This window comes from Paenarthrobacter sp. NPDC089714 (genome assembly GCF_044748905.1).
Lineage (GTDB): Bacteria > Actinomycetota > Actinomycetes > Actinomycetales > Micrococcaceae > Arthrobacter.
This window is the reverse complement of sequence record NZ_JBIVGX010000022.1, coordinates 1-42,866: the sequence shown is the minus strand read 5'-3', so window position 1 is coordinate 42,866 and position 42,866 is coordinate 1. Positions and strand designations below refer to the sequence as shown.

Below are 42,866 nucleotides of genomic sequence, written 5' to 3'. Positions count from 1 at the left end.
ACCCACCCTCAACCTCGAAACCCCAGCCAACCGGCTTAACCAGCTGCTACAAGCGGCCTAACCCCCCAGCGTTGCTCCCACCCCTTGACTCCGCCGGGCTCAAAACGCGCACAAATGCGACCCAGTTGGGTACCGGGGTGGGTGCTTACGAGAGGACGCGCTGCTTTGTTTCCGGGGCAAAGAACGCCATCCACAGCACGGAGAGCAGCACCAGCCCACCCGCCAGGGCGAAGGACGTAGCCAACCCGAATTCCGGCCAGAAGAACGAGGCAAACACCAGCGGCCCGAAGCCAGCGCCGATGCGGGAGAACGTTGACGCCCAGCCAAATCCGGACCCGCGGAGCTCGGTGGGGTAGAGCTCGGACACGTAGGCGTAGAGGACCGGGATGGCCACCTGGACCACAAAGCCGAACACGAGCAGCCAGATCACTGCGGCCGAGGGAATGTCCACCACGAACGCCACGATCACGAGCGTCACCGCAGACAACGGACCAGTGATGGCCAGGATCCATTTGCGGCCCACGCGCTCCACCAACAGGGCGGCGACAATAACCCCCAAAAGCCCGACGGCGGCCATGCCGGCTGTGGTGACAAAGGCCTTGTACTCCTCGAACCCGGCACCGATGAGAATGCGTGGCATCCACGTGAGGGACAGGTAGTAGACCAAGAGAACGGAGAAGAACAAGGCCCACGCTGCCGTGGTGATCTTCCAGTTGAACGTCCAGATCCGGCGGAGCTGACCCCACGCGCTGCCAGCCGAGAGCCGCGGAGCGTCCTGCGGTTCGGGCAGGCTGTAAGCGCGGGCAGGAGCTCCGGTTGCTTCAACCAATCCGTCAATGACAGCGGCCGCCTCCACGCGCCGGCCCTTGCGAATCAGGAACAACGGCGACTCCGGGACCGAACGGCGGACCCAGAACACCAGGAACGCGGGAATCACCATGACAAGCATCGTCAGGCGCCAATCCCCGTACAAAGCAACCAGCCCGGCCGAGACAAAGCCGCACAGGGCCGCGCCCACGGGCCACCAACCGTCCATGGCTGTGAGCACCTTGCCGCGTTGCTTGCGGGGCGTAAATTCACCCACCAAGGCGTAGTCCACGGGGATGCAGCCGCCCAGGCCGAACCCCGCCATGAACCGGAAGATGCAGAACCACACGATGTCCGGAGCCAGCGCACCCAGCACAGTGAAGATGCTGAAGATCAGGAGTGTCGCGGTGAAGGCCTTCTTGCGGCCGATCGTGTCCGCGATGGTGCCCCACGCGAAGGCACCCACGGCCATGCCGATCAGGTTGGCGGTGCCGATCCAGGCTGCGTCGGCTGGCTGCAGCGACCAATGCTTGGAGAGCAGCGGAATGAGGATGCCGTTGAGCGTCACATCCCACGCGTCGAACATGAAGCCGAGGCCACCGATCAGGAAGATCTTGCCTTGGACCTTCCACCGCCACGGCAGTTCCTGCACCACTTGTTCGCCGCTGGGCACGGTTGTGTATGTATTCATCAAGGCCTCCTACCTGCAACTCTAGGCGCTCGGCCAGACACTATTACTGCTGGCTTTCGATGGCCCTCCGCAGGAAGCCACCAGCCTTGTCCAGCGCACCCTTCGCTGCCGCCGGATCGAGCCCGGTCAGCACCACCAGGATGGCCGCTTTCACCGAACCACCAACCGAGTCCAGCGCCGCGGCCGCCTCGTGAGCCGAAACACCCGTTGCGTGTTGCACCGTTCGCTGCGACCGCGCCTGAAGCTTCTCGTTCGTGGCGCGCAGGTCCACCATCAGGTTCCCGTAGGTCTTGCCGAGCTTCACCATCACCAGCGTGCTGATCATGTTGAGGACAAGTTTCTGCGCGGTGCCCGAATTGAGCCGCGTGGAACCGGCGATGAACTCCGGACCAACCACCACCTCGATCGCCACGTTCGCCAGATGACTCACGGCCGAGCCCTTGTTGCACGCCAGCGACGCCGTGAACGCACCCTTCTTCCGGGCCTCCTCCAGCGCGCCGATCACGTACGGCGTCCTCCCGGACGCGGTGATACCCACGACGGCGTCCGCTTCGGTCACGTTGATATCGTGCAGGTCCCGCGCGCCCGCGGTCGCGTTGTCCTCGGCATACTCCACCGGTTTCTGGATGGCTTGGGTGCCGCCCGCGATCAGCCCGACGACGAGTCCCGGCGGAGTGCCGAACGTCGGCGGGCACTCGCTCGCGTCAAGCACACCCAGCCGCCCGGCCGTCCCGGCTCCCACATACAAAAGCCGACCGCCGCGCTGCAGTCGCTCCGCAACGGCGTCGACCGTTTGGACAATCGCCGCACTGGCCTTCGCGACGGCGGCATGCACGCCTGCGCTGTGGGAGAGCATGGCTTCCACGAGTTCGTCGGTACCCAGGATGTCCAGGTCCTTGAGGTTCTCGGCGGCGGCTTCGGTCTGCAGGCCGGCGAGTTCCGTGCGGAGATCGGCGAGTTTGTCAGCGTCAGTCGGGCCAGTTTGTTCCGTCACGGTGGATGTACCTTTCCTGGAGGAGCCCGCGGCGCGTCGCAGCGAGGGCGGCGCCGTCCAGGCCGTCGCCGAGCGGGGCCGCCATCTCAATCCCAGCCGAAGCGAGGGACTTCTGCAAGAGTCCCGAGAAGAACCCAGAAGCGGCCACTCCGCCCAGGACGGCCACCCGCGGTTTGCCGCTTGCGTCGCCGGACGCGGCCAGTTTGACGGTGCTGGTCAGGATCGCGCAGGCGTCGTCAACGATGTGACGTGCGACGGCGTCACCCGCCTCCGCGGCGTGCAGAACCAGCGGCGCGAACCGGGCCATCGCCCGGTAGGGGTTCTCTTGTTCGGCGAGCCAACCCGGGAGGTGCTCAGGCGACTCGACCAGAGCGCCCGCTGCAGCGGAGAGCGACGTGGCGGTGCCGCCGTCGTGCGCTTGCAGAACTGCTTGAAGACCCTGCTGGCCGATCCAGCGGCCGCTGCCGTGATCGCCAAGATAGGGACCCCAGCCGTCGGCACGGTGCAGGACGCCGGTTTCGTCGAAACGGAAGGCGACCGCACCCGTCCCCACAATCAGGCTGATGCCTGGTGCTCCCTGGAGTGCGCCGAGATGGGCGGCGGTCGCGTCGGATAGGACCGCCGCGGGGACGCTGAAGTGCTGGGCCAACATGGTCGCGAGCTCCCGCGACTTCTCCGCCGATGCCTCGACTCCGGCAACTGCTGCCCCGACGCCCGTCAACGTGCTCACAGGCAGGCCGGGCGGGAGCATCGCGATGGTCTCGACCAGAAGGTCGAAAGCCAAGGTGGGCCCGTTGTCGATGTGGACGCCCGGGAAGCCGTGCTGGTCCGCAGCGCCGAGCAACTCATCGCCGGCCCGCAATTCCACCCGGCAACGGCTCTTCCCAACATCGGCAACGAGAACGACGTCTGTGGCATCCATGGCTCAACCCTATGTTGGAGGACGCAAAACCAGCCATGCAGCGAAACACGATAAACTGCCCATATCCCCACCGACCCGCGATATCTACGCGAACTAAGACGGAGACTTTTGTGAGCTTGACGCAGCTTGACCGTGTTCCCATCCGCCGTGCACTGATCTCGGTTTACGACAAGACGGGACTGGAGGAGCTCGCGAAGGGCCTGCACGCAGCCGGCGTCGCCATTGTTTCCACCGGCTCCACCGCCAAGAAGATCGCCGCCGCAGGCATCCCGGTCAAGGAAGTCGAGGAAGTCACCGGCTCCCCGGAAATGCTCGACGGCCGCGTCAAGACCCTGCACCCGCGAGTGCACGGCGGCATCCTCGCCGACCGCCGCGTGGAAGCACACATGGAAACCCTGGCCGGCATGGAGATCGAAACGTTCGACCTCGTGGTGGTGAACCTGTACCCCTTCGTCGAGACCGTGAAGTCCGGCGCCGCGCAGGACGACGTTGTTGAGCAGATCGACATCGGAGGCCCCGCCATGGTGCGTTCGGCCGCGAAGAACCACGCCGCCGTCGCCATCGTTACGGACCCCAACTTCTACGGCGCCGTTGTGGACGCCGCAGCTCACGGCGGTTTCGACCTGAACACCCGCCGCCGCCTGGCCGCCAAGGCCTTCGCGCACACGGCCAGCTATGACAACGCTGTTGCCTCCTGGACTGCCAGCCAGTTCCTGGACGAAGACGGCGACGGCGTCATCGACTGGCCTGCCTACGCCGGCCTGGCCCTGGAGCGTTCCGAGGTTCTCCGCTACGGCGAAAACCCGCACCAGCAGGCTGCCCTCTACGTGGATAAGGCTGCTCCGGCAGGCATCGCCCAGGCTGACCAGCTGCACGGCAAGGCCATGAGCTACAACAACTTCGTCGACGCCGACGCTGCCCTCCGCGCCGCGTTCGACTTCGCCGAGCCCGCTGTCGCGATCATCAAGCACGCCAACCCGTGCGGCGTTGCCGTTGGTTCCGCTGATGCCGCCGACCCGATCGCCGACGCCCACGCCAAGGCCCACGCCTGCGATCCCGTCTCCGCGTTCGGTGGCGTCATCGCTGCCAACCGCACCGTCACCGCCGGCATGGCCCGCACGGTTGCCGACATCTTCACCGAGGTTGTCATCGCTCCGGACTTCGAGCCGGAAGCTGTGGAGATCCTCTCCAAGAAGAAGAACATCCGCCTGCTCGCCCTGCCGGAGGGTTACGGCCGCTACGCATCCGAGATGCGCCAGGTGTCCGGTGGCGTCCTGGTCCAGATGAGCGACAAGGTGGACGCCGACGGCGACAACCCCTCCAACTGGACCCTCGCAGCCGGCGAAGCCGCCGACGAGAAGACGCTGGCGGACCTCGCCTTCGCCTGGACCGCCTGCCGCGCAGCCAAGTCCAACGCCATCCTCCTCGCCGACAACGGTGCCGCAGTCGGCATCGGCATGGGCCAGGTCAACCGCCTCGACTCCTGCAAGCTGGCCGTCGAGCGCGCCAACACGCTGGGCGTCCAGGTGGAGTCCGACGTCGATGGCGCCGGCGGTGCCTCCAACGCCAGCGGTGCCAACGCGCCTGAGCGCGCACGCGGTGCCGTGGCAGCATCGGACGCGTTCTTCCCGTTCGCCGACGGCCTGCAGATCCTGATCGACGCCGGTGTCCGCGCCGTGGTCCAGCCCGGTGGCTCGGTCCGCGATGAGGAAGTCATTGCCGCTGCCAACGCCGCAGGCATCACGATGTACTTCACGGGCGCACGCCACTTCTTCCACTAAGAACGCCGCGCCCAGGCGCGTAGCACCCCAACGCAACGGCGGCCGTCCCTCGAAGGGGACGGCCGCCGTCGTATTTAACAGGGACTTGCTACAAAGAAGCCGTTACGAAGCCGCAGCGGTGGTGTAGGTGGACTGGATCACGGAACCCCAGTACGGGCCGTACATGGTGGTGGAGTTGCTGCCGTAACCGTAGGAGTTCACCGAGTTCTGGTAACCGCTGGAGCTGTTGCCGATGAACCACGGACCACCCGAGGAACCGCCGGTCATGTTGCAGGGGATGCCCTGGGTGTTGAACTGCGGGTTGTAGGGATCGTTGGTGGCCGTGCCGGAGCAGCTCTTGAGCGATTCGCCGTTGAACGGAGGAGCGGCCGGGTAGCCGAAGGACTTGTAGCTCAGGCCGCGGGCAGCGTTGAACTGGACGCCTGAGGAGCCAACAACATCAGCGAGCTTCTGGCCGTTGAGGGTGTTGACCACGGCGAATGCGGTGTCGTACTGCATGTTGCCGCTCGAGGCCCACTGGGTGGGGGAGTACAGCGCCTTTGCCGTCCACTTCCCGTAAGGTGCGGAGCCGTTGAGGTAGGCCGGAACGAACACGAAGTTGGTGGCGTACGCGCCCGGGCCTTCGTTGACGCAGTGCCCTGCGGTGGACACCGTGCTCTTGTTGGCTGCGGTGACGGAGTTACCGGAGCAGACGTAGTTGGAGCCGCCGAGCGTGAAGAAGATCTTGCCGATGTGCTTGACCGGCGATTCGCTCTGGTTGACCTTCAGGTTGATGGCCTTGGAGTCGGTGGAGGCCTGCTGGCCTTCGATGCTGGTGACGGCGCCCGGGGCTTCGGTGACCGGGGCTTTGCCGAGGTTGAGCAAACCGGTGCGCTGCAGTGCCTTGGCGGCGAGGACGTCGCCGTTCTTGGCGCTCTTCATGCGTTCCGGGGTCCAGTAGTCTGCGGCGCCGGCGTCCTGCGTCACATGGCTGCTGACCGCAGCACCGCTTGAGTCGATGTCCTTGACGGGGGCCGCGTTTGCACTGGTGGTGCCAACCAGCGCAAGGATCGCGGCAGCGGACAGACTCAACAGGCTTGTGGCCAGGGTCTTGGTTTTTGTCACGTTGTTCCTACCTAATCGAGGGAGTGAGGCGGCCAGTGATGGCGACCGCCGACTGACGGAATCGAAGCTACCTGCCGTATGACAAGTTTGTAAAGAGATGTTTCAGACTTTGTGATATTTTGCTGTCAGTTTCTTGATGGGCCCCGGGAGAGGAGTACGACGGCGGTGCGTCACCCCCGGCGGCCAGGCCGCCGTCGGGCTTTTGGGCGCCCGGGAAGCGTGTGCGAAGCGGCTGTGAAAGCGGTAACGCAAGGCGTGATCCCGGACACGAAGAGCCCTCAAATCGGCGTGCTCGGGTAAGTTAGAGATGTTGAAATCTGCAGACTTTCAGGGAGAACCCCGCCAATGGCCAAGATTATCTATACCCACACAGACGAAGCGCCCATGCTGGCAACCTACTCGTTCCTGCCGGTTGTGGAAGCGTACGCCTCGACCGCAGGTGTGGAGGTCGAAACCCGCGACATTTCGCTGGCCGGCCGCATCATCGCCGTGTTCGGCGATTTCCTGACTGAAGACCAGCGCACGGGCAACGCCCTGGCTGAACTCGGCGAACTGGCAAAGCAGCCGGAAGCCAACATCATCAAGCTGCCCAACATCAGCGCCTCCGTTCCGCAGCTCAAGGCCGCCATCGCCGAGCTCCAGGCCCAGGGCTACGCCCTCCCGGACTACCCGGACAACCCCTCCTCGGACACTGAGACGGACATCCGCTCGCGCTACGACAAGATCAAGGGCTCCGCTGTGAACCCGGTGCTGCGTGAAGGCAACTCGGACCGCCGCGCACCCCTGTCGGTGAAGAACTACGCCCGCCAGAACCCGCACTCCATGGGAGCCTGGTCCGCTGACTCCAAGACCAACGTTGCCACCATGGGCCAGAACGACTTCCGCTCCAACGAGAAGTCCGTGGTCATCGACGCCGATGACGCCCTGACCATCCAGCTGGTCCGCGAAGACGGCACGGTCAAGGTCCTCAAGAAGGACTTCCCCGTCCTGGCCGGCGAAGTGGTGGACGGCACCGTCCTGCGCGCCGCTGCCCTGGACGAGTTCCTCGCAGCACAGGTTGCCCGCGCCAAGGAAGAGGGCATCCTCTTCTCCGCACACCTGAAGGCCACCATGATGAAGGTCTCCGACCCCATCATCTTCGGCCACGTGGTCAAGGCATACTTCTCCGAACTGTTCGACACCTACGGCAAGCAGCTCGCCGCAGCCGGCATCAGCCCGAACAACGGCCTCGCCGCCATCCTCAACGGCCTGGAAGACCTGCCGGAAGACGTCCGCGAAGGCGTCAAGGCAGCCATCACCAAGGGCCTCGAAGACGGTCCCGCGCTGGCCATGGTTGACTCGGACAAGGGCATCACCAGCCTGCACGTTCCCTCGGACATCATCGTGGACGCCTCCATGCCCGCCATGATCCGTACCTCCGGCCACATGTGGGGCCCGGACGGCAAGGAAGCCGACACCCTGGCAGTCCTCCCGGACAGCTCCTACGCCGGTGTGTACCAGGTTGTCATCGATGATTGCCGTGCCAACGGTGCGTTCGATCCCACCACCATGGGCACCGTCCCGAACGTTGGCCTCATGGCACAGGCAGCTGAAGAATACGGCAGCCACGACAAGACGTTCGAGATCGAAGCTGCCGGTACGGTCCAGCTCGTGAACCGCGCAGGCACCGTCCTGATCGAACACCAGGTTTCCCCCGGTGACATCTGGCGCGCATGCCAGACCAAGGATGTTCCCATCCGCGACTGGGTCAAGCTGGCCGTCACCCGTGCCCGTGCTTCCCAGACGCCGGCTGTGTTCTGGCTGGACAAGGGCCGCGCCCACGACGCCAACCTGATCGCCAAGGTCAACGAATACCTGAAGGACCACGACACCGAGGGCCTGCAGATCGAGATCCTCTCCCCGGTTGAGGCCACGGCCTTCACCCTGGAGCGCATCCGCAAGGGCCAGGACACCATCTCCGTTACCGGCAACGTGCTCCGCGACTACCTGACGGACCTGTTCCCGATCCTCGAGCTCGGCACCAGCGCCAAGATGCTCTCGATCGTTCCGCTCATCAACGGTGGCGGCCTGTTCGAGACCGGCGCCGGTGGATCTGCCCCGAAGCACGTCCAGCAGTTGGTCAAGGAAAACCACCTGCGTTGGGACAGCCTGGGTGAGTTCCTCGCCCTGGCCGTCAGCTTCGAGCACCTTGCCACCACCACCGGCAACGCCCGCGCCCAGGTCCTCGCCGACACGCTGGACCGCGCCACGGGTACGTTCCTCCTGGAGAACAAGTCCCCGCGCCGCAGCGTTGGCGAGCTGGACAACCGCGGAAGCCACTTCTACCTGGCCATGTACTGGGCCCAGGAATTGGCCAAGCAGACGTCCGACGCTGAGCTGGCTTCCGCCTTTGCTTCGATTGCCGACGCGCTGACCTCCAACGAAGAGGCAATCGTTGGTGAGCTTGCCGCAGTGCAGGGTCCCGCCGTCGAGCTGGGCGGTTACTACCGTCCGGACGCCGCCAAGGCCGCTGAGATCATGCGCCCGTCGGCCACGTTCAACAAGGTCCTCGCGACGCTGAAGTAAAGTCCCAACTGACTCGCAGTTGTTGTTTTGAGTGCTCAGAACAACAACAACTGCGAGTCAGTTGCGTTTAACGGTCCGCCGCGAACCGCGCAGGTGCCGTGCCGCCGTCGACGATGTCTTTCAGCACCCGGCCAATAGCCGGAGTGAACTTGAAACCGTGCCCCGAGAAACCGGCACCCACCACCAGCGGCCCGAAGCTGTCCAGGACGAAGTCCTCATTGGGCGTGGTGGTGTAGGTGCAGCTGATGGGAACCGCGGTGGAAGGGTCGACGCCGGGAAGCCACTCCTCGGCGTACCGCACCAGGGCGTCGAGCTGCTGGGGGATGGGCTGGAAGGTGCGCTCGTCCGGGTCCATGACGGGTCCGACGCCGTGCCAGCCCGCCTTAACGCCTTCGCCCGGGGTGAGCATGCCGTAGACGGGGCTGAACCAGTACTCGTAGAGCTCGTTGTTGGGGTCGGGGTCCGGGTTGTGGTTGAAGCTGGGCCACACCAGCGTGTTGTCTGTCGGGGTGAAGTGGGCCGGTTGCTCCTGCGTGACCACCAATGCCGGGAGCTTGGCGAGCCCGTCCAGGACCTTCGTGGTCCAGGCACCTGCAGTGACCACCACGCGCTTGGCCGTGTATTCAGTCTCTTCGGTCACCACCACCACCGACTCGGCACCGTCGACGCGGATGTCCCGGACCGGCGTCGAGTATTTGAAGATAGCGCCGCGGGACTCCGCGGAGGTCCGGAGCGCAACCAGCGCATCTGCGGCCCGGATCCGACCGGATCCCGGGACGAAGAGAACGTCGGTGGCGAAATTCATGCCCTGCCAGCGGTCGGCGGCCTCGGAAGCTGAGATGAAGTAACTCTCCACACCGCGTTCCTCATGGGCGGCGCGGATCCCCTCCAACTTGGGGGTGTTGCCGTGGTTGGCCAGGCCCACGAGGTCCAGCAGGGGAGCGCCGTGTTCCGCGGCGAGCTCGTCCCACAGGATTTTGGATTCATCCAGCAGGTCCAGGTAGTCGGCCTCGGCGTAGGCGGTGTTGAAGTTGCGGGTCGCACCGTGGGAAGCGCCGATGTGGTGTCCGGCCTCGAACCGTTCCAGGAGCACCACGGATTTTCCGCTGCGGGACAACTGCCACGCGGCCGCCGATCCCATCGCTCCGCCGCCAACAACCACCACGTCAACCTGCATACCCGCTCCATCCACAAAGTCCGCGGCTCCAACCAGAGCCACCTCCCATTCTGCCCCCTCCCACCCAACTGGGTCGCAGTTGTGCGCGTTTTGAGCCGTCAAAACGCGCACTAATGCGACCCAGTTGGGCGGGCAGGTGGGTGGGGCGGGCGGGCAGGCAGGTGGGGTCAGGCAGCGAGGCGGCGGCGGACCCACGCGGAGAACTGGTCCACCACGATGATCAGCACCAGCACGATCAGGATGTGCGTGAGCATCGAATCGAACTGGAAGGACTTGATGGACTGGTTGATCAGCAGCCCGATGCCACCCGCACCCACCAGGCCAAGGACCAGCGAAGACCGCACGTTCACGTCGAAGCGGTAGAGCAGCAGGCCAATGAACTGCGGGACCACCATGGGCAGCGTCGCATTGGCCACCTGCTGGACGCGGTTAGCTCCGGCCGTGCGCAGGGCTTCCTGCGGCCCGGCGTCGATCTCCTCCATCGACTCCGCCCACAGCTTGCCCATGACGCCCGTGTTGTGGCAGATCAACGCGAGCACGCCGGCGAATGGCCCAAGTCCAACGGCCGTCACGAAGATCAGCGCGAACACAATGTCCGGCACGGCGCGGAAGAACGAAAGGATGGAGCGCGCGGCCTGGTACACCAGCCGGTGCGGACTCGTGTTCTCCGCGGCCAGGGCAGCGAGCATCAGGGCGAACGGCACAGACAGGGTGGTTCCCAGCAAACCGATCCACAGGGTCACGAGCGTGGCTTCCAGACCCGGCCGAATCGTGCGATCCCAGCTGAGGTCCGGCGGGAACGCGTCGGCAACGAACGCGGCCATTCCCTTCCAGCCGTCCACCAGGAGTTGGGGTTTGAAGTCCGTCCCTTCAAGGGCCACGGCGTGAAGTCCGACGACGGCGACAGCCACTGCCGCCGTCGTGATCCACCGCAGCGGCTTCTTCGGGCGGACCAGAGCCACGCGGCTTTTGCTCGAAGCGGCCCGCCGCTTGACGGCGGGGTTCAGTGTCTGCGGAGTCATGCGGCGACAGTCCTGTCTGCGGTGTTCCGGTCCGGGGCGTAGAGCGTATCGAGGTGTTGGGCCGTCACCTCGGAAGAGGGAAGATTGAACGTCATGGAACCTTGCAGCAGCCCAATGGAGCGGTCCGCGTAGCGCAGTGCCAGGTCTGGCTGGTGGAGGACCGCCGCTACAGCGAGGCCCTCCGAGTGCGCGAGTTCGCGAAGCAACGCCATGACCTGCTCGGCGGCATGCGGATCCAGTGCGGAGACGGGCTCGTCAGCAAGCACGACGTCGGCACGCTGGCACAGTGCCCGGGCTACGGCCACGCGCTGCTGCTGTCCGCCGGAAAGACGGCCGACGCGATCGAACGCGCGGTCAGCGAGTCCTACGCGGTCCAGGCAGTCGAGGGCTTCCTGCTGGACCTCGGCCGGGAACAGCGCGGGGGTCAGCGAGCGGATGGTCGGGATACGGGAGAGCGCTCCCGCGCAGACGTTATCCAGCGCCGTGCGGCGGGGGACCAAGTGGATCTTCTGGAAGATCATGGCCATCCGCTGGCGAGCCTGCTGGAGCTCGCGTCCTTGCAAGCCATTCACCGCCGAACCGGCAATGCTGATGGTTCCTGAGTCCGGCTCGGTGATACCCATGACGCAGCGCAGCGTGGTGGACTTGCCGGAACCGTTGGCGCCCAGGAAAGCGACGAGTTCTCCAGGAGAGACAAAGAAGTCCACTCCGTCCAGCACCGTGCGGCCGTTGAAGGACTTGCGCAAGCCTTGAACGGATAGGAGCGGTGCCACTAGAGATCCTTTTCGGTGAGGTTCATGGTCTTGGCGAGGTCGAACAGCGGGGTGTAGTTGTCCTTGGTGACCTCAAGCAGCGGGCCCGGAGGGGTGACGTCCAGGAACTCGCCCACCTTGGCAACATCCTCCGGCGAGAGTGAAAGGAAGGCTTCCTTGACGGCCTTCTTGAACGCCGGATCTGCGTCTCCGCGGACGGTGATGGGATCGTTCGGGATTGGCTCAGAGGTCCACACCTGGCGGAAGTCGTCCTTTTTGAACGTTCCCGCTGCGATGGCGGTGGCCAGGGTCTGGGAGTTGATCTCGGCCGCGTCCACCTTGCCGTTGGTCAGGGCCAGGAGTGCCTCCGGATGTCCTCCCGTGTAGTCCATTTTCAGGTCCGCGTCCGCGATGCCTGCTTCGCGCAGACCATAGCGGGGGAGTACGTCACCTGACGTGGAACCCACGCTGCCCAGTGCCAGGGACTTGCCCTTGAGATCACCGATTGCCTGGATGGGGCTGTCCTTCGGAACCCAGATTCCCGCGGTGTACGTGCTGAGTTCCTTCTCCGCGGTGCCGAAGGATGCAACGGGCTCGGCGCCCGCCTTGGAATCGGCGAAGACGTAGCCGAGCGGTCCGAACTGGCCGAGGTCCAGCTTGCCGTTGCGCATGGCCAAGACCTCGGCGGCGTAGTCCTCAACCACCTGCACGGAGACATGACACTCGAGCTTCTTGGACAAGGCGTTGGCCAGGACGTCGTAGGCGGGCTTGAGCTTGGCAGGGTCCTCATAGGGCTCGATGCCGAACTTGATCTCGCCGTTGGGACACGTGGCGGACGTTGACTGGGATGAAGCTGACTGGGCCGATCCGCCGCACGCGGTCAGTGCGAGGGCGGCGGCAAGGGCCAGGGCGGAGCCGGTGAAGAGCGTGGTTTTCATGGGAATCCTTGGATGCGAAGGGAAGGGATTTAGGTCAAGCGGGAAACGTTGCGGTGGGCGAGCCCGAAGGACAGGGTCATGCCCACGCCCGAGGTCACCGATACAACCGTGACGCCGGGTTGGATGTCCCTGACCAACAGGGGAGCAACCTCCGAGGAGGCATAGACGCCCTGCCAGCGCTGGATGATCTCCAGCGACTGGCCGATCCTGGCCTCGATGTCGGTGTTGAGCGCATTGGTCACCGATTCGTCCAGGAAAGGATCTGCGGTGAGGTGGTAGTGGTGCGAGTCGCCCAGGATCACGGTGCCGTCCGGGCGTTGGGTGAACATGACGTTGGCCCCGATGTCCAGCAGTTCGGGCTGGGCCGCCTGCACCTCGTCGCGGAGCGCTGCTGCGGCCGGCATGTCCGTGAACGCGGGGTAGCGGAGCATGGAGGTTGCCGTCAGGACGGCCGGGCTGAGTTCGAGCCCGGCCGGCTTGGCGGCCAGGGACATCTGCAGGGCACACCGCTGGATCCGGTGCTCGGCGGCAAGGTCCGGGAACAGATAGTCGACGTCGTGGCCCACACAGACGAACACCTGCTTGGCCCTGAACCCACCGCGTGAGGTGTGAACCGTGGTTACCTCGGCTTCCTGGCTGAAGCCAAGCGCGGAAGCGTTCCAGTGAAGTTCGACGCCGGGTTGCCGGCTCAGCCAGTCGGCCAACCGTGCAACGGTGGTGCGGGGGTCGACGCGAAGGTCGTCCCGAAGGAAGGCGCCACCGACGAGACCCGGCCACCCGCCGTCGTGCGGGCTTGCGGTATCGGTGGTGGGCGCGCCGCCGTCGTGTGCTCCTTCCGCAGACGCATGCCCGGCACCCAAGCGAGCCCGGGTCTCCTCCGGCGAGAGCAGGACCACCTGGCCGGGTTCCCGAACGGAGGAGAGCTCGCGGAGCACCGCCAGTTCGGTCTCGGTCCGGGCCAGCACCACAGCGCCGGACTCGACAGCCCAGTAACCGGCACGCTCAGCGAACTCGAGCCAGTACTTCCGTGAGGTCTGCGCGAGTTCGTACAGTTCGCCGGATTGCGCGGTGATGCAGCAATGCCCAAAGTTCCGGACGGACGCTCCTGCCGCGTGGTGGTCCCGTTCAATGATGGTCACGGTGAGGCCGTTGGCAACGGCGTGTGCCGCGTGGGCCAGCCCGATGATTCCGGCGCCGATAACAAGGACATCTGCGGGCTGGGCGGTGTGTGAGGAAGAGTAGCTTGGGTTGTTCACACCAACGACTCTGGCCGCCCGCCGAAGGGTAAATCAAGCCAGAATGCCACTTGTATATACAAGTTAATCTGAATTTAATATCTGTTCACCCAAGTTCACCCCAAATTCATCCCAAGAACCGCAAAATCGGCGATCCCGCCAGAGTCAACTTGTATGATCAACTCGTGACTGCACAACAGAACGCACCCCTCCACGTCCGCCTCAGCGAAGAATTCATGCGTCGGATCACGGAGGGGGATTGGCCCCCGGGCTTCCAGCTGCCCAGCGAGGCGGAGCTGTGCCGCGAGTTCGGAACATCCCGCGGACCGATCCGCCAAGCGCTCGCCTTCCTGCGTGCCGAAGGTGCTGTGACGGGTGGGCGCGGGCGGCCGCCGATGGTCCGCTCGTTGGTGCCGTCCCAGTCGTTCTCCACGTTCAACTCGTTCACGGAATGGGCGTCCGGTATCGGGAAGACGCCGGGCCAGCGGACACTCGAAGTTGCCCGCCGCGAGGCCAGTCCTGAAGCCGCCGAGGCCCTGAACCTGGTGCCGGGAACCACCGTGGTGGAGGTCCTGCGTGTCCGCTATCTCGATCAGGTACCGGCCATGATTGAACGGACCACGTTCATCCTGGAAGTGGGCAGGAAGCTGTTCGACTTCGACACCGACTCGGGCTCCATTTTCGCGTTCCTCAAGGAACAGGGCGTGGACCTGCACAGTGCGCGGCACACGATCGACGCCGTGGCTGCCAATGACGAGGACGCCGAACTGCTGGAACAGTCCGAAGGCATTCCGTTGTTGCGCGAACGCCGCATCACCCGTTCCGCCGACGGCCAGCCCCTGGAGTACTCCGAGGACCGCTACCTCCCGGCGCTCACCAACTTCACCATCGACAACACCGTGGAACGCAGGGCTGCCTTGGTCCGCATCCACACCGACTCTCAAGCCACCTGAAGGAGCTACCCATGATCGAGCTCGTTGCCTGCGATATGGCCGGCACCACCATCGACGAACACGGCGACGTCTACGTTGCCCTGGCCCGCTGCGTCGAGGAAATCGGCGTCGAAACCACGCCCGAAGCCGTCCAGGAGTGGATGGGTGCAGACAAAGTGGAAGCCATCACCGCGCTGATCCAGGCGGGCGGGGGCGCTGCTTCTCCCGGGATCGTGGCGGCTGCTTTCACGCGCTTCAAGGAACTCCTGGTGGAGTTCTACGCCGCCAACCCGCCGGTCGCCTTGGACGGAGTGGAAGAGGCGTTCCGCACGCTTCGCGGCCAGGGCGTCAAAGTAGCGCTGACCACGGGCTTCTCCCGCGATGTTGCGGAGCACCTGCTGGCCAGCCTCGGCTGGAGCGTTGCTGCTCCAGGCGTCGAGGCGGGCGACCCCGGCAAGGTGCTGGACGCCGTCGTATGTTCAGACGAAGTACCCGCCGGCCGGCCGGCGCCGCACATGATCCACCGCGCCATGGAGCGGACCGGCGTGCAGGACGTCCGGGCCGTGATCGCGGCGGGCGACACCGTGAACGACCTCGCCGCCGCCAACAATGCCGGCGTCGTGGCGGTGGGTGTCCTCACGGGCAAGCTGGATCGCGAAGCCCTCGCCGCGCACCCGCACCACCACATCCTGGACGGCGTGAAGGACATCCCGGCGCTGCTGTCCTTTCCCAACTAGGTCGCAATAGTGCGCGTTTTCAGCGGTCAAAACGCGCACAACTGCGACCTACTTGGGTTGGTCGGGGTTTGGTGAGCGGCCGTGGGCATGGAAGATTGGGATGCGTGAAATTCCTTCACCCGTCTCCCAAGTCCTCCTCCCGCGGCGTCACCATCCTTCGCGTGGTGTTCGGTGTGCTGCTCATGGTGCATGGCTTCCAAAAGTTCATGGCCGGGCATGCAGCTTTTGCTGCTTCTGTCGCAGCCATGGGCGTCCAGAAGCCGGACGTCATCGCCTGGCTGGTCATCGCCGGCGAACTTGGACTGGGGGCCTTGTTGGTCCTTGGCGCCCTCACCCGCGTGGCTGGTTTCCTGGCGGCGATCCTTTTCGCGTCCATCTGGTTCGTGACGGAGGCAGGGAAGCCGTTGCTCACGGATGCATCCGGAGTGACGGCTGAGCTCCTGATCGTGTACTTCGCGATCTCGGTGTCGTTCATCTTCCTGGGACCTGGAGCCTTGTCTCTGGACCGCAAGCTGGCGCGGCAACCGCTCAAGCGTTAGCGCGCCTGGGTTAAATCACGACGTCGGCACTCGCCTTCCGGTGCCAGGGCCCGTCAGCGGGCGTCGTTCGGGTATCGAATACCCAACTGGGAACGCACGCCGTCGAACAGGCGCATCACGTTGATGGAGTCCTCCAGGGGCATGGTGGGGCTCTCGGTCAGTCCTTGCTGGATGCAGCGCGTCACTTCGCGGAGTTCATACGTGTAGCCGATGCCCACGACGTCAAACTGTTCGTGTCTCGGCTCATCCCAGCCCACCCGGATGACGAGCTCGCGGGGGTTGTTCACCGAGCCCACTGTCTGGATGTAGCCCAGGCCTCCGGCGACCGTTGCCGTCCGGGGTCCGTGGGCCAGCAAGGACGACGTGAGCTGGACCTGGGCGCCGGTGTCGTAGCCGAGGGTCAGCGCGTTCTGGGTGTCTACGCCGTCCTCGTTGAGTGAGCCGATGGCTGTCACCGACTGTGGGAAGCCCAGTGTTCCCAGTGCCCAGAGCAGCGGGTACACCGTGATGTCCAGGAGTGCTCCGCCGCCATCGTTCAACGCCCAAATCCGGGCCGAGGGATCGTAGGGTGCCGGGAATCCCAGGTCCGCGCTGACCCATTGGATCTGTCCGATCTCACCGGAAGCCGCGATCTCGAAAGCACTCTGCATGCTGGGCAGGAAACGGCTCCAGACCGCCTCCATGAAGAACACGTTGTTCTCCCGGGCCAAGCGAACCAACTCAGTTGCCTCGCGGGCGTTGATGGTGAGGGCCTTTTCGCACAGGACGTGCTTGCCTGCACGCAGCGCGGCCGAGGCGATCATGAAGTGCTGGGCATGGGGAGTGGCAACGTAGACGACGTCGACGTCGGGATCCTCGACCAAGCGCTGGTAGCCGGGCACGCCGCTGTCGTCCCCGTAACCCTTGGCGAACCCCAGGTTCTGCGCAAAAGCGTCCGCAGCCGCCTGCGTGCGTGAGCTCACCGCGTACAACTCCGCGTCCTCGAGCAAGGACAGGTCCTGCGACACACTGTTGGCGATGTTCCCCGTGGACACCACACCCCACCGCAAACGCCGGCCCGTTGAAGCCCGAGGATCCTGGTTGGTCTGGGAGAAGAGCCACGGCTTCGCGATAGGAAGAGTCATGCCAGCCATCCTCTCAGAAGCTATTGCGCCCGTGCATGATTGCATCTTTCTTACGGTCAAGAACCCTCGCGACCCGACTGCAGCCGCCCATGATCGCTGCGGCGTCGACGTGTATATAGCCAGCGATACGTGAGATATCTCCGCAAATTGTTTCCAGCGGCATTTTGAAGATCGGCTCATGGTGGGCGATGCGATTGCGCATCTCCCGGATTTGGGTGAGGTCGGCAAAAAGCACCTTGCGTTTGAGCGCAACGCCTTCCGGAAACGCGTTCATTAGCCTCGGTTGCCAGAACGCCGTTTCGTAGCTGAGCAACGGATGCCGGGGGATCCCTTTGTCGAGGAAACGGGTCCAGAAGCCGAACGGCAGGGCTGCAACTATTTGGCCTGGACTTGGCGTCACAATCTTGCGCTGGAGTTTCGCGATGGTCTCGTCCAGAATTGCCCGGTGGTTGTCCATGAGATGGGTGCTCGGGAGGTCCCACCACGTGTCCGGGCGACCCTTCGATAACGCGTTGTGCATGGCATTTCTGAGAGCAACTTCCAAGATGCTCAGGGGACCCCAAAAGGCAGACGACACTTCAATGTTCCAGGCGTACAACCGGGCGGCCAGATGGTGGTTGCCGCGATAGTGTCCCAGGTATGTCTGGAACCGTGGGACACTGATCAGCTGTTCAAGCGTTCCAATTGCGCCTACGTCCACGGCCCCTCTTAGTTGCTTAAAAGAAAATTGCCCCAGGAGTCCGGCACTTCTGCCGAATGGTCACTGGGGCGTGTACGTGCTCAGTCTTGCACGGGCCCCGCGACAGATCAAACCAGCGACACGGTAAGCAGCCTGTTCATCCTTTCGAATGACCGGGGTGTCAGTGGCTTCGCCTAGGCTGGAGCAATCATCCCTCGCAGAGGTTCTGTGGGGAGTTACCGAAATGGAGCAGGGATGGGTGTTTTTCGGCGCGTCATTTTGCCGGTTGCCTGGTTGTTGGTTTTCGCGATTATTGCCGTGGCCTTGGTCAAAATCGCCTTCATAGATGGACTCAAGTCCACAACTTCGCAGCCGGCCCCGCTGGCAGAAGTGGATATTCCGATGGTCCCGGCCACGCGGGCCACCGTCACCAACACGGTCCAGATCAAGGGCACAGTCCAGAGTGATGCTGCCGAATCCGTGCGCAGCACAGCCGCCGGCAAGGTCATCAAGGTTTTCGTCGAGCAGGGCGCCACCGTGGCCAAGGGCGACGCGCTCTTCCAGGTCAAGGCGGAGCGAGCAGTGACAAATCCGCAGGTCTCCAAAGACGGAACACCCCCGAAGCCTGTCTATGACTATCTCAACGTCCTGGCCCCGAGCGGCGGAACTCTGCAGCAGCTGACAACCCTGATCGACCAGCAGGTCAGTGTCGGCGAAACCGTCGGCAAGGTCGATCCCGGCACGTACACCGTCGCGGGGCCCGTGAACGCTTCCCAGCAGTACCGTCTCCTGGGCAAGCCCGGCCCTGCGGAGATCGCCCTGGTGGGTGGCCCGGCGCCGTTCCAGTGTGCCGAGGTGACGCTCACGAACAACGCGTCGAACGACGGCGGCACAGGCTCCGGCGGTTTGTCCGGCTCGGGCGGGGGTGCCGGCATGGGCGTCGGTGCAGCCATCGCTGGTCCAGGTGCCAGCGGCCAGTCGCAGGAGGACAGCACGCCCACGGGCACCCTGAGTTGCGCTGTTCCCTCCGATCAGGAAGTCTTCGCCGGCCTCGGTGCCACCATGACCGTCAGTGCAGGCGTGGCGACCGACGTCGTCACCGTGCCCTTGACGTCGGTGAAGGGCAGTGTGAAGGACGGCATCGTCTGGACATCCAGTGCCGCCGGAGGAGCTCCTGAACAGCGGAAGGTAGAGCTCGGCCTGAACGACGGATCCGTGGTTGAGGTTGTGTCCGGGTTGACTGAAGGCGAGCAGGTCCTTGAGTTCGTTCCAGGTGCCCCTGCAGCCGGGGATCCCATGATGATGGGCCCCGGCCAGGTTGCCTACGCACCGGCGGGTTAGTCATGGAGTCCACAACTGAAAAAGAAGTACTGGTCAGGCTTCGCTCCGTCACCCGCTCGGTGACCTTGCCGGATGCGCAGCAGTTGCACATCCTGCGAGGCATCGACCTTGAGGTGCTCAGCGGTGACCATACAGCGATTGTCGGCAGGTCCGGCTGTGGCAAATCAACACTGCTCAACCTCCTTGGCCTCCTGGATGTGCCCACCTCCGGGGAGCTCGAGTTCCTGGGGCAGCCCGCGGAACGCCTGGGCAGCAACGCCCGGGCGAGGCTGCGCGGATCCACTGTGGGATTCGTGTTCCAGCAGTTCAACCTGCTGCCCGGCAGGAGCGCTTTGGATAACGTGATCACGCCGCTGCTGTATGCCAAGGGCAAGGACTTCTGGCGTCGCCGCGAACTCGCCATGGACATGTTGGACCGGGTTGGCCTCGCCGCAAGGGCCAACACCATGCCCAACATGCTTTCCGGAGGTGAGCAACAGCGCGTGGCCATCGCCCGTGCGCTGGTTCGCGGGCCACGCCTGATCCTCGCCGACGAGCCCACCGGAGCGTTGGACGTTGAGACGGGCCAGTCAGTCATGGCCTTGCTGGACACCGTTGCCACGGAATCCGCAGCTGCACTCGTCACCATCACCCACGATGTCAACGTGGCCGCCCTGGCCCGTGCTTGCTACCGCCTGGACACCGGCGTCCTCAGCACCCTGGCTCTGGCAGAAACTGGAGTACCCGCATGACCGGCTTTGTCTCCACGGTGGTGGAAGCGTGGCAGGAACTTCGCATCAACAAAGTGCGCATCCTGTTGGCCCTCCTTGGTGTTGCGCTTTCCGTAGCAGCCCTGACGTCGGTAGTGGGCCTGGGTAACCTCGCCAGGGAGGGTATCAAAGCCCGGTCCGAGCGTGATCAAGGCAGGGTAGCCACCGTCTCGCTGAGTGTGAACGGTCCGTCGACGCCAAGCGCTGAGCAGCTCGACAAAGCCTACGAAGGCATCAAACAACGTTTCGGCATCACCACCTCCACACACGTGGGACGGACCCAGGCCGGCTTCCAATTTCCCCGTGGCGTCACCAGCGTGGAAATGACCATGGTGGATATCGGATACGGCATCATTCACCGCGTACCCCTCCTGCAAGGAAGCTGGTTCTCCGCCGATGACGGACAAAGGCTCGCACCCGCCGTCGTGGTCTCCGAAGCCTTCTATGACCGGGCCGGAAGGCCCAACCTGACAACCCAGCCAACGGTTTCCATCCCGGGCGACCAACCGGCGACTGCGGTGATCATCGGAGTGGTTCCGAACGTCCACGAGATGGCCCCGCCTTCGGCTTTCATCCTCACGGACGGGGCCAAACTGATCGGCATGCGGCCGCAGATGTCCGAGTTCAAGATGTGGGTGGGTGAGGCCCAGGCAGGACCCCTGACGGCTGCCATCAGCGCGGACCTGCAGTCGCAGTTTCCGGGGATGTACGCCCAGGCGCAGCGCGTTGACTACGCTGCCTGGGGCGATCCGCTGGGGCCCACCCAGTGGATCGTCGGTGGTATCGCAGGACTCGTCCTGCTGCTTGGGGCTGTGGGGATGCTGAACATATCCATGGTCACCGTGCGCTACCGCGTCCGGGAGATCGGAATCCGGCGCAGCTTCGGTGCCACCTCGGGACGCATCTTCTTCGGGGTCATGATGGAGTCCGTGGTGGCCACCGCAGTTGCCGGCTTGGCCGGAGTGATGCTGGCAATCGCGGTGGTGAAGAACCCTTGGATCGAATCGAAGGTGGCGCCGGGCCTGTCCGAGCACCCGGCGTTCCCCATCGAGGCGGCCCTTCTCGGTTTCGGGGCGGCCGTCCTTGTCGGCGCACTCGCGGGAGCGATTCCCGCGCTCGTCGCTGTGCGCGTGAAGGTTATTGACGCGATCCGGTTTTGAGCTCCTCCGTCAGGCGCCCCTGCTGAAGCCGGAAGCGCCGGTCCGTCTTCTGGGCCAGCGACCGGTCGTGGGTCACCACCAGGATGGTGGTGTTGTGGTCACGGCTCAATGAGCTCAGCAACTGGATGATGTGCTCACCAGTCTGCTCGTCGAGGTTACCGGTGGGTTCATCGGCCAGGATCAGCTTGGGCTCGTTGGCCAAAGCCCTTGCGATGGCCACACGCTGCTGCTCACCGCCGGAGAGCCGGTTGGTGCGGCGGGAGTGTTTCTCCGGATCCAATTGGACCTGCTCCAGGAGTTCCTTGGCGCGCTGCAACCGGGCCGACTTCCGCACACCCGCGAACTCCATGGGCAGCATCACATTGTCCACCGCGCTGAGGTTGGGAATCAGGTTGAACTGCTGGAATACGAAGCCGATGTCCTGGCGGCGGTACTCGGTGAGCTTGCCGTCCGGGAGTCCGGCGAGGCTCACGCCATCCACCACCACGTCGCCGGACGTGGGCTTGTCCAGCGCGCCCAAGAGGGACAACAGGGTGCTCTTGCCACTGCCGCTCTTGCCCACGATCGAGGCGAGCGAGCCCTTCTCCAGCTCGAAGCTGACGCCGTTGACCGGCTTGATGGTCCGGTCTCCGGACTTGAACTGACGGACCAGGTCCTTGACTACGATCACGGCTATTCTCCTCGGAGTACTTCGATGGGACGGATACGGGCGGTCAGCAGCGCGGGAACCAACGCTCCGATGACGGCGACGGCGAACACTGCGGCGATGCCGGCAGCGAGGACGCCGGGGGAGACGCTCGCCGTGACGGAGGTCAGCAACTGGTTGGCTCCGCCAAACGGACCGCCTTGGCCGCCTCCGCCGAAGCCGCCACCACCGGGAACGCCGCCGTTGGCTGCTGCTCCGGCCAAGCCGCCGCCGCGCTGGTTGGTGGTTGCCGCCGTCGTACCTGAATTGGAACTGATCAGCGCGGAGGCGATGCCGCCGCTCGCGAACGACGCGATCGCCGCACCCACCACGCTGCCCAACGCCACCAGGACCAGGGACTCAAGCACGAACTGGAGGCCGATGGTCCGGTTTCGGGCACCGATGGCCTTGAGGACACCGATTTCGCGGCGGCGCTCGCGGACCAGCATCACCATGATGAGCAGGATGATCAGTCCGGCGGTTGCGAGGGCGGCGATGAACGCGACCAAGGAGATGTTCTTGACGCTGTCCAGTGAGCTGACGGCAGTCTGGAGGTTGCGCTGGCCCTGCGTGACGTCGGCCTTGTCCGCGCCGAGTGCGCTCTGGAGTGCGGTCTTGGTGCTGTCCACGTTCTCCATGCTGTTGACCGTGACGATCATGGTGGAGAGTTCATCGGGCGTTTCGGCCAGCGTCTGGGCCTCCGGGAGCGTCACGTAGACGGCGTTGTTGCCGAACGTGGTTCCGGCGTCGAACAAGCCTGCCACGGTGAAGGTTTTGTCCTGGATGGTGAAGGTGGAGCCAACCGTCAGGTTGTTCTTTTCGGCCAGGGTGGTTCCGACGATTGCCTTGGCTTCGGCCGCGGTGTAGTCGCCCAGGCCGCTGCCGCTGGTAATGTCCAGTGCCTTGCCGGTGCTGTCGACTTCGGCCCCGATGCCGGTGGCTGTGATGGGAAGGGCGCGGGCCGGTTGCGTGGTAGTGCTGCCGGTTGTTCCGCTCGCGTTGTTGCGGTTTCCAAGCGTTCCGGCATCGACGGCGGCGGTCAGGTTGGTGGTGACGGTGGTGCCTTGCTGGCCGCCGGGGCCGCCGAAGCCGCCTTGTTGCGTCGTCGCAGTGGTGCCGGTGGTTGCCGTCTGGAGTCGCAGCGCCTTGGTCCCGACGACGGACGTGACGTTCGCGACGCCCGCTGCGGTTTGCGCCTGGGCTGAGGTGAGCGGTTCGCCGCCGCCCTCGAAGCCCTGCCCGCCGGCCGGGTTCACCGTGAGGGTGGTGCCCACGGAAGCGTTGAGCTCCTGGACCTTGGCGCCCACGGCCTGGTTGGCCACGAGCATGGCCAAGGCCAAACCGATGGCGACGGCCAGGACGGCAACCACGGCCGCCGTTCTGATTTTGTTGCGGAAGGCATTGCCTACGCTTCGGGCAAGGACGCTCACGTTTCTCCTTTGGAGCTGCTCGGGCCGGGGGAGGCCCCGGCCCGCTGGACGCCGGCCGCAGATCCAACCTTCTTCAAGGCGGCTGTGCAGGAAGCCAGCCGAAGCTATGCGTGGGCTGTGAAGAATCCCGGCGCAGCAAAAGCCACCGCGCAGCAAAAAGCCACCGCGCAGCAAAAAGCCACCGCGCAGCAAAAAGCCCCGGCGCAGCAAAAAGCCCCGGCCCGCCTTGTGGGCGGACCGGGGCTCCGGTGATGCGGGGTACTACTTGGTGATCGGGCCGAGTACCGGATCGTCGACGTAAGCGGTCTTGACGTTCGCTGCTGTCACGATCTGCGGGGGCAGGAGGTACGCCGGAACGGTCTTGACGCCGTTCTTGTACGAATCCTTGTCGTTGATCTCCAGTTCCTTGCCTGCCTGCAGGTCCTTCACCATGGTGATGGCGTGCTCAACCAGCTTGCGGGTGTCCTTGTTGATGGTGGAGTACTGCTCGCCGGCCATGATGGACTTGACGGACTCAACCTCGGAGTCCTGGCCTGTCACGACGGGGAGCGGCTTGCCGGCGGCCTTGACGGAGGTCAGGACTGCACGGGCCAGGGTGTCATTCGGGGAAAGGACGCCGTCCAGGGATGCGCTGCCGTAGCTGCCGGTGAGCAGCGTGTCAGCACGGCGCTGGGCGTTTTCAGCCTTCCAGCCCTGGGTAACGGCCTGTTCGAATGCGGTCTGGCCGGACAGGACCTTGAGGGTACCGTCGTCGATCTTCGGCTTCAGGACGCTCATGGCGCCGTCGAAGAAGACCTTGGCGTTGGCATCATCCGGGGAACCAGCAAACAGTTCGATGTTGTACGGGCCGCTCGGCTTCTTGGCCTTCAGTCCGTCCAGCAGGGCCTGGCCCTGCAGTTCACCGACCTTGAAGTTGTCGTAGGCCACGTAGTAATCCACGTTCTCGGTGTTCAGGAGCAGGCGGTCGTACGCGATGACCGTTGCGCCGGAGTCCTTGGCCTGCTTGAGCTGCGTACCCAGCTGCGCGCCGTCGATCGCACCGACGATGATCACCTTGGCACCCTTGGTGACCATGGCGCTGATCTGGTTCTGCTGCTCGGAGACACCGCCGTTGGCGAACTGGACGTCGGCCTTGAAACCGGCGCCGGTGAGGCCGTCGTTGAACAGCTTCTCCGCGAGGACCCAGTTCTCACTGGTCTTCTGCGGAAGTGCGACGCCGATCAGCGAGTCCTTGGGGAACGCTTCCCCGCCAGCTGTGCTGCTGCTTGAGCCGCTGTCAGTGCGGCCGCAGGCCGTCAGCGCCAGTGCCGCGATGGCAGCTACTGCTGCTGCCTTTCCTGCTTTACCAAACATTCGCATATCTTGGTTCACTTTCTGTGTGGGTGGGGTGGAGCGAGTTCTCTGGGTTTGTGACCGGGTAGGGTCAGGCTTCCTTGGAGATGACCTCTTTGGTGGAAGTGGTCTCGTCCGGTTTGATCTCGTTGTTGCGCTGGAAGTTCTTCATCAGCAGGCCCGTGATGGACCGCTTGCCCTGGGTCTTGTTGTAGACATCGAAGGCGACGGCTGCCAGGAGCACCAAGCCCTTGATGATCTGGGTAAGGTCGGCGCCGACACCCAGCAGTTGGAGGCCGTTGTTCAGGACAGCCATGACCAGGCCACCTACGATCGAGCCGATCACGGTACCGACGCCACCGGTGACGGCTGCGCCACCGATGAACACGGCCGCGATGGCGTCCAGTTCCCAACCAACGCCGTCGAACGGACCCGATGCCGTGGAGCGGCCGACGAAGATCATGCCGGCCAGGCCTGCCAGGACGGACATGTTCATCATCACCAGGAAGTTGACCTTCTTGGACTGCACACCGGAGAGTTCGGCTGCATGGCGGTTGCCACCCACGGCGTAGACGTGGCGGCCGATGACGGTCTTGTCAGCGATGAAACCGTAGATCAGCACCAGGACCGCGAGGATCAGGCCGGGGATGGGGAACGAGGTTCCGGGGCGGCCGGTGGCGAACAGGTACGTGGCGTAGAGGATGGCACCGCAGATGAGGACCAGCTTGGTGACTTCAACCCAGAGTTCGGGAACGTCCGCGCCCAAGGCCTTGTTGGCGGCGCGGGCACGCAAGGACATGACCACCACGAAGGCGGCTGCCAGAATGCCGATCAGGAGCGTCAGGTTGTTGAAGCCCGTGTTGGGACCGATTTCCGGGAGGTAACCGGAGCCGAGGTACTGGAAGTCGTTGGGTACCGGGATGGTGTTGGACTTGCCGACGAACTGGTTGAAACCACGGAACAGGAGCATGCCGGCCAGCGTGACAATGAAGGCCGGGATGCCCACATACGCCGTCCAGAAGCCTTGCCAGGCACCGATCACACCGCCGAGCACCAGGCCAAAAAGCACGCCCATGTACCAGGGGATGCCCCAGTCGCGGATGGCCAGGGCCACGGAAACACCGACGAAGGCGGCCACGGAACCCACGGACAGGTCGATGTGTCCGGCGATGATCACCAGGACCATGCCGATGGCCAGGATCAGGATGTAGGAGTTGCCGTTGAACAGGTTGATCACGTTGCCAGGGGTGAGCGTGCGGCCCTGCGTGAAGATCTGGAAGAAGACGATAAGTGCCACCAGGGCGAAAATCATGCCGAACTGGCGGGTATTGCCACCAAAGAGCTTCTTGAGCGCGTTCATTGTTTTGGTCCTTGGGTCAGGAAAGGGCGTTTCTGGGCCACTGGGTCAGGCTGTCTTGCGGTTGGAGGTCATGAGCTTCATCAGGCTTTCCTGGCTGGCTTCGTCCTTGTTCAGCACGCCGGTGATGGAGCCTTCGAAGATGGTGTAGATGCGGTCAGAGAGGCCCAGAAGCTCGGGGAGCTCCGAGGAGATCACAATGACTCCCTTGCCCTGGTTGGCCAGCCGCTGGATGATGCCGTAGATCTCATACTTGGCGCCGACGTCGATCCCTCGGGTCGGTTCGTCCAGGATCAGGAGGTCCGGGTCGGTGAACATCCATTTGGCCAGCACTACTTTTTGCTGGTTGCCGCCTGAAAGCTTGGCAACGCCTTCTTCGACGGACGGGGTCTTGGTCCGCAGCGACTTGCGGTAGTCCTCGGCGACCTGGAATTCCTTCCGGGTATCCACCACCGTGTAGTTGCTGATCTTGTCCAACGCCGCAGCTACGGTGGTGGTCTTGATGTCATCCAGCAGGTTCAGGCCCAGGGACTTGCGGTCCTCCGTGACGTAACCGAGTCCGGCGTCGATCGCCTGGCGGACGGTCTTCAAGTGCACGGGTTTGCCGTCCTTGTAGACCTCGCCCGAAATGAATCGTCCATATGAGTGGCCGAACAGGGACCGTGCCAACTCCGTACGGCCGGCACCCATGAGCCCGGCGAAGCCCACGATCTCGCCGCGGCGGACGAAGAAGTTGGAACCCTTGCAGATCAAGCGGTCCTGGATGGCCGGGTGGCCCACGGTCCAGTTCTTGACCTCGAAGAAGACCTCGCCGATCTTCGGTTCATGGTCCGGGAAACGGGACTCGAGCGTCCGGCCCACCATGCCCTTGATGATCCGGTCCTCGTCCACGCCGTCACGTTTGACGTTGAGCGTCTCAATGGACTTGCCATCACGGATGATGGTGATCTCATCCGCGATCTGCTCGATCTCGTTGAGCTTGTGGGAAATGATGATGGACGTGATGCCCTTGCCCTTGAGGCCAAGGATCAGGTCCAGCAGGTGCTGGGAATCGGATTCGTTCAGCGCCGCGGTGGGCTCGTCCAGGATCAGCAGCCGCACGGACTTGTTCAGCGCCTTGGCGATCTCCACCAGCTGCTGCTTGCCTACACCGATTTCCTTGATGGGGGTGTCCGGGTCCTCGCGCAGGCCCACGCGGGCCAGCAGCTCGATGGAACGGCGGCGTGCTTCGGCCCAGTCAATGACGCCCCACTTGGTGGGTTCGTTGCCCAGGAAGATGTTTTCCATGATGGACAGTTCCGGGATCAGCGCCAGTTCCTGGTGGATGATCACGATGCCGGCGGCTTCGCTGGCGCGGATGTCCTTGAACTGCTGCGTTTCGGCTTGGTACACGATGTCGCCGGTGTAGCTTCCGTAGCCGTAGACGCCGGACAGGACCTTCATGAGGGTGGATTTGCCCGCCCCGTTTTCGCCACAGATGGCGTGGATTTCGCCTGCCTTTACCCGCAGGCTCACATTCGACAAGGCCTTCACGCCGGGGAATTCCTTCGTGATCGAGCGCATCTCCAAAAGGATGGGATCACCTTGCGTGTCGAGGGTTGTCATCAGCCCTTACGCCTCCAATGCATGACTTCGTTGTCGGCCCCGCGGCAGCGGAGCTTTCTGATGAAAAAGTAAACTGGATCACCCGTCTTGTCGTCAAGACTTGAACACAAGAACCAGCTAACGATTTCGTTACTTCGCGGTAATACCCGCGTGTTGGAACACCAGGGCGGCTGCTCCAAGGGCTTCGGCGCGCGCGCCAAGGGAGGACATGGCAAGGTGTGTCGTCTCGCCTACGACGGGCACCGCATGCCTGACCAGCCCTCGCCGGATGGGATCAAGCAGGAGGTCTCCCAAGCCTGCCAAGGGCCCGCCAACCACGATCACTTCAGGGTTGATCAGGTTCGCGACGTTCCCCAGGGCCCGGCCCACGGCAAGGCCGGCATCGTCCACCACGCGCTGGGTGGCCGAGTCTCCGGCGAGGCAATTCCGCACAATGTCCTGGGGCGTCAGCAGGGTGTCCTGCCCGCGGCCCAGGAGTTCGATCATGGTGGTGGTGGAGGCGATGGTTTCAAGGCATCCGCGATTCCCGCACCTGCATACCAAGCCGTGTTCGTGGATGGTGGCATGGCCGATTTCGCCTGTGATTCCCACGTTGCCGTAGTACGGAATCCCGTTCAGGATCAGCCCGGCGCCAATACCCGATCCAACCTTGAGGAACATCAAGTTGGCGACGCCGCTGTGTGGCCCCCATGTCACTTCGGACAGGGCTCCAAGGTTGGCGTCATTGTCAACAAAGACGGGGCAATTGAGGGCTTCCTCCAGTCTGTGAAGGATATCGATACCCACCCACTCGGGGAGGATCGCACCTTGCGCGACGGTGCCGGACCTGCGGTCGATCGGACCCGGAATGCCTGCTCCGGCGCCCACGACGGCGCTGGGATCGATGCTGTTTTCTTCGAGCAGCCTGGTCAGCAGCCGCACGGCGGCGGCGATGCCTTCTTCGGCCTGGTGGCCCAGTGGAAGCTCGATGAATTCCTCGGCAATCACGTGGTAGCCCAGTGATGCCAAGACCACCCGGAGGTGGCGGCGGCCAAAGTCGATTCCGACGGCGACCGCACCGTTGCTGTTGAGCCTCACGTTGGTGGCCCGGCGGCCGGAGCTGGTGGTCGGTTCCGTAGAGACGAGGCCGGCGTCCTGCATGATTTTCACGATGTTGGAGACCGTTGCCGTGGAGAGGCCGGTCTGTCGCGAAAGTTCCGCCTGCGTTGACGGCCCGCTTAACAGGCACTCGATGATCCGCTGCTGGTTCAAATGGCGCAGGGCGGACTGTGAGCCAGGTTTTCTCGGGTGGCTCTTCGTTGAGCGCTGTGTAGCGGGCATGACAAGAAGAGTGCCCCATGTGACGGCTTGTAGTCAAGAAGTGAACACAAGCGGTGGGGGTTGACTGACATACTCCAACACAAGTTGACGCTGTACGTACCCGTTGTGGGGCCCGCTAATCGCCCTCAGCAGGGTCTTTGGGGCGTAAAGCAGGCCCAACAACGTGACGTCGGCGTGCGATGCATCCTGTATTCCACAGGCCCGGGTCCAAATGTCCCAGCCGTGCAGGGTCAGCCGTGCCTAGGCTGGAAGAACAAAGTCTTCCCGGACCGCCAGCACCGGGATCCCCGGAAACCAAGGTGGTAATGATGCTGCTCTCAGTCCTGCAGGCCAACGCCTCCGTCCTGGACGTGGACGCCAACCTTCGGACCATCGACGACGCCGCCCAGCGGGCCGCCCGGGCCGGTGCATCGTTGTTGCTGACGCCCGAACTTTTCCCCGTGGGCTACGCGCCGCTCCGGATCCACGCCGAACTGGAACCCCAAACCCTCCCCGCTGTCCGGCAGCGCTTGGCGGATATTGCGCGGACACACGGGATCGGCCTGGTCTACAGCCTCCCGGCACCTGCCCGGGAAATGCACGACGACGGCGCGCAGCCCACTGGCGTTGAAGAGCGCTGGCATATCTCGGCTACTTTGCTGGACGCCACGGGCGCAGAACTTCTCACGTACAACAAGGTGCATCTGTTCGGCCCGGAAGAACTCAAGGCGTTCGTCGGCGCTCAAGCACCTCCCGCCGTCGTGGTTTTCAACGGAATCCGCACGTCGATGCTGATCTGCTACGACGTTGAGTTCCCTGAGGCAGTTCGCGCGGCAGCAAGTCGAGGCGCTGAACTGCTGCTCGTACCCACGGCGCTGTCCGCAGGATTCGACAATGTGCCGCAGGTCCTCATCCGTGCGCGAGCTCTGGAGAGCCAGCTCAACGTCGCCTACGCCAACCACTGCGGGCACGAGGACGTCTACAACTTCCTGGGCGGCAGCGTCGTTGCGGGGCCGGACGGTTCGCTGCTCGCCGCGGCGGGGGAGTCGGCGTCGTTGTTGTTCGCCGAGGTGGGCATCGACACCGTCAAAGCAGCCCGGGATGAAGTCCCGTACTTGAAGGAGCGCCGCCCGGACCTGTACGCGGAGTGGGAGCTTTAGGCGTCAACCAGCGAGTCCACATACTGCAACGCGATCCACAGCTCCGCCCTGACCTGCGCCGCGTTGAGGTCCAGCTCCAGCAGTTCCCCGATGACGCCGATCTGCCGCCGCACGCTGTTCCGGTGCAGGCCGAGCAGTTTGGCTGAGGCGTCCCAGCTGCCGTTCTCGGTGAGCCAACCGCGCAGCACCGACAGCAGGGGATCACGACGTTCCGGTTCCAAGGCAAGCAAGGGAGCCAGGACGCGTGACGCCAGCATGGTCCCGGCGTCCCTGCCAAGCAGCCCTGTCACAGACCACGTCACCTCATCCACGCGTGCGCTGACGCCCGTTGAAAGCACGCGTGCGCGGAGCGTGCTGACTCGTTGGTAAGCTGCGGCCAGTCCGTTGAGTTCGGTAGGTTCGCCGATCACCAGGCGCCAGCCGAGTTTCTCCACATCGGCGAGCAGCGAGTCGTCCACGCGCAGACGGGTGATGGCGGCGAACCCGTAGTCCGTGATTTCCACGAGCTTGGTGTCGAACAGCCGACGCCACTGCAGCACTTCCCGCACGGGCCCATCGTCCACGGAGCCATCGACTTTGATGCCTTGGACCACCCGCATCTGGCCGGATCGCGTGGAGGAGAGGCTTTGGGCCAGTAGATCCTTCAAACGGTTCACGTGCTTGGTCCCGCCCGAAGCCAGGGACTCGGGATGGAGCAGCATGGCGGTTGCCAACTGGCTTGGTGCCAAGGATCCGTTGGTCCGCTGCCGGACCAACAGCTCCAACAATCCCACCGCCGACTGCACCACGTTGTTCTGCGCAGGCGTCAGCGGCACATCCGAACCCAGGATCAGCGCGCCGAGGTTCGCATCCTTCGTACTCCGCAGCGGATGGCCGAACACCAACGCGGACCCCGCTTCCTCAAACCCATCCATTTCCACCCGCGGCCCGCTGCCGGACAGTAACCGTTCCAGCATGGGTGCCAGCAAGGAATGTTCGACGCCGGTGCTGCCGCCGGCGCTGTTGCCGCGGGCGCGGACCCGCCCGTCCGCACCCACAAGGACCGCCCACACGGGAACCCGCTGGACCAACGCCGCGAGCAGTTCGTGCTCCGGCCTGGGGGAGAGCACGGCCCGCATGAGTTGCCGGTTGGTGTCGGCAAGTTGCCGGAAGACCCGGGCGTTGTCCGTTTCAAGGAGCTGCGAAAAGGACAGCCCGATCGCGGCGAACGGCAGGGACTCCGGGACTTCGAACAACGTGAGGTTGTGCGTCCGGCAAGCGTCAAGCAGGACGTCGGGAACGGCGTCGAAATAGGGCTTGATACCAAAGCCCAGCGCAGCAACCTTGGCTCCCACCAGCCGCCGAACGTAGGCGTCCACCTTCGCCGCCGAGCCACCCTTCCCCAGGAAGGGCAACCCTGCGGTGAGCAGGAATTCGCCCTCCGGCAGATAGGGTGTTGGATCCTCCAGCTCACTCGGCTCCACCCATCGCAGCAGGGTGGCGCCGCTGCCGCCGTCGTGAAGTGTCTTCAACTCCGGCGGCAGCTGCTCCAGGAACTGCTCAAGCGTGACGAAACTCAGGCGGGCGCTCGCGGGCTCAGGCAACATGGCCCTGCCCGGCGTCTGCCGGCTCCTGGTAGTCGGGGCATTCGAAGGCGCTCGTCTGATAAGCGCGGGGGAGGCGGGGCGCGATCCGGTTGATGATCTCGTCGCCGTGGCTGCCTATCGCGGCTCCCCAGTCGTCGGCACTCGCGGCCCCGCTGGCCGGATCGCCGAACAGTACAGCGGTGTCGCCGACGTCGATGCCCGTGGCGTCAGGGCCGAGGTCCACCATGAACTGGTCCATGCAGACCTTGCCGATCACCGGAACACGACGCCCTGCGATGTTCACCACGGAACGCCCGGTGATGCCTTTCGGGATGCCATCCGCGTAGCCGAGCGGGATGAGGCCAAGGTAACGGGGCTCGTAGGTGATGGCCTGGTGTTCGTAGCTGACGCCCGTGCCAGCAGGAACTTTCTTGACCATGACCAACGGCGCGGTGGCACTCAGGGCGGGTCGCAGTCCGAAATCCGCTGGATCCAGGTGGTCGGCGGGGGCCAAGCCGTAGATCGCCAAGCCTGCACGGACCATATCGAAGTGGAATTCGGGCCGGTCCAGGATGTTTGCCGAGCTCGATACGTGCCTCAGTTCGGGGGAGAGCCCTGCGTCCCGTGCCTGCTGGGCGGCGTCCTCGAACTCCGCGACGGCGGCCGCGTTGGCCGGATGCGCGGGGACATCCGCCCAGGCCAGATGGGTCCAGATGCCACGGACCCGCAGTGTGCCATCGAGCTCTGCCTGACGTGCCCGGGCCACCAGTTCGGGCCAATCCTCCTTGCGCGCGCCGCCGCGGCTGAGGCCGCTGTCGAGTTCCAGATGTACGACGGCGGGACGGCCCAAGCGGCCGGCGATGCCTTCCAGCACCTCCAGCTGATGGACGCTTCCCAGGGACACATCGATGTCGTTTTCGAGTGCTTCGAGGATGGTGGCGCTGGTCTGGGATGCCAGATAGAGCCAGGAAAGAATCGGGACTGTGATTCCTGCTTGGCGCAGTGAAATGGCTTCGGACAGCTGGGCCGTGCCGAGCCAGTTGGCTCCTGCTTTGACCGCCGTGCGGGCCACCTCCACGAGGCCGTGGCCGTAGGCATTGCCCTTGACTACGGCCATGAACGACGGCGCTTCAGTGCGCTTTTTCAGGACTTTGATGTTGTCTGAAATCGCAGACAGATCGACGGTGACCTGGCCGGAAAGGACCGCCGGAGTGGGCGATGATTGATGTGCATTACGTCTCATGGATGAACACTATAGGTCATTTTGCACCAGCTTGAGAGGTGGCTCACATGACAGTCTTGAAGCGGGGAAACCGACCAACTACTCAGAAGGGACGTCAACGGTGACTGTGCCTGTGAATACCCAAGACCCGACTCCGGCGAGCCTGGCCCGGCCTGGCCTCGGAGCCCAGTTGCTGCGCCGCAAGCCCATTACCCAGATGGTCAGCGAAGCCGGAAGCAGCGAAGGTGGCACGCCCCTGGTCCGCAGCTTTGGTGTCCTGCAACTGACCATGATCAGCGTCGGTGCCACGCTCGGCACGGGCATCCTGGTGATCCTGGGCGAATCCGTGCCGCTGGCAGGCCCCGCCATCTGGATCTCCTTCGTCATTGCTGGCCTGGCGGCGTTGTTCTCCGCAGTCTCCTACGCCGAGATGGCGGGGTTGGTTCCCGTTGCGGGCTCCAGTTACTCCTACTCCTACGCCACGATGGGCGAGGGGATGGCATGGATCTGCGGCTGGTGCCTGGTGCTTGAGTACGCCGTGTCCGTGGCCGCAGTTGCCGTGGGCGCAGGCCAGTACGTCAATGAGACGCTCGCTGCCTTCGGGCAGGTACTGCCGGATGCCATGAGCCAGCCGCCGGGTGACGGGGGAGTGGTGAACGTTCCCGCGATGGTGATCGTGGTGCTGGCTATGGTCCTCCTTGTTCGCGGAGCCCGCGAAAGCGCTTGGATCAACACGGCCGTGGTCATCATCAAGGTGGGCATACTGTTGTTCTTCTGCGCCGTGGCCTTCACGGCCTTCAATGCCGGAAACTTCGAGCCCCTCCTCCCTATGGGCGCAGCCGGTGTCTCCGCCGCCGCATCCAGCGTCTTCTTCTCCTATATCGGCTTCGACGCTGCCTCTACGGCCGGCGAAGAGGCACGCAACCCGAAGCGGGACCTTCCCCGGGCCATCATGCTGTCCATGGTGATCGTCACCAGCATCTACGTGCTGGTTGCCGTCGCCGCCATCGGGGCACGCCCCTGGGGTTGGTTCGACGGCACCGAGGCTGCCTTGGTGCAGATCCTGCACGAAATTACCGGGCAGCCTTGGATTGCACTGGTCTTCTCCGTTGGGGCAGTGCTTGCCATCGCCAGCATCGTGTTGACTGTCCTCTACGGCCAGACGCGCATCCTGCTCTCGATGTCACGCGACGGCATGGTGCCCAAAGTGTTCGGCCGCGTCTCCCGCCGCACCGGCACTCCGGTGGCCGGGACGCTGATCGTGGGTACCGCCGTCGCACTGACCGCCGGCCTGGTTCCGCTGGGTGCGCTGGCGGACGCTACCAGCATCGGCACGCTGTTTGCCTTCGCACTGGTCAACGTCGCCGTCATCTATCTGCGCCGCAACCGTCCGGATTTGAAGCGAAGCTTCCGGGTTCCGCTGTACCCGATCACGCCGGTGCTGGGCACCCTCATGTGCGCCTACCTCATGGCCAACCTCGGGGCCGATACCTGGATGGTCTTCGGCATGTGGATGCTCGTGGGCATCGCCATCTACTTCGGCTATGGACGCCGGAACTCCAAGGTAGCCGCTCTCAGCGAGCAGGACTACCGTGAACTGACCACCAGGGCCGTGAGCCCGGAACCTGTGAAAGCAGACAACGCATGACCATCGCCACAGAACTACCCACCGACCCGTCCGCCGTCATCCCGGCGGAGGCTCCCATCACCATGCTGAACCCGGATTTCCCGTTCAGCTACGACCATTACCTGGCACATCCCGAAGGTCTGGGCTCGGTCCCCGAAGAACGCCTCGGAACCGAGGTGGCCGTGATCGGCGCAGGACTCTCCGGACTGGTCACCGCCTACGAACTCATGAAGCTCGGCCTGAAGCCGGTCATCTACGAGGCCGACCAGATCGGTGGCCGCCTCCGGACCGCGAGTTTCCCCTCAGCGCCCGGCGTGGTGGCAGACCTCGGCGGCATGCGGTTCCCTGTTTCCGGCAAGGCCTTCTACCACTACGTGGACCTCCTGGGACTGGAAACCCAGGACTTCCCCAACCCCTTGGCTCCCGTCACCTCCAGCACGGTGATCGAGTTGGCCGGGAAGAAGCACTACGCCACGACGCCCGAGGACCTTCCGGCTTTCTTCCACGAAGTTGCAGATGCCTGGAAGGATGCCATTAGGGACGGCGCCGCCTTCACAGAGATGCAGGACGCCATCAAGGCCCGCGATACCAAGCGCATCAAGGAACTCTGGAACGAGCTCCTGCCCCAGTTGGACGAGCAGACCTTCTACGGCTTCATCGCGGCGAGCAAGTCCTTCAAGGACGCAGGCTTCGCACATCGTGAGGCGTTTGGACAGGTCGGTTTCGGCACGGGCGGCTGGGACACCGACTTCCCCAACTCCATCCTCGAAATCCTCCGCGTCGTCTATACGGACGCAGATGACCAGCACCGCCTCGTTGCGGGAGGAGCCCAACGGCTCCCCGAGGCACTGTGGAACCACGCGCCGTCGGGCATTAAGCACTGGCCGGAAGGCACCTCCCTGGCGTCGCTGCACTCGGGTTCGCCGCGTGGTGCCGTGGACAACATCCGCCGGGCGGATAACGGTGACCTGGTGGTCCGGGAGAGCTGGGGCCGCGAAGCAACCTATCCGGCCGTAGTGACCACGTGCCAGTCGTGGCTGCTGTCCACGCGAATCCACACCGAAGAGGCACTGTTCCCGTCGGAGCTGTGGACGGCAATCGAACGCTCGCATTACATGCAGTCGTCCAAGACGTTCGTGATGGTGGACCGTCCGTTCTGGAAGGACATCGATCCGGAAACCGGCCGCGAAGTGTTGTCCATGACGCTCACCGACCGCCTCAACCGCGCCACGTACCTGCTCGACGACGGCCCGGACAAGCCCGCGGTCATCCTCCTGTCCTACACATGGAACGATGACGCCCTGAAATGGCTCGCCCTCAGCGCCGAAGAACGGGTGAAGCTCATGCTGCACTCCCTGGAACAGATCTACCCGGGCGTGGACATCGCCAGCCACATCGTGGGCCAGCCGATCACGGTTTCCTGGGAAGCGGACCCCAACTTCATGGGTGCCTTCAAAGCCAACCTGCCCGGACACTACCGGTACCAGCAGCGGCTGTTCACGCACTTCAAGCAGGACAAACTGCCGGAGAGCCAGCGCGGCATTTTCCTGGCCGGAGACGACGTGTCCTTCACCGCCGGCTGGGCCGAGGGTGCTGTGACCACCGGACTGAACGCTGTGTGGGGCGTGGTGAACCACCTCGGCGGTTGCTCCGCGGCCGGCAACCCGGGTCCGGGGGAGCTACTCGGCGAGCTCGGCCCGATTTCGCTCGACTAAAGACGCTGCAGGGCCCGCTCTATACGCTAAGTCGCTCGTTTAGCGCGCCGAGCGGGCCCCGCATTGCGTTTCTAGGCGCCGTGCATCTCCCGGTGCGCGGCAGCGAGTTCCTTGTAGTGGGCTGCGTTGTGCTTCACGCCCTCAAACTCCTCATCCGTAAGCTCTCGCCGCACCTTGGCCGGCACACCCGCAACCAGGGAGCGCGGCGGAATCACCGTGCCCTCAAGGACCACGGCTCCGGCGGCGATGAGGGAACCCGAGCCGATCACGGCTCCGTTGAGGATGGTGGCGCTCATGCCGATGAGGCAGTCGTCCTCCACAGTGCAACCGTGCACTACGGCGCTGTGGCCCACGGAGACGCGCTCGCCCACAGTGCAGGGGAACCCGGGGTCGGCGTGCAGGACCACGTTGTCCTGGAGGTTGGAACCTTCGCCCACCTTGATGGCCGCTGTGTCCGCCCGGACGGAGACGCCGTAGAAGGCGCTGGAATCCTCGGCCAGCGTGGCCTTGCCAATGATCGAAGCCGTGGGCGCCACGAAGGCCGTTTCATGGATGGCCGGGGTGTCCCCGGCGAAAGTGTAAGAGGGAGCCATGACCCCAGCTTAGTTCCCAACTGGGTCGCATTTGTGCGCGTTTTGAGGGCTCAAAACGCGCACAAATGCGACCTAGTTGGGTAGGAACCTAGTTGAACACCACGGTCCGCGTGCCATCCAAGAGCACCCGGTGCTCGGCATGCCACTGGACGGCCTGGGTCAGGGTGCGCCCCTCCACGTCGCGTCCCATCTGCACGAACTGGGCGGCCGTCCGGGCGTGGTCCACCCGGATGACTTCCTGCTCGATGATGGGTCCCTCGTCCAGGTCCGCAGTGACGTAGTGGGCCGTGGCGCCGATCAGCTTCACGCCGCGTGCGTGTGCCTGGTGGTACGGCTTGGCTCCCTTGAAGGACGGAAGGAACGAGTGGTGGATGTTGATGGCCCGGCCGTTCAGTTCCCTGCAGAGATCGTTGGAGAGCACCTGCATGTAGCGGGCCAGCACTGTCAGCTCAATATCGTGCCCGGCGATCAGCTTCAGGAGCTCCGCCTCGGCCTGCGGCTTGGTTTCAGCGGTGACCGGGATGTGGTGGAAGGGGATGCCGTAGAAATCCGCCAACGACTCCAGGTCCCGGTGGTTGGACACAATGGCCGGAACCTCGATGGGCAGGGTGCCGGCACGCTGCTGGAACAGGAGGTCGTTGAGGCAGTGCGCGTCCTTGGAACACATGATGATGGTCCGGACCTTTTCGCCTACGGGGTTGATCTGCCAGGTCATGCCGAAGGATTCTGCGACTGGCCGCAGCGCGGCGGCCAGTTCCGCCTGAGGGCTCGACGTCGTTGCCTCCACCCGCATGAAGAAGTTGCCTGTGCTGGGGCTTCCGTACTGCTGCGAATCGGCGATGTTGCAACCTGCGTCAAGAAGGGCTCCGGCGACGGCATGGACAATGCCGGGGCGGTCAGGGCAGGAAAGGGTCACAACAAATGCGGAGTCAGTCACATGACCAAGCCTACCTGTGCGGCGTTGTTGTACTGTTAACGGGTCGCGACTGGCGTTGGGTGGACTACCACCAGGGAGCGGCAATCACGAAGACCACGGATCGTACGCCTGGGCCGAGGGTCATGTCTTACCGCTGCAGCACGTGACCTATGCCTCCCGTAACGGAGGGGACGAGGCAATGCCGCTGCCGGTAGCCTGACCTGTAGCACCACCCATTCCCTAGCCAGGAGATCTCCGTGACTACCACCACTTCAGCGTCTGTCAGCAACCAGTCGCTCGCCGAACTCGATCCCGAGATCGCAGCAGTCCTCGACCAGGAGCTTGGCCGCCAGCGCGGCACCCTGGAAATGATCGCCTCCGAGAACTTCGCCCCCCGCGCAGTCATGGAAGCCCAGGGCTCCGTCCTGACCAACAAGTACGCCGAAGGCTACCCGGGCAAGCGCTACTACGGTGGCTGCGAATACGTGGACGTCGCTGAGCAGCTCGCCATCGACCGGGTCAAGGCACTTTTCGGCGCCGAGTACGCCAACGTCCAGCCGCACTCCGGTGCACAGGCCAACGCCGCAGCGTTGTCCGCCATGATCACCCCGGGCGACAAGATCCTGGGCCTCTCCCTGGCGCACGGTGGGCACCTGACCCACGGCATGAAGCTCAACTTCTCCGGCAAGCTGTACCAGGTTGCCGCCTACCAGGTTGAAGAAGACTCCTTCCGCGTGGACATGGACAAGCTCCGCGAGCAGGCCATCGCCGAGAAGCCGCAGGTCATCATCGCCGGGTGGTCCGCCTACCCGCGCCACCTGGACTTTGCAGCCTTCCGCTCCATCGCTGACGAGGTTGGTGCGCTGCTCTGGACGGATATGGCCCACTTCGCCGGCCTCGTCGCAGCGGGCCTGCACCCGAGCCCGGTGCCGCACTCCGACGTCGTGACCTCTACGGTGCACAAGACCCTGGCTGGCCCGCGTTCCGGCGTGATCCTGGCCAAGGAACAGTACGGCAAGAAGATCAACTCCAACGTCTTCCCGGGCCAGCAGGGCGGCCCGCTCATGCACGTCATTGCCGCCAAGGCCGTTGCCTTCAAGATCGCCGGCAGCGACGAATTCAAGGAGCGCCAGGAGCGCGTCCTCGAGGGTGCCAAGATCATCGCTGACCGCCTCAACCAGTCCGACGTTGCCGAGGCCGGCGTGTCCGTCCTCACCGGCGGCACCGACGTCCACCTGGTCCTCGTGGACCTGCGCAACTCGCAGCTGGACGGCCAGCAGGCCGAAGACCTCCTGCACTCCGTGGGCATCACCGTGAACCGCAACGCCGTTCCGTTCGACCCCCGCCCGCCGATGGTCACCTCCGGCCTCCGCATCGGTACGCCTGCCCTGGCTACGCGCGGATTTGGTGCCGCTGAGTTCTCCGAGGTTGCGGACATCATCGCAACGGCGCTGAAGTCCGGCTCCGCCACCAACGTGGAAGCCCTCCAGGCCCGCGTCGACAAGCTTGCTGCCGACTTCCCGCTGTACCCGCAGCACGAGCAGTGGTAAACAGCGGTTCCCGCGACAACAAGCGCTGAAAACGCATTACCCGGGCACTGAACCGGAGCCAACGGGATCCGCCGCCACACCCAGAGGCGGCGGGTCCCGTTGGCATGAGCCTCCACCACAGGTCACCCACCAGAGAGAGCAGATGGAATGACACAGTCCACCGCACAGATCCTTGACGGCAAGGCCACCGCCGCTGCCATCAAGGCAGAACTGACCGAACGCGTTTCCGTCCTCGCAGGCAAGGGCATCGTCCCGGGCCTGGGCACCATCCTGGTGGGCTCCGATCCTGGAAGCACCTGGTACGTCGGCGGCAAGCACAAGGACTGCGCCGAGGTAGGCATCCAGTCCATCCGGCGCGACCTCCCGGAGGACATCAGCCAGGAGGACCTCCTGAAGGTTGTCCGGGAGCTCAACGAAAACCCCGAGTGCACGGGTTACATCGTCCAGCTGCCGTTGCCCAAGCACATTGACCAGGACGTCATCCTGGAGGCCATGGACCCTGAAAAGGATGCCGACGGCCTGCACCCCATGAACCTTGGCCGCCTGGTGGCCAACGTGAACGGCGAAATGAAGTCGCCGCTTCCCTGCACGCCCAAGGGCTGTGTGGAGCTGCTCCGCCGCCACGGCATCGAGCTCAAGGGCAAGCGCGTCCTGGTGGTTGGCCGCGGCGTCACCATCGGCCGGCCCATCGGCCTCCTGCTCACCCGCAAGGAAGTCAACGCCACGGTAATCCTGGCGCACACGGGAACGGTTGACCTGCCCGCCGAACTCCGGCAGGCCGACGTCGTGATCGCCGCTGCCGGCGTACCGCACATGATCAAGGCCGAAGACCTCAAGCCGGGCGCAATCGTGCTCGACGTCGGCGTCAGCCGCGTGGACGACGGCAACGGCAAGGCTGTGGTCACCGGAGACGTGGACCCGGCAGCGGCCGACGTCGCCGCCTGGCTGTCCCCGAACCCGGGCGGCGTGGGTCCGATGACCCGCGCGATGCTCCTGGCCAACGTGGTGGAGAGCGCCGAGCGCCAGGCCGGTATCGCCTGAGAAAACGCTAACAAGACGCCTACTCCTCCGGGAGTAGGCGTCTTGCTCCGTTACGAGGACGCCCTTTGTCCTACCTCCGTCTACTCTCGTTGTATGCGCCCCTATCAAGGCCCCTTACTTTTCGAGGGACCTCCCCGCCGCTTCAACGGCCCACCCACTGCTTTCATCGTCATCACGGTCGCCGTCATCCAGGTGGTCGGCACGCTGTTTTCCGCGAGCCACCAGGAGGCCGGCAGGCCGCTGGATGTGTTCGGCATCCTGCTCCTGCTGGTGGGCCCGGCGGGTTTGGCATTCCGGAAGCGTTCCCCGGAGCTGATGCTGCCCCTGGCGCTCGTGGCCACAGGCATGTATCTCGCCTGGGGGTATGCGTGGGGTCCGATCGTGTTGTCGCTGGCTCTTGCCATTGTGCTGACCGCCGCTGCGGGCCTGCGCTGGCAGGCATGGTTGGGAGCCGCGCTTGCTGCCGCGGCCGTGGTGGCCGGAGCCGTGATGGCCGGCGACGACGGCTGGCCTTTCCGCGCCTCGGCGGGCGTGGCGTGGGCCGCGATCCTGGTGATCCTGGGGCAGGGCATCCGGCGGCGCAGCGAACGCTTCGCCGAGTACCGGCGCCGGCGGGAGGCCGCAGCGAAGGCCGAACGCGACGGATACCGCCTCACCCTCGCCCGCGATATCCACGACGTCGTGGCGCACTCCCTCTCCATGATCAACGTCCAGGCCTCGGTGGCCCTGCACCTGGGCACGGAGGATCCCTCGAAGCTCAGGCCTGCCTTGGAAGCCATCAAGACCGCCAGCAAGGAGTCCCTGACAGAGGTCCGGCAACTGCTGGGCGTGCTGCGGGAGGACGTGCCGTTCGAACCCGCGGCGGCGCCCACGCTGGACCGCGTTGCCGAGGTGGTCAAGCAGGCCGAGTTGGGCGGCCTGCAGGTGCGGCTGGACGATGAGACAGACCATTCGGCCATCGCTCCCGCCCAGCAGGAAGCGGCCTACCGGATCATCCAGGAGGCCCTGACCAACGTCGGCAGGCACTCAGGTGCACAGGCCGCCGTCGTGCGTTTGCTGGTGCGCAACGGAACCGAAGGCGGGCTGCTCACCGTGCAGATTGACGACGACGGCGCCGGCATGGGCCTCTCGGTCCCCGGCAACGGCCTCACGGGGATGCGGGAGAGGGCTGCGGCCCTGGGCGGGACGGTCACCCTTGACGAACTGGCGCCCGGGTTGCGTGTGCACGCACTCTTGCCCCTGCCCGCAGGACGGGACCACGCGTGATCCGCATCCTCCTGGCCGATGACCAGACCCTTATCAGGGCAGGATTCCGTGCGCTCCTGGACGCCGAACCGGACATGGAAGTGGTGGCCGAGGCCGGCACAGGAAGGGACGCCGCACGGCTGGCGGCAAGGGACAAGCCGGACGTGGTCCTCATGGACATCCGGATGCCGGACGACGACGGCCTCACCGCCACCCGCCGCATCCTCGCCAACCCGGCACTCTCCGGCACGCGGATCATCATCCTCACCACGTTCGAACTGGACGAATACATCGCCGAGGCTGTCCGCGCCGGTGCGGCCGGCTTCCTGGTCAAGGACACGGAGCCCGCTGAACTGATCCGCGCCGTCCGCGTGGTGCACGACGGCGATGCCCTCCTCTCGCCCTCCGTGACGCGGCGGATCATGGCCCAGTTGGCATCGCACAGCCGGGCTGCGGGGGAGTTGCTCAAGCTGGACCAGGTCACGGAGCGGGAACGCGAGGTCCTGGCGCTGGTGGGGGAGGGGCTGAACAACGCTGAGATCGCCGAGCGGCTGTTCATCACCCCATTGACTGCCAAGACGCACGTTTCCCGGATCATGACCAAGCTCATGGTCAGGGACCGTTCCCAATTGGTGGTCCTCGCGTATGAGTCCGGGCTTGTAAAGCCCGGTTGGAGCAACTGAGCGGACTCCCTGCGGAGTACGGCCGGCCACCAAGGTGACTCCCGACGGCGGACGCCCCACCGGCCGCTGAACGGAAGACTCGAACCAGAGCCGAAAGACGGTTCGCGCCGGGCACCGGCGCAGAGAGTTTGGATCACTGACATGTTCACCGCATTGACTTCACTCGTCGGGGAGACCACGCTCGGGGGAGCGCTGGCAGACGTGCCGGCCATCGTCGTCGCGCATGGTCCGTGGGGTGACGGCACCTACTGGCCGTTCTTCCTGATCTTCCCGTTGTTCTGGATCCTCGTGATTTTCCTGTTCATCTTCGTTGGCCGCCGGGCGTGGCGCCGCAACCACAACTGGGTCGCGACCCAGGGCGCGGAGGGCGTGCTGCGTGAGCGGTACGCGCGCGGGGAAATCGACGAAACCGAATTCCGGCAGCGCCTGGAGGTGTTGCGCTCGCAGCGGCCCGCGTGACCCTCCCCAACTGACTGGCACTTGTGGTTGTTTTGAGGGGGCGGTTTCTAGCGGTTATCGCAACAGGAAGGTTCTGATCATCTCATTTGGGGTGCAGAAGTCGAATCGTTGGCGGGGTCTGTCGTTGAGTTCG

At 64.5% G+C, this 42,866-nt stretch carries 38 protein-coding genes; 17 read left to right on the top strand and 21 right to left on the bottom strand.

Annotated elements, in window-relative coordinates; all coding sequences use genetic code 11:
• Positions 1-145: 145 nt before the first annotated feature.
• The 3 genes from ACIPY3_RS22140 to ACIPY3_RS22130 are packed head-to-tail and all read right to left on the bottom strand — an operon-like array spanning position 146 to position 3,414.
• Positions 146-1,498, bottom strand: coding sequence for an MFS transporter (locus tag ACIPY3_RS22140; RefSeq protein ID WP_400337497.1), 1,353 nt, complete (start codon positions 1,496-1,498; stop codon positions 146-148).
• A 43-nt stretch (positions 1,499-1,541) separates the two neighbouring features.
• Positions 1,542-2,492, bottom strand: coding sequence for an N-acetylmuramic acid 6-phosphate etherase (gene murQ / locus ACIPY3_RS22135; RefSeq protein WP_400337495.1), 951 nt, complete (start codon positions 2,490-2,492; stop codon positions 1,542-1,544).
• Positions 2,467-3,414 carry an N-acetylglucosamine kinase gene (locus tag ACIPY3_RS22130; RefSeq protein WP_400337493.1) on the bottom strand — a complete coding sequence of 316 codons (948 nt, stop codon included), beginning with the start codon at positions 3,412-3,414 and terminating at the stop codon, positions 2,467-2,469. The genes murQ and ACIPY3_RS22130 overlap by 26 nt, the downstream gene beginning before the upstream one ends.
• A gap of 110 nt (positions 3,415-3,524) precedes the next feature.
• On the opposite strand from ACIPY3_RS22130, the gene purH reads away from it, so the two are divergent.
• Complete coding sequence (purH, locus tag ACIPY3_RS22125; protein WP_400337491.1) at positions 3,525-5,195, top strand: bifunctional phosphoribosylaminoimidazolecarboxamide formyltransferase/IMP cyclohydrolase; 1,671 nt, start codon at positions 3,525-3,527, stop codon at positions 5,193-5,195.
• A gap of 102 nt (positions 5,196-5,297) precedes the next feature.
• On the opposite strand, the gene ACIPY3_RS22120 is transcribed toward purH, so the two are convergent.
• Positions 5,298-6,299: a trypsin-like serine peptidase gene (locus tag ACIPY3_RS22120; protein ID WP_400337489.1), complete on the bottom strand. Its 1,002-nt coding sequence runs from the start codon at positions 6,297-6,299 to the stop codon at positions 5,298-5,300.
• 345 nt (positions 6,300-6,644) lie between these two features.
• On the opposite strand from ACIPY3_RS22120, the gene ACIPY3_RS22115 reads away from it, so the two are divergent.
• Positions 6,645-8,864, top strand: coding sequence for an NADP-dependent isocitrate dehydrogenase (locus ACIPY3_RS22115; protein ID WP_400337487.1), 2,220 nt, complete (start codon positions 6,645-6,647; stop codon positions 8,862-8,864).
• Between the two features lie 67 nt (positions 8,865-8,931).
• Here ACIPY3_RS22115 and ACIPY3_RS22110 read toward each other — a convergent pair whose 3' ends face one another.
• From ACIPY3_RS22110 to ACIPY3_RS22090, 5 genes are all read right to left on the bottom strand, one after another.
• Positions 8,932-10,041 (bottom strand): FAD-dependent oxidoreductase, encoded by a 1,110-nt coding sequence (locus ACIPY3_RS22110; RefSeq protein WP_400337485.1) that lies wholly within the window; start codon positions 10,039-10,041, stop codon positions 8,932-8,934.
• Positions 10,042-10,208: 167 nt separating this feature from the next.
• Complete coding sequence (gene phnE, locus ACIPY3_RS22105) at positions 10,209-11,063, bottom strand: phosphonate ABC transporter, permease protein PhnE (protein ID WP_400337483.1); 855 nt, start codon at positions 11,061-11,063, stop codon at positions 10,209-10,211.
• Positions 11,060-11,836 (bottom strand): phosphonate ABC transporter ATP-binding protein, encoded by a 777-nt coding sequence (locus ACIPY3_RS22100; protein WP_400337481.1) that lies wholly within the window; start codon positions 11,834-11,836, stop codon positions 11,060-11,062. The genes phnE and ACIPY3_RS22100 overlap by 4 nt, the downstream gene beginning before the upstream one ends.
• Positions 11,836-12,753, bottom strand: coding sequence for a phosphate/phosphite/phosphonate ABC transporter substrate-binding protein (locus tag ACIPY3_RS22095; RefSeq protein WP_400337479.1), 918 nt, complete (start codon positions 12,751-12,753; stop codon positions 11,836-11,838). The genes ACIPY3_RS22100 and ACIPY3_RS22095 overlap by 1 nt, the downstream gene beginning before the upstream one ends.
• Positions 12,754-12,782: 29 nt before the next feature.
• Positions 12,783-14,009, bottom strand: a complete 1,227-nt coding sequence (locus tag ACIPY3_RS22090) for a TIGR03364 family FAD-dependent oxidoreductase (protein WP_400337477.1) — start codon at positions 14,007-14,009, stop codon at positions 12,783-12,785.
• Positions 14,010-14,173: 164 nt separating this feature from the next.
• On the opposite strand from ACIPY3_RS22090, the gene ACIPY3_RS22085 reads away from it, so the two are divergent.
• The 3 genes from ACIPY3_RS22085 (at position 14,174) to ACIPY3_RS22075 (ending at position 16,196) form a co-directional block, all read left to right on the top strand.
• Entirely contained in the window at positions 14,174-14,941 is a 768-nt protein-coding gene (locus tag ACIPY3_RS22085; protein WP_400337475.1) for a GntR family transcriptional regulator, read from the top strand.
• Between the two features lie 11 nt (positions 14,942-14,952).
• On the top strand, positions 14,953-15,657 hold the full coding sequence (locus ACIPY3_RS22080) for a phosphonatase-like hydrolase (protein ID WP_400337473.1): 705 nt from the start codon (positions 14,953-14,955) through the stop codon (positions 15,655-15,657).
• Positions 15,658-15,761: 104 nt separating this feature from the next.
• On the top strand, positions 15,762-16,196 hold the full coding sequence (locus ACIPY3_RS22075) for a DoxX family protein (RefSeq protein WP_400337472.1): 435 nt from the start codon (positions 15,762-15,764) through the stop codon (positions 16,194-16,196).
• A gap of 53 nt (positions 16,197-16,249) precedes the next feature.
• Here the strand turns inward: ACIPY3_RS22075 and ACIPY3_RS22070 are convergent, their stop codons facing one another.
• Both ACIPY3_RS22070 and ACIPY3_RS22065 read right to left on the bottom strand, forming a co-directional pair.
• The gene (locus ACIPY3_RS22070) at positions 16,250-17,320 is read right to left on the bottom strand and encodes a Gfo/Idh/MocA family protein (RefSeq protein ID WP_400337470.1); all 1,071 of its coding nucleotides are present in this window, start codon (positions 17,318-17,320) and stop codon (positions 16,250-16,252) included.
• 13 nt (positions 17,321-17,333) lie between these two features.
• Positions 17,334-18,020 carry a hypothetical protein gene (locus ACIPY3_RS22065; RefSeq protein ID WP_400337468.1) on the bottom strand — a complete coding sequence of 229 codons (687 nt, stop codon included), beginning with the start codon at positions 18,018-18,020 and terminating at the stop codon, positions 17,334-17,336.
• A gap of 234 nt (positions 18,021-18,254) precedes the next feature.
• On the opposite strand from ACIPY3_RS22065, the gene ACIPY3_RS22060 reads away from it, so the two are divergent.
• The 3 genes from ACIPY3_RS22060 to ACIPY3_RS22050 are packed head-to-tail and all read left to right on the top strand — an operon-like array spanning position 18,255 to position 21,249.
• Positions 18,255-19,340 carry a biotin/lipoyl-binding protein gene (locus ACIPY3_RS22060; RefSeq protein ID WP_400337467.1) on the top strand — a complete coding sequence of 362 codons (1,086 nt, stop codon included), beginning with the start codon at positions 18,255-18,257 and terminating at the stop codon, positions 19,338-19,340.
• 2 nt (positions 19,341-19,342) lie between these two features.
• Complete coding sequence (locus ACIPY3_RS22055) at positions 19,343-20,071, top strand: ABC transporter ATP-binding protein (RefSeq protein ID WP_400337465.1); 729 nt, start codon at positions 19,343-19,345, stop codon at positions 20,069-20,071.
• Entirely contained in the window at positions 20,068-21,249 is a 1,182-nt protein-coding gene (locus tag ACIPY3_RS22050; RefSeq protein WP_400337463.1) for an ABC transporter permease, read from the top strand. The genes ACIPY3_RS22055 and ACIPY3_RS22050 overlap by 4 nt, the downstream gene beginning before the upstream one ends.
• On the opposite strand, the gene ACIPY3_RS22045 is transcribed toward ACIPY3_RS22050, so the two are convergent.
• Positions 21,227-21,919, bottom strand: coding sequence for an ABC transporter ATP-binding protein (locus tag ACIPY3_RS22045; RefSeq protein ID WP_397325371.1), 693 nt, complete (start codon positions 21,917-21,919; stop codon positions 21,227-21,229). The genes ACIPY3_RS22050 and ACIPY3_RS22045 overlap by 23 nt on opposite strands.
• A 2-nt stretch (positions 21,920-21,921) precedes the next feature.
• Entirely contained in the window at positions 21,922-23,364 is a 1,443-nt protein-coding gene (locus tag ACIPY3_RS22040) for an ABC transporter permease (RefSeq protein WP_400337461.1), read from the bottom strand.
• 9 nt (positions 23,365-23,373) lie between these two features.
• Between ACIPY3_RS22040 and ACIPY3_RS22035 the strand changes: the two genes are divergently transcribed.
• Complete coding sequence (locus ACIPY3_RS22035; protein ID WP_400337459.1) at positions 23,374-23,616, top strand: hypothetical protein; 243 nt, start codon at positions 23,374-23,376, stop codon at positions 23,614-23,616.
• Between the two features lie 9 nt (positions 23,617-23,625).
• Here ACIPY3_RS22035 and ACIPY3_RS22030 read toward each other — a convergent pair whose 3' ends face one another.
• The 4 genes from ACIPY3_RS22030 to ACIPY3_RS22015 all read right to left on the bottom strand — a co-directional run bounded on the left by ACIPY3_RS22030 (position 23,626) and on the right by ACIPY3_RS22015 (position 28,978).
• Positions 23,626-24,723, bottom strand: a complete 1,098-nt coding sequence (locus tag ACIPY3_RS22030) for a substrate-binding domain-containing protein (protein WP_397325373.1) — start codon at positions 24,721-24,723, stop codon at positions 23,626-23,628.
• 64 nt (positions 24,724-24,787) lie between these two features.
• On the bottom strand, positions 24,788-26,056 hold the full coding sequence (gene mmsB / locus ACIPY3_RS22025; RefSeq protein ID WP_397325374.1) for a multiple monosaccharide ABC transporter permease: 1,269 nt from the start codon (positions 26,054-26,056) through the stop codon (positions 24,788-24,790).
• 45 nt (positions 26,057-26,101) lie between these two features.
• Positions 26,102-27,658, bottom strand: a complete 1,557-nt coding sequence (gene mmsA / locus ACIPY3_RS22020) for a multiple monosaccharide ABC transporter ATP-binding protein (RefSeq protein WP_400337457.1) — start codon at positions 27,656-27,658, stop codon at positions 26,102-26,104.
• A 129-nt stretch (positions 27,659-27,787) separates the two neighbouring features.
• Positions 27,788-28,978, bottom strand: a complete 1,191-nt coding sequence (locus tag ACIPY3_RS22015) for an ROK family transcriptional regulator (protein WP_400337456.1) — start codon at positions 28,976-28,978, stop codon at positions 27,788-27,790.
• 305 nt (positions 28,979-29,283) lie between these two features.
• Between ACIPY3_RS22015 and ACIPY3_RS22010 the strand changes: the two genes are divergently transcribed.
• Positions 29,284-30,117 (top strand): carbon-nitrogen hydrolase family protein, encoded by an 834-nt coding sequence (locus ACIPY3_RS22010; RefSeq protein ID WP_400337454.1) that lies wholly within the window; start codon positions 29,284-29,286, stop codon positions 30,115-30,117.
• Here ACIPY3_RS22010 and ACIPY3_RS22005 read toward each other — a convergent pair.
• A complete protein-coding gene (locus ACIPY3_RS22005; protein ID WP_400337452.1) occupies positions 30,114-31,703 on the bottom strand; it encodes a PucR family transcriptional regulator in 1,590 nt (529 codons plus the stop codon). The genes ACIPY3_RS22010 and ACIPY3_RS22005 overlap by 4 nt on opposite strands.
• Positions 31,693-32,925 carry an alanine racemase gene (gene alr, locus ACIPY3_RS22000; RefSeq protein WP_400337451.1) on the bottom strand — a complete coding sequence of 411 codons (1,233 nt, stop codon included), beginning with the start codon at positions 32,923-32,925 and terminating at the stop codon, positions 31,693-31,695. Before alr ends, ACIPY3_RS22005 begins: the two co-directional genes overlap by 11 nt.
• Before the next feature lie 196 nt (positions 32,926-33,121).
• Between alr and ACIPY3_RS21995 the strand changes: the two genes are divergently transcribed.
• Both ACIPY3_RS21995 and ACIPY3_RS21990 read left to right on the top strand, forming a co-directional pair.
• Positions 33,122-34,552: an amino acid permease gene (locus ACIPY3_RS21995; RefSeq protein WP_400337499.1), complete on the top strand. Its 1,431-nt coding sequence runs from the start codon at positions 33,122-33,124 to the stop codon at positions 34,550-34,552.
• On the top strand, positions 34,549-36,246 hold the full coding sequence (locus ACIPY3_RS21990) for a flavin monoamine oxidase family protein (protein ID WP_400337449.1): 1,698 nt from the start codon (positions 34,549-34,551) through the stop codon (positions 36,244-36,246). Before ACIPY3_RS21995 ends, ACIPY3_RS21990 begins: the two co-directional genes overlap by 4 nt.
• 71 nt (positions 36,247-36,317) lie before the next feature.
• Here ACIPY3_RS21990 and ACIPY3_RS21985 read toward each other — a convergent pair whose 3' ends face one another.
• Together ACIPY3_RS21985 and purU are read right to left on the bottom strand one after the other, a co-directional pair.
• The gene (locus ACIPY3_RS21985; RefSeq protein ID WP_400337448.1) at positions 36,318-36,839 is read right to left on the bottom strand and encodes a gamma carbonic anhydrase family protein; all 522 of its coding nucleotides are present in this window, start codon (positions 36,837-36,839) and stop codon (positions 36,318-36,320) included.
• A gap of 88 nt (positions 36,840-36,927) precedes the next feature.
• The gene (gene purU, locus ACIPY3_RS21980) at positions 36,928-37,776 is read right to left on the bottom strand and encodes a formyltetrahydrofolate deformylase (RefSeq protein ID WP_400337446.1); all 849 of its coding nucleotides are present in this window, start codon (positions 37,774-37,776) and stop codon (positions 36,928-36,930) included.
• Between the two features lie 236 nt (positions 37,777-38,012).
• Here purU and glyA point away from each other — a divergent pair, with 236 nt between their 5' ends.
• The 5 genes from glyA (at position 38,013) to ACIPY3_RS21955 (ending at position 42,733) form a co-directional block, all read left to right on the top strand.
• The gene (gene glyA, locus ACIPY3_RS21975) at positions 38,013-39,305 is read left to right on the top strand and encodes a serine hydroxymethyltransferase (RefSeq protein WP_400337444.1); all 1,293 of its coding nucleotides are present in this window, start codon (positions 38,013-38,015) and stop codon (positions 39,303-39,305) included.
• A gap of 147 nt (positions 39,306-39,452) precedes the next feature.
• Complete coding sequence (locus ACIPY3_RS21970) at positions 39,453-40,346, top strand: bifunctional methylenetetrahydrofolate dehydrogenase/methenyltetrahydrofolate cyclohydrolase (protein ID WP_400337442.1); 894 nt, start codon at positions 39,453-39,455, stop codon at positions 40,344-40,346.
• Positions 40,347-40,439: 93 nt separating this feature from the next.
• Positions 40,440-41,612, top strand: a complete 1,173-nt coding sequence (locus ACIPY3_RS21965; RefSeq protein WP_400337440.1) for a sensor histidine kinase — start codon at positions 40,440-40,442, stop codon at positions 41,610-41,612.
• Positions 41,609-42,274 (top strand): response regulator, encoded by a 666-nt coding sequence (locus ACIPY3_RS21960; protein WP_400337439.1) that lies wholly within the window; start codon positions 41,609-41,611, stop codon positions 42,272-42,274. The genes ACIPY3_RS21965 and ACIPY3_RS21960 overlap by 4 nt, the downstream gene beginning before the upstream one ends.
• Positions 42,275-42,415: 141 nt before the next feature.
• On the top strand, positions 42,416-42,733 hold the full coding sequence (locus ACIPY3_RS21955; RefSeq protein WP_400337437.1) for an SHOCT domain-containing protein: 318 nt from the start codon (positions 42,416-42,418) through the stop codon (positions 42,731-42,733).
• Positions 42,734-42,866: the final 133 nt, after the last annotated feature.

Excerpts from the sequence above, each read along its gene's own strand:
- ACIPY3_RS21990 (WP_400337449.1), top strand. The coding sequence starts at position 34,549 with ATGACCATCGCCACAGAACTACCCACCGACCCGTCCGCCGTCATCCCG.
- ACIPY3_RS22115 (WP_400337487.1), top strand. The coding sequence starts at position 6,645 with ATGGCCAAGATTATCTATACCCACACAGACGAAGCGCCCATGCTGGCA.
- ACIPY3_RS21995 (WP_400337499.1), top strand. The coding sequence starts at position 33,122 with ATGGTCAGCGAAGCCGGAAGCAGCGAAGGTGGCACGCCCCTGGTCCGC.
- ACIPY3_RS21965 (WP_400337440.1), top strand. The coding sequence starts at position 40,440 with ATGCGCCCCTATCAAGGCCCCTTACTTTTCGAGGGACCTCCCCGCCGC.
- ACIPY3_RS22130 (WP_400337493.1), bottom strand. The coding sequence starts at position 3,414 with ATGGATGCCACAGACGTCGTTCTCGTTGCCGATGTTGGGAAGAGCCGT.
- ACIPY3_RS22095 (WP_400337479.1), bottom strand. The coding sequence starts at position 12,753 with ATGAAAACCACGCTCTTCACCGGCTCCGCCCTGGCCCTTGCCGCCGCC.
- ACIPY3_RS22080 (WP_400337473.1), top strand. The coding sequence starts at position 14,953 with ATGATCGAGCTCGTTGCCTGCGATATGGCCGGCACCACCATCGACGAA.
- phnE (WP_400337483.1), bottom strand. The coding sequence starts at position 11,063 with ATGACTCCGCAGACACTGAACCCCGCCGTCAAGCGGCGGGCCGCTTCG.
- ACIPY3_RS22010 (WP_400337454.1), top strand. The coding sequence starts at position 29,284 with ATGATGCTGCTCTCAGTCCTGCAGGCCAACGCCTCCGTCCTGGACGTG.
- alr (WP_400337451.1), bottom strand. The coding sequence starts at position 32,925 with ATGAGACGTAATGCACATCAATCATCGCCCACTCCGGCGGTCCTTTCC.
- ACIPY3_RS22030 (WP_397325373.1), bottom strand. The coding sequence starts at position 24,723 with ATGCGAATGTTTGGTAAAGCAGGAAAGGCAGCAGCAGTAGCTGCCATC.
- mmsB (WP_397325374.1), bottom strand. The coding sequence starts at position 26,056 with ATGAACGCGCTCAAGAAGCTCTTTGGTGGCAATACCCGCCAGTTCGGC.
- ACIPY3_RS22110 (WP_400337485.1), bottom strand. The coding sequence starts at position 10,041 with ATGCAGGTTGACGTGGTGGTTGTTGGCGGCGGAGCGATGGGATCGGCG.
- ACIPY3_RS22050 (WP_400337463.1), top strand. The coding sequence starts at position 20,068 with ATGACCGGCTTTGTCTCCACGGTGGTGGAAGCGTGGCAGGAACTTCGC.
- mmsA (WP_400337457.1), bottom strand. The coding sequence starts at position 27,658 with ATGACAACCCTCGACACGCAAGGTGATCCCATCCTTTTGGAGATGCGC.
- ACIPY3_RS22140 (WP_400337497.1), bottom strand. The coding sequence starts at position 1,498 with ATGAATACATACACAACCGTGCCCAGCGGCGAACAAGTGGTGCAGGAA.
- ACIPY3_RS22070 (WP_400337470.1), bottom strand. The coding sequence starts at position 17,320 with ATGACTCTTCCTATCGCGAAGCCGTGGCTCTTCTCCCAGACCAACCAG.
- ACIPY3_RS22055 (WP_400337465.1), top strand. The coding sequence starts at position 19,343 with ATGGAGTCCACAACTGAAAAAGAAGTACTGGTCAGGCTTCGCTCCGTC.
- ACIPY3_RS22060 (WP_400337467.1), top strand. The coding sequence starts at position 18,255 with ATGGGTGTTTTTCGGCGCGTCATTTTGCCGGTTGCCTGGTTGTTGGTT.
- ACIPY3_RS21955 (WP_400337437.1), top strand. The coding sequence starts at position 42,416 with ATGTTCACCGCATTGACTTCACTCGTCGGGGAGACCACGCTCGGGGGA.
- ACIPY3_RS22015 (WP_400337456.1), bottom strand. The coding sequence starts at position 28,978 with ATGCCCGCTACACAGCGCTCAACGAAGAGCCACCCGAGAAAACCTGGC.
- ACIPY3_RS22005 (WP_400337452.1), bottom strand. The coding sequence starts at position 31,703 with ATGTTGCCTGAGCCCGCGAGCGCCCGCCTGAGTTTCGTCACGCTTGAG.
- ACIPY3_RS21985 (WP_400337448.1), bottom strand. The coding sequence starts at position 36,839 with ATGGCTCCCTCTTACACTTTCGCCGGGGACACCCCGGCCATCCATGAA.
- ACIPY3_RS21970 (WP_400337442.1), top strand. The coding sequence starts at position 39,453 with ATGACACAGTCCACCGCACAGATCCTTGACGGCAAGGCCACCGCCGCT.